The 57,671-nt window shown below is 59.2% G+C and carries 48 protein-coding genes, 2 tRNA genes and 2 rRNA genes (2 of these 52 cut by a window edge); 20 read left to right on the top strand and 32 right to left on the bottom strand.

Annotated features, from left to right (window positions below):
- Positions 1–156: the 3' end of a helix-turn-helix transcriptional regulator gene (locus tag QU606_RS03395; RefSeq protein WP_024073199.1), read on the top strand. The gene continues 540 nt to the left of window position 1, outside the view; only the last 156 of its 696 coding nucleotides appear in the window; its start codon lies beyond the left edge, outside the window; it ends in the stop codon at positions 154–156.
- Between the two features lie 116 nt (positions 157–272).
- Positions 273–1,643, top strand: a complete 1,371-nt coding sequence (locus tag QU606_RS03390; RefSeq protein ID WP_024073200.1) for an MFS transporter — start codon at positions 273–275, stop codon at positions 1,641–1,643.
- A gap of 75 nt (positions 1,644–1,718) precedes the next feature.
- Here the strand turns inward: QU606_RS03390 and QU606_RS03385 are convergent, their stop codons facing one another.
- Positions 1,719–2,672, bottom strand: coding sequence for an adenosine deaminase (locus tag QU606_RS03385; RefSeq protein WP_024073201.1), 954 nt, complete (start codon positions 2,670–2,672; stop codon positions 1,719–1,721).
- Positions 2,673–2,865: 193 nt separating this feature from the next.
- On the opposite strand from QU606_RS03385, the gene QU606_RS03380 reads away from it, so the two are divergent.
- A complete protein-coding gene (locus tag QU606_RS03380; protein WP_024073202.1) occupies positions 2,866–3,954 on the top strand; it encodes a calcium:proton antiporter in 1,089 nt (362 codons plus the stop codon).
- 62 nt (positions 3,955–4,016) lie between these two features.
- On the opposite strand, the gene QU606_RS03375 is transcribed toward QU606_RS03380, so the two are convergent.
- The 6 genes from QU606_RS03375 to QU606_RS03350 form a co-directional block, all read right to left on the bottom strand.
- Positions 4,017–5,375 carry an 8-oxoguanine deaminase gene (locus QU606_RS03375; RefSeq protein WP_168233593.1) on the bottom strand — a complete coding sequence of 453 codons (1,359 nt, stop codon included), beginning with the start codon at positions 5,373–5,375 and terminating at the stop codon, positions 4,017–4,019.
- A gap of 184 nt (positions 5,376–5,559) precedes the next feature.
- Positions 5,560–6,246 carry an SDR family oxidoreductase gene (locus QU606_RS03370; protein ID WP_024073204.1) on the bottom strand — a complete coding sequence of 229 codons (687 nt, stop codon included), beginning with the start codon at positions 6,244–6,246 and terminating at the stop codon, positions 5,560–5,562.
- A gap of 388 nt (positions 6,247–6,634) precedes the next feature.
- Complete coding sequence (locus tag QU606_RS03365) at positions 6,635–7,216, bottom strand: YigZ family protein (protein WP_024073205.1); 582 nt, start codon at positions 7,214–7,216, stop codon at positions 6,635–6,637.
- 12 nt (positions 7,217–7,228) lie between these two features.
- On the bottom strand, positions 7,229–7,888 hold the full coding sequence (locus tag QU606_RS03360) for a TetR/AcrR family transcriptional regulator (RefSeq protein WP_024073206.1): 660 nt from the start codon (positions 7,886–7,888) through the stop codon (positions 7,229–7,231).
- Between the two features lie 87 nt (positions 7,889–7,975).
- Positions 7,976–9,370 carry a uracil-xanthine permease family protein gene (locus tag QU606_RS03355; protein ID WP_024073207.1) on the bottom strand — a complete coding sequence of 465 codons (1,395 nt, stop codon included), beginning with the start codon at positions 9,368–9,370 and terminating at the stop codon, positions 7,976–7,978.
- 88 nt (positions 9,371–9,458) lie between these two features.
- The gene (locus tag QU606_RS03350; RefSeq protein ID WP_024073208.1) at positions 9,459–10,379 is read right to left on the bottom strand and encodes a LysR family transcriptional regulator; all 921 of its coding nucleotides are present in this window, start codon (positions 10,377–10,379) and stop codon (positions 9,459–9,461) included.
- 126 nt (positions 10,380–10,505) lie between these two features.
- Between QU606_RS03350 and QU606_RS03345 the strand changes: the two genes are divergently transcribed.
- Both QU606_RS03345 and QU606_RS03340 read left to right on the top strand, forming a co-directional pair.
- Entirely contained in the window at positions 10,506–11,855 is a 1,350-nt protein-coding gene (locus tag QU606_RS03345) for an aspartate aminotransferase family protein (RefSeq protein WP_003188272.1), read from the top strand.
- Between the two features lie 39 nt (positions 11,856–11,894).
- The gene (locus QU606_RS03340; RefSeq protein WP_069075173.1) at positions 11,895–13,388 is read left to right on the top strand and encodes a CoA-acylating methylmalonate-semialdehyde dehydrogenase; all 1,494 of its coding nucleotides are present in this window, start codon (positions 11,895–11,897) and stop codon (positions 13,386–13,388) included.
- Positions 13,389–13,624: 236 nt separating this feature from the next.
- Here QU606_RS03340 and QU606_RS03335 read toward each other — a convergent pair.
- From QU606_RS03335 to tyrS, 5 genes are all read right to left on the bottom strand, one after another.
- Positions 13,625–16,516, bottom strand: a 23S ribosomal RNA gene (locus QU606_RS03335).
- Positions 16,517–16,763: 247 nt separating this feature from the next.
- Positions 16,764–16,839 (bottom strand) — tRNA-Ala (locus QU606_RS03330).
- A gap of 30 nt (positions 16,840–16,869) precedes the next feature.
- Positions 16,870–16,946, bottom strand: a tRNA-Ile gene (locus tag QU606_RS03325).
- Positions 16,947–17,029: 83 nt separating this feature from the next.
- A 16S ribosomal RNA gene (locus QU606_RS03320) occupies positions 17,030–18,566 on the bottom strand.
- Together the 16S and 23S rRNA genes with 2 tRNA genes alongside form the textbook arrangement of a ribosomal RNA operon.
- A 552-nt stretch (positions 18,567–19,118) precedes the next feature.
- Complete coding sequence (gene tyrS / locus QU606_RS03315; protein ID WP_024077686.1) at positions 19,119–20,318, bottom strand: tyrosine--tRNA ligase; 1,200 nt, start codon at positions 20,316–20,318, stop codon at positions 19,119–19,121.
- A 209-nt stretch (positions 20,319–20,527) separates the two neighbouring features.
- On the opposite strand from tyrS, the gene QU606_RS03310 reads away from it, so the two are divergent.
- Both QU606_RS03310 and QU606_RS03305 read left to right on the top strand, forming a co-directional pair.
- Positions 20,528–21,946, top strand: a complete 1,419-nt coding sequence (locus QU606_RS03310) for a peptidoglycan DD-metalloendopeptidase family protein (RefSeq protein ID WP_024077687.1) — start codon at positions 20,528–20,530, stop codon at positions 21,944–21,946.
- Between the two features lie 3 nt (positions 21,947–21,949).
- Positions 21,950–23,041 (top strand): anhydro-N-acetylmuramic acid kinase, encoded by a 1,092-nt coding sequence (locus QU606_RS03305; RefSeq protein ID WP_150054584.1) that lies wholly within the window; start codon positions 21,950–21,952, stop codon positions 23,039–23,041.
- Between the two features lie 78 nt (positions 23,042–23,119).
- Here QU606_RS03305 and erpA read toward each other — a convergent pair whose 3' ends face one another.
- Entirely contained in the window at positions 23,120–23,470 is a 351-nt protein-coding gene (erpA, locus tag QU606_RS03300) for an iron-sulfur cluster insertion protein ErpA (protein WP_003176443.1), read from the bottom strand.
- A 165-nt stretch (positions 23,471–23,635) separates the two neighbouring features.
- Entirely contained in the window at positions 23,636–24,670 is a 1,035-nt protein-coding gene (gene argC / locus QU606_RS03295) for an N-acetyl-gamma-glutamyl-phosphate reductase (RefSeq protein WP_024077689.1), read from the bottom strand.
- Between the two features lie 136 nt (positions 24,671–24,806).
- Here argC and hemJ point away from each other — a divergent pair, with 136 nt between their 5' ends.
- From hemJ to coq7, 6 genes are all read left to right on the top strand, one after another.
- Entirely contained in the window at positions 24,807–25,235 is a 429-nt protein-coding gene (gene hemJ / locus QU606_RS03290) for a protoporphyrinogen oxidase HemJ (RefSeq protein WP_024077690.1), read from the top strand.
- A gap of 25 nt (positions 25,236–25,260) precedes the next feature.
- Complete coding sequence (locus QU606_RS03285) at positions 25,261–26,223, top strand: nitronate monooxygenase family protein (protein WP_024077691.1); 963 nt, start codon at positions 25,261–25,263, stop codon at positions 26,221–26,223.
- Positions 26,224–26,294: 71 nt separating this feature from the next.
- Complete coding sequence (locus QU606_RS03280; protein WP_024077692.1) at positions 26,295–27,257, top strand: DUF805 domain-containing protein; 963 nt, start codon at positions 26,295–26,297, stop codon at positions 27,255–27,257.
- 59 nt (positions 27,258–27,316) lie between these two features.
- Positions 27,317–28,105, top strand: a complete 789-nt coding sequence (locus QU606_RS03275) for an SDR family oxidoreductase (RefSeq protein ID WP_024077693.1) — start codon at positions 27,317–27,319, stop codon at positions 28,103–28,105.
- A gap of 45 nt (positions 28,106–28,150) precedes the next feature.
- Positions 28,151–28,489 carry a histidine triad nucleotide-binding protein gene (locus QU606_RS03270; RefSeq protein WP_024077694.1) on the top strand — a complete coding sequence of 113 codons (339 nt, stop codon included), beginning with the start codon at positions 28,151–28,153 and terminating at the stop codon, positions 28,487–28,489.
- Between the two features lie 118 nt (positions 28,490–28,607).
- Entirely contained in the window at positions 28,608–29,255 is a 648-nt protein-coding gene (gene coq7 / locus QU606_RS03265) for a 2-polyprenyl-3-methyl-6-methoxy-1,4-benzoquinone monooxygenase (RefSeq protein ID WP_024077695.1), read from the top strand.
- A 51-nt stretch (positions 29,256–29,306) separates the two neighbouring features.
- Here the strand turns inward: coq7 and QU606_RS03260 are convergent, their stop codons facing one another.
- A complete protein-coding gene (locus tag QU606_RS03260; protein WP_005792019.1) occupies positions 29,307–29,729 on the bottom strand; it encodes an OsmC family protein in 423 nt (140 codons plus the stop codon).
- Between the two features lie 248 nt (positions 29,730–29,977).
- Here QU606_RS03260 and crp point away from each other — a divergent pair, with 248 nt between their 5' ends.
- Positions 29,978–30,622, top strand: a complete 645-nt coding sequence (gene crp, locus QU606_RS03255) for a cAMP-activated global transcriptional regulator CRP (protein WP_024077696.1) — start codon at positions 29,978–29,980, stop codon at positions 30,620–30,622.
- Here the strand turns inward: crp and QU606_RS03250 are convergent.
- The 14 genes from QU606_RS03250 to QU606_RS03185 form a co-directional block, all read right to left on the bottom strand.
- Positions 30,619–31,314 carry a lipoate--protein ligase family protein gene (locus QU606_RS03250; protein ID WP_304998111.1) on the bottom strand — a complete coding sequence of 232 codons (696 nt, stop codon included), beginning with the start codon at positions 31,312–31,314 and terminating at the stop codon, positions 30,619–30,621. The two genes, crp and QU606_RS03250, sit on opposite strands and share 4 nt — an antisense overlap.
- A gap of 142 nt (positions 31,315–31,456) precedes the next feature.
- Positions 31,457–32,293: an indole-3-glycerol phosphate synthase TrpC gene (gene trpC / locus QU606_RS03245; protein WP_024077698.1), complete on the bottom strand. Its 837-nt coding sequence runs from the start codon at positions 32,291–32,293 to the stop codon at positions 31,457–31,459.
- Positions 32,290–33,339, bottom strand: a complete 1,050-nt coding sequence (gene trpD, locus QU606_RS03240; RefSeq protein WP_024077699.1) for an anthranilate phosphoribosyltransferase — start codon at positions 33,337–33,339, stop codon at positions 32,290–32,292. Before trpD ends, trpC begins: the two co-directional genes overlap by 4 nt.
- Positions 33,340–33,348: 9 nt before the next feature.
- Positions 33,349–33,942: an aminodeoxychorismate/anthranilate synthase component II gene (locus tag QU606_RS03235; protein WP_024077700.1), complete on the bottom strand. Its 594-nt coding sequence runs from the start codon at positions 33,940–33,942 to the stop codon at positions 33,349–33,351.
- A gap of 9 nt (positions 33,943–33,951) precedes the next feature.
- The gene (trpE, locus tag QU606_RS03230) at positions 33,952–35,433 is read right to left on the bottom strand and encodes an anthranilate synthase component I (RefSeq protein ID WP_024077701.1); all 1,482 of its coding nucleotides are present in this window, start codon (positions 35,431–35,433) and stop codon (positions 33,952–33,954) included.
- Between the two features lie 70 nt (positions 35,434–35,503).
- Complete coding sequence (locus QU606_RS03225; RefSeq protein WP_024077702.1) at positions 35,504–36,322, bottom strand: phosphoglycolate phosphatase; 819 nt, start codon at positions 36,320–36,322, stop codon at positions 35,504–35,506.
- On the bottom strand, positions 36,319–36,993 hold the full coding sequence (rpe, locus tag QU606_RS03220; protein ID WP_024077703.1) for a ribulose-phosphate 3-epimerase: 675 nt from the start codon (positions 36,991–36,993) through the stop codon (positions 36,319–36,321). The genes QU606_RS03225 and rpe overlap by 4 nt, the downstream gene beginning before the upstream one ends.
- A gap of 84 nt (positions 36,994–37,077) precedes the next feature.
- Positions 37,078–38,226, bottom strand: a complete 1,149-nt coding sequence (locus QU606_RS03215) for an iron-containing alcohol dehydrogenase (protein ID WP_024077704.1) — start codon at positions 38,224–38,226, stop codon at positions 37,078–37,080.
- A gap of 137 nt (positions 38,227–38,363) precedes the next feature.
- Positions 38,364–39,188: an ABC transporter permease gene (locus tag QU606_RS03210; protein ID WP_024077705.1), complete on the bottom strand. Its 825-nt coding sequence runs from the start codon at positions 39,186–39,188 to the stop codon at positions 38,364–38,366.
- Positions 39,189–39,200: 12 nt separating this feature from the next.
- Entirely contained in the window at positions 39,201–40,448 is a 1,248-nt protein-coding gene (locus QU606_RS03205; RefSeq protein WP_024077706.1) for an ABC transporter permease, read from the bottom strand.
- Between the two features lie 160 nt (positions 40,449–40,608).
- Positions 40,609–41,649 (bottom strand): ABC transporter substrate-binding protein, encoded by a 1,041-nt coding sequence (locus QU606_RS03200; protein WP_024077707.1) that lies wholly within the window; start codon positions 41,647–41,649, stop codon positions 40,609–40,611.
- A gap of 44 nt (positions 41,650–41,693) precedes the next feature.
- Positions 41,694–42,806: an ABC transporter ATP-binding protein gene (locus QU606_RS03195; RefSeq protein WP_024077708.1), complete on the bottom strand. Its 1,113-nt coding sequence runs from the start codon at positions 42,804–42,806 to the stop codon at positions 41,694–41,696.
- Between the two features lie 226 nt (positions 42,807–43,032).
- Positions 43,033–43,662, bottom strand: coding sequence for a response regulator transcription factor (locus QU606_RS03190; RefSeq protein ID WP_024077709.1), 630 nt, complete (start codon positions 43,660–43,662; stop codon positions 43,033–43,035).
- Positions 43,663–43,680: 18 nt separating this feature from the next.
- Positions 43,681–45,675 carry a sensor histidine kinase gene (locus QU606_RS03185; RefSeq protein WP_069077171.1) on the bottom strand — a complete coding sequence of 665 codons (1,995 nt, stop codon included), beginning with the start codon at positions 45,673–45,675 and terminating at the stop codon, positions 43,681–43,683.
- A gap of 77 nt (positions 45,676–45,752) precedes the next feature.
- On the opposite strand from QU606_RS03185, the gene QU606_RS03180 reads away from it, so the two are divergent.
- Entirely contained in the window at positions 45,753–46,727 is a 975-nt protein-coding gene (locus tag QU606_RS03180; protein ID WP_069077170.1) for an alpha/beta hydrolase family protein, read from the top strand.
- A gap of 141 nt (positions 46,728–46,868) precedes the next feature.
- On the opposite strand, the gene QU606_RS03175 is transcribed toward QU606_RS03180, so the two are convergent.
- Genes QU606_RS03175 through QU606_RS03165 form a run of 3 tightly spaced genes read right to left on the bottom strand, consistent with a single transcriptional unit; the run spans position 46,869 to position 49,334 of the window.
- On the bottom strand, positions 46,869–47,636 hold the full coding sequence (locus tag QU606_RS03175; protein WP_024077712.1) for a TerB family tellurite resistance protein: 768 nt from the start codon (positions 47,634–47,636) through the stop codon (positions 46,869–46,871).
- 1 nt (position 47,637) lies between these two features.
- Positions 47,638–48,312: an N-acetylmuramate alpha-1-phosphate uridylyltransferase MurU gene (gene murU, locus QU606_RS03170; protein WP_168232754.1), complete on the bottom strand. Its 675-nt coding sequence runs from the start codon at positions 48,310–48,312 to the stop codon at positions 47,638–47,640.
- Positions 48,309–49,334 (bottom strand): aminoglycoside phosphotransferase family protein, encoded by a 1,026-nt coding sequence (locus QU606_RS03165; RefSeq protein WP_304998110.1) that lies wholly within the window; start codon positions 49,332–49,334, stop codon positions 48,309–48,311. The genes murU and QU606_RS03165 overlap by 4 nt, the downstream gene beginning before the upstream one ends.
- Positions 49,335–50,636: 1,302 nt before the next feature.
- Here QU606_RS03165 and ltrA point away from each other — a divergent pair.
- The 5 genes from ltrA to rsmA all read left to right on the top strand — a co-directional run.
- Complete coding sequence (gene ltrA / locus QU606_RS03160; protein WP_304998109.1) at positions 50,637–52,346, top strand: group II intron reverse transcriptase/maturase; 1,710 nt, start codon at positions 50,637–50,639, stop codon at positions 52,344–52,346.
- Between the two features lie 143 nt (positions 52,347–52,489).
- Positions 52,490–55,303 (top strand): LPS-assembly protein LptD, encoded by a 2,814-nt coding sequence (locus tag QU606_RS03155; RefSeq protein ID WP_304998108.1) that lies wholly within the window; start codon positions 52,490–52,492, stop codon positions 55,301–55,303.
- Positions 55,278–56,618: a peptidylprolyl isomerase gene (locus QU606_RS03150; protein ID WP_024077716.1), complete on the top strand. Its 1,341-nt coding sequence runs from the start codon at positions 55,278–55,280 to the stop codon at positions 56,616–56,618. The genes QU606_RS03155 and QU606_RS03150 overlap by 26 nt, the downstream gene beginning before the upstream one ends.
- Positions 56,615–57,604 (top strand): 4-hydroxythreonine-4-phosphate dehydrogenase PdxA, encoded by a 990-nt coding sequence (pdxA, locus tag QU606_RS03145; protein WP_304998107.1) that lies wholly within the window; start codon positions 56,615–56,617, stop codon positions 57,602–57,604. Before QU606_RS03150 ends, pdxA begins: the two co-directional genes overlap by 4 nt.
- On the top strand, positions 57,601–57,671 hold the 5' end (the start) of the coding sequence (rsmA, locus tag QU606_RS03140; RefSeq protein WP_024077718.1) for a 16S rRNA (adenine(1518)-N(6)/adenine(1519)-N(6))-dimethyltransferase RsmA. 742 nt of this gene lie beyond the right edge of the window; only the first 71 of its 813 coding nucleotides appear in the window; the start codon lies at positions 57,601–57,603; its stop codon lies beyond the right edge, outside the window. The genes pdxA and rsmA overlap by 4 nt, the downstream gene beginning before the upstream one ends.

Here is a 57,671-nt window from a genome sequence, read left to right as displayed (position 1 = left end):
CAGCAACCCCACCTTGGGGGCGCGTTGGGGGCGGGGCTGTTGCAACTGTTCATGCAGTCGAACTGGATCAACGCGCTCAATGATTCCCTGACGTTGCTGGTGAGCGATACCGGCTTGGTGGAAATCACCCGTTTGGCTGCCTCCCACGGGCACTAGTTTCGGTTTGCGCGGTAGCAGGGTCGTTCAGAGTTTCGGTCAGGTCGCATCCAGCAATAATCGGGAAAAACGATGCCGCACACTCGCTGAGGGGATTTCCACACACGGGGTGCGGCATGGGTAAGCAAGGCTATAGCGCGGCAGAGCGATTGGAACGGTTGCCCATCAGTGGCTACCACCGAGTCATCTTTATCATCATCGCCCTGGCGTTTTTCTTCGACTCCATGGACCTGGCGATGATGACTTTCCTTCTAGGCTCGATCAAAGCCGAGTTCGGCCTGAGCACGGCACAGGCCGGCTTGCTCGCCAGTTCGAGTTTCTTCGGCATGGTGGTGGGCGCTTCGTTGTCCGGGATGCTTGCGGATCGTTTTGGGCGTAAGCCGGTATTCCAGTGGAGCATCGTGTTGTGGGGCATTGCCAGCTACCTGTGTTCCACCGCGCAGACGGTGGAGACGCTGACGTTGTTTCGCATCCTGCTGGGCATAGGCATGGGCATGGAGTTTCCCATCGCGCAGTCGATGCTCTCGGAGCTGATTCCGGCCAAACGGCGCGGGCGCTATATCGCCTTGATGGATGGGTTCTGGCCGTTGGGCTTTGTGGCGGCGGGCGTGCTGAGTTATTTCTTGTTGCCGGTGATTGGCTGGCGCGACATCTTCCTGGTGCTGGCCGTGCCGGCGGTCTTCGTGTTGGCGATCCGGTTTTTTATCCCGGAGTCACCGCGCTGGCTGGAGCAGGCCGGGCGAACTGAGGCGGCAGACAAGGTGCTGTTGGGCATCGAGCAAAAGGTGCGTGACTCCCTGGGCCGTGCTGACTTGCCGCAGCCCATCCGCCTGCCACGGGTGGAGAGTGCGCCGGGGAATTTTTTCTCGGCGTTTCAGCAATTGTGGTCGGCGCAGTACCGCCAACGCACGATGATGATCTGGAGCGTGTGGTTCTTTGCCTTGCTCGGCTTCTACGGGTTGACCTCGTGGTTGAGTGCGCTGTTGCAGCAGTCGGGTTTTGCCGTGACCCAGTCGGTGTACTACACCGTGATCATTTCCCTGGGCGGGATCCCCGGCTTCTTGATGGCGGCTTGGCTGGTGGAGCGTTGGGGGCGCAAGCCGGTGTGCGTCGTGACGTTGCTGGGCGGCGGGGTGATGGCGTTCCTGTATGGGCAGAGCGCGGTGTTTGGCGGCAACGTTGGCCTGCTGATTACGTCAGGACTGTTGATGCAGTTCTTCCTGTTTGGCATGTGGGCGGTGTTGTACACCTACACGCCGGAACTGTATCCCACCTCGGCGCGCGCGACGGGCTCCGGGTTTGCATCGGCAATTGGCCGGGTCGGGTCGTTGCTGGGGCCGTTGGTGACGGGGTTGGTATTCCCGATCACCGGCCAGGGCGGGGTGTTTGCCTTGGGGGCGCTGTGTTTTGCGGTGGCCGCACTGGTGGTATGGGTGTTCGGGATGGAAACGAAGGGCAAGACGCTTGAGGAACTCGCCGAAATCTAAAGCGCAACACGCAACCACTGTGGGAGGAGCGGTGCCCCTCCCACATCCAGCCTGCATTCATCCAGTGAGTGCGGGTTACGGTTTGACCAGTCGCGCATCCAGGCTGTTTTGCGCCAGGCGTTTGGCCTGGTCTTGGGTCATGCCCAGGGAGGTGTACAGCGCGTGGAAGTTCTCGGTGACATAGCCGCCGAAGTACGCCGGGTCGTCCGAGTTCACCGTCACCTTCACGCCACGTTCGAGCATCTCGAGGATGTTGTGCTGGGCCATGTCGTCGAACACGCAGAGCTTGGTGTTGGACAGTGGGCATACGGTCAGCGGGATCTGCTCGTCGATGATGCGCTGCATCAGGCGTTCGTCTTCGATGGCGCGCACGCCATGGTCGATGCGCTGGATTTTCAGCAAGTCGATGGCTTCCCAGATGTACTCCGGCGGGCCTTCTTCGCCGGCGTGGGCCACCGTGAGGAAGCCTTCGTGGCGAGCGCGGTCGAACACGCGCTGGAACTTGCTCGGCGGGTGGCCCATTTCCGAACTGTCCAGGCCGACGGCCACGAACGCATCGCGGAACGGCAGGGCCTGGTCGAGGGTTTTCTCGGCTTCGGCTTCGCTCAAGTGGCGCAGGAAGCTGAGGATCAAACCACTGGTGATGCCCAATTGTTGCTCGCCATCTTTAAGCGCCGCGGCGATGCCGTTGAGCACCACTTCGAACGGCACACCACGGTCGGTGTGGGTCTGCGGGTCGAAGAAAGGTTCGGTGTGAATCACGTTCTGCGCCTTGCAACGCAGCAGGTAGGCCCAGGTCAGGTCGTAGAAATCCTGGGACGTGCGCAACACGTCGGCGCCCTTGTAATACAGGTCGAGAAACTCTTGCAGGTTGTTGAAGGCATAGGCCTTTCGCAGGGTTTCGACGTCGTTCCACGGCAGCGCAATCTTGTTGCGTTCGGCCAGGGCGAACAGCAACTCCGGCTCCAGCGAGCCTTCCAGGTGCAGGTGCAATTCAGCCTTGGGCAGGGCGTTGAGCCAATCGTACATTTCTAAAATCTCATCAGGTGCAATGGCGGCATTCTACAGGCCATGGCTGAAATAATCGGCAAAACCTGACCAGCAGGAGAGTATTGGTTTGATTCACGCAAGGGCGACGTGAACTAAGGTGTAACGAAACGTTAGCGGCTTGGCGCAGTCTGTACCCCATCAATGACTGATCTGCCGCACTAAAAGGCCCGGAATGCTCACATCCCTCAAGCAAGAAAAATTCATGCTGCTGGCGCTGATTGCCGCCATCGCCGCCTATCCGCTGGAGCACTGGATGCTCCACAGCGGGCAAATGGTCGCGCTGCTGGCCGGCCTGGTGCTGATCGGCTTTATCGTGGTCGCCTCCATGCGCGTTGCCCACCATGCCGAGCAACTGGCGGAAAAGGTGGGCGACCCCTACGGCACCATGATCCTGACCCTGGCCGCCGTGCTGGTGGAAGTGGTGATCCTGGCGATCATGATGAGTAACGAACCGTCCCCCACGCTGGTGCGCGACACCATCTATTCGGCGGTGATGCTCGACATCAACGGCATCCTCGGCCTGGCCGCGCTGATGGGCGGGATCAAGCACGGCGAACAATCCTACAACGATGATTCGGCGCGGACCTACAGCGTGATGATCCTCACTGCCATGGGCGTGTCGATGGTGGTGCCGGAGTTTATCCCTGAGGCGGACTGGAAAATTTACTCTGCATTCACCATCGGCGCGATGGTGGTGCTGTACACCTTGTTCCTGCGCATGCAGGTGGGCCCGCACAGTTACTTCTTCAGCTACAGCTACCCGGAAAAGCGTCGCAAGCAATTGCCGGAGGAAGAGGCGCCGCCGGTGAACCTGGCGTTCTCCATCGGCACCCTGGTGTTTGGCGTGATTGTGATCGGTGCGCTGGCCGAGGTGATGTCCAAGACGCTCGACCTCGGCCTGGAAGGCACGGGCGCTCCGCCGGTGGTCACGGCGATCGTGGTCGCCGCTATCTCGGCGGCACCGGAAATTCTGACGGCGTTGCGGGCCGCGTTGGCCAACCGCATGCAGTCGGTGGTGAATATTGCGCTGGGGGCATCGTTGTCGACGGTGATCCTGACGGTGCCCGTGATGGAGGCCATGGCGCTCTACACCGGGCAGCCGTTCCAGATGGCGATGACGCCGGTGCAAACGGTGATGGTGCTGATCACGCTGATCGTCAGCGCGATCAACCTCAACGATGGCGAAACCAACGCCATCGAAGGGATGACCCATTTTGTGTTGTTTGCGACGTTTATCATGTTGTCGATGTTGGGCTTGTAAGCACCGCGCAATCCAATGTGGGAGGGAGCAAGCTCCCTCCCACATTCTGACCCGTGTTTGACTTAGGTTCCGGCGATTAGCCGCCGCGCCGCCTGGCTGTGATCGGCGATCAAGCCTTTCAGGTCCAGGCCTTCGACCTGTCCGTCGATCACCCGCCATTTGCCGGCGATCATTACCCGGTCCGCGCGGTCGGCGCCGCACAACAGCAGCGCTGAAATCGGATCGTGGCTGCCGGAGAAGCGCAGCTCATCCAGTTTGAACAGCGCGAGGTCGGCCTGTTTGCCCACGGCCAATTCACCGATGTCCGTACGGCCCAGCAGGTGTGCCGACCCTTTGGTCGCCCAGCCCAGCACGCCCTCGGGTGTGATTTTTTGCGCGCCGTATCGCAGGCGCTGGATGTACAGCGCCTGGCGAGTTTCGAGGATCATGTTCGAGGCATCGTTGGAGGCCGAGCCGTCCACGCCCAGGCCGATGGGCACGCCGGCCGCGAGCAGGTCGAGGGTCGGGCAAATACCGGAAGCCAGGCGCATGTTCGAACTTGGGCAGTGGCAGACCCCGGTGCCGGCGGCACCCAGGCGCGCGATTTCGTCCGGGTTGAAATGAATGCCATGTGCCAGCCACGTGCGCGGCCCGAGCCAGCCGACGCTGTCGAGGTAATCCACGGTGCGCAGGCCGAAGCGCTGCAGGCAGAAATCTTCCTCGTCGAGGGTTTCCGCCAGGTGAGTGTGCAGGCGTACATCGAGGCTCTCGGCCAGTTCGGCGCTGGCGCGCATGATTTCCGGGGTGACGGAAAACGGTGAGCAGGGCGCGAGGGCGATCTGGATCTGCGTGCCATCGCCGCGTTCGTGGTACTGGCGGATCAGGCGTTGGCTGTCGTCCAGGATGACAGAGCCTTCTTGCACCGTCTGTTGCGGCGGCAGGCCACCGTCGGCTTCGCCCAGGCTCATGGAACCGCGGGTGAGCATGGCGCGCATACCCAGTTCGCGCACCGTTTCGACTTGCACGTCGATGGCATTTTCCAGGCCGTCGGGGAACAGGTAGTGGTGGTCAGCTGCCGTGGTGCAGCCTGAAAGCAGTAACTCCGCCAGCGCAACTTTGGACGCGAGGGCGAGCTTTTCCGGGGTCAGTCGCGCCCATACCGGATACAAGGTCTTCAGCCATGGAAACAGCGGCTGGTTGACCACCGGCGCCCAGGCACGGGTCAGGGTTTGATAGAAGTGATGATGGGTGTTGATCAACCCTGGAAGAACCACATGCTCGCGGGCATCGAATACTTGTGCACAGGGCTGCGCAGGTGCTTGCCCTATGCCCAGCACTTCGGTGATCACACCGTCTTGCAGCACCAGGCCGCCACGGGCATCGAGGCCATTGGCAGTGAAAATCGCGCGGGGGTTTTTTAACCAGGTACGGGTCGCAGGCATTGGCCGGCTCCTCTGAATGATGGGTTCAGGTTTGCCAGCTCAGTGTTGCCCTGTCTGCTGATCCAGGGTCGCCGGGGAGGGCGAGATGGGTAGATTACGTGTAGTTCTGGATCTGGTCTAGCTGTAGGAAAGCGCGGCTTTCGAGTTCATCGCGAGCCAGCGCGCTCCCACCTTTGATCGCGGCTTACCAAGGAATGGTGTGGCCCCGGTAGTCCACAAAGTGATGGCCGCCTTTGCCGGTGTAGGCATTCACCTGATCGACCAGGCCACGTACGCTGGTGGCGACATCGATGTGCGCGTTTTCGCCGCCCATGTCGGTTTTTACCCAGCCTGGGTGCAGGGACAGCACGGTCAATTTTTGATCGCCGAGTTGGGTGATAAAGCTGTTGGTCATCGAGTTGAGTGCGGCCTTGCTGGCTTTGTACAACGCCAGGTCCGAACCATCGGGAATGGTGACGCTGCCCAGCACCGAACTCATGAAGGCCAGCACGCCACTGTCCTTGCGGATCTGTCCGACAAAGCGCTGGGCCAGGTTGATCGGCGCCACGGCGTTGGTGAAAAACAGCTGGCCGACTTCCGCCAGGGTGGCGTGGCCGGGCTCTTGGTTGGCGGGGCCCTTGACGCCGGCGTTGACGAACAGCAGGTCGAAGGTGCGGTCCTTGAGGCGCTGGCTCAGGGCAATCACGGCTTGCTGATCGTCCATGTCGAGTTTCTCGATCTGAACCGGGCCAACGGCTTTCAGTGCATCGGCCTTGTTCGGGTCACGCACGGTGGCGGTCACGTCCCAGCCGTCTTGGAGCAGTTGCTGGACCAGGCCAAGACCCAGCCCGCGAGAGGCGCCGATGATCAGTGCGGTTTTTGGCGTAGACATGAAGAGCTTCCTTTTCAGACGCGATTCAGGGAATTCAGCGCACCACCTTACCGCAGGCGTCGAAAAAAAGGAGCGGGCCTTGCTGATCAAAAAACGTACAGTTTGCGCCGAGCATTGCACGGCGTGCGACCTGTGTACTCTTGCACGGGTTATCCACAGCTTGCTCCACAGTTATTGTGCGCAAGCCACGGCTGTGGATATAAGCGCTGCGCTCCTTTGTTCTAAAGGCCATAAGCAGCCTAACTGACTGTTTTGGAGTGAGATTGGCTTGGGGACCGGCTAGCTTGAACAAAAACTGATCAATGCCCGCAAACCCTTGTGACAGAGGGGTTACAGACGAATGTGCTCAGCTTATCCACAGGCAGGTGCACAGTAGATGTGGGCAGTTTCAGCGTTGCAGCAGGATGCGCCCACGGCTTAAGTCGGCGAGCTGGATTTGCAGGGTCTCGATCTGCAGTTCGCCCAGGGCCAGTTGCAATTCCACGCCATTGGCGGTGAAGGTTTCCTCCACGACCAAGCCGCCGAGTTCGGCGACGCGCAGCTTGACCAGGTTCAGTTCGGAGAATCCGCAGGCGCAACTGAGCGGTACCCGGCTGATCAATTCAATACGTTCGGCCGTTTGCAGGCATTTATTCGCGCCGCCGCCGTAGGCACGGGCCAATCCACCAGTGCCCAACTGGATGCCGCCATACCAACGAATCACCAGCACCACGACCTGATCAAAACCTTGGGCTTCAATCGCCGCCAGGATCGGCCGGCCCGCCGTACCGCCGGGTTCGCCGTCGTCGTTGCTGCGGTACTGATCGGCCAGCTTCCAGGCCCAGCAGTTGTGTGTGGCGTTCAGGTCGCTGTGCTGCTCGATAAACCCTTGGGCTTCTTGTGGGCTGGTGATCGGTGCTGCGAGTGTGATGAAGCGGCTTTTGCGTATTTCTTCACGAAATTCGCAAAGGCCGGTAAGCGTGAAAGGCATAAGTTTCGTCGTCTAGAAGGCAGGCTTGATGCCACAGCCTTTGAGAATGATGTGGATCAGGTTGGTGCCGGCGTCTTCCATATCCTGCTTGGTCAGTTTGGTGCGACCGGTGACGCGGCAGATCTGGGTGGCGAAGTCGGCGTAGTGCTGGGTGCTGCCCCACAGCAGGAAGATCAGGTGCACGGGGTCGATGGGGTCCATCTTGCCGGCGTCGATCCAGGCCTGGAATACCGCGGCCCGGCCGCTGAACCAGGCGCGGTAGTCCTGGCTGAAATATTCGGTCAGGCATTCGCCGCCGCTGATGATCTCCATGGCGAAGATGCGTGAGGCCTGCGGCTGGCGCCGCGAGAATTCCATCTTGGTGCGGATGTAGCGCGTGAGTGCCACCGCAGGGTCGTCCTCGGCGGTCAGCGCGTTGAAGGTGCTGTCCCACAGTTCGAGGATATTGCTGAGCACCGCGATATACAGGCCCAGCTTGTTGGTGAAGTAGTAGTGCAAGTTGGCTTTCGGCAACCCGGCACTGGCAGCAATGGTGTTCATGCTGGTGCCCTTGTAGCCATGGCGCGCGAATTCATCTTCAGCCGCTTGAAGAATCGCTTGTTCGTTCTTTTGCCGAATACGGCTGGCGGGCTTCCCGGCGGGGTTGCTGTGGGCAGGAACTTCGAGGCTCATGGAGGTTTCCGTGCTGATCGATAGAGACGACGTGTGCACAGATAACCCACCCTCAAGCCTCAGACAAGTCCTGATGCAATAAAAGCGTCAAAGCGGTTCCAGAGTGTCGCTTTCTGGCCCGTGGTTTGCGGCAGCGGTGCCCGCCTTGGCTTCCGGCAGCAGCAGGCACAACACGATGGCCGTCAGCCCGCCGCTGGTGATGGCCGAGTCGAACAGGTTTTGCACCAGGGTTGGCATCAAGTGCAGCAGGTTGGGTTGGGCGGCAATGCCCAGGCCCACGCCAAAGGAGGTGGCGATGATCAGCATGCTGCGTCGGTCCAGCGGTGCCTGCGCCAGGATGCGCACGCCGGCCGCTGCCACGCTGCCAAACATCACCAGGGTTGCACCACCCAATACCGGCTTGGGGATCTGCTGCAGTACCGCGCCGATCAGCGGAAACAGGCCGAGGCAAAACAACACGACACCGATGTATAAGCCAACGTAACGGCTGGCGACGCCGGTGAGTTGGATCACGCCATTGTTCTGGGCGAAGGTCGTGTTGGGGAACGCACTGAACGTCGCGGCGATCATGCAACTGACGCCGTCCCCCAGCACGCCACCTTTGAGCCGGCCTATATAGGAAGGCCCGCTGATGGGCTGGCGGGCGATCATGCAATTGGCGGTAAGGTCGCCCACGGTTTCGATGCTGCTGATCAGATAAATCAGCGCGATCGGCAGGAAGGCGCTCCAGTCGAAGTTGAAACCGAAACGGAACGGCATCGGCACGCTGATCAAGGGCAGGTCGGGCAGGGCTTGGGGCACCAGCTTGCCGCTGAACCAGGCGGCTATGCTGCCAAGGGCCAGGCCGATGATGATCGCCGAGAGGCGCACCCATGGGGTATTCGAGCGGTTGAGCAGGATAATGGTCAATACCACGAACAGGCCCAGCGCCAGGTTGGTGGGCGCGCCGAAATCGGGGGCGTTGAAGCCGCCGCCCAGGTCGGTGATCCCAACCTTGATCAGGCTGATGCCGATCAGGGTGATGACAATCCCGGTGACCAGCGGCGTGATTACTCGACGCAATTGACCGATAAATCGGCTCAGTACGATCTGGACGGCTGCGCCGAAAAAGCACACACCGAAGATCATCGCCATGATGTCTTCCGGGCTACCGCCGCGTTGCTTCACGAGGAACCCGGCCGACAACACCGCGCCCAGAAACGCAAAGCTGGTGCCTTGCAGGCAGATCATGCCGGCGCCGATGCCAAATGGCCTGCGTGCCTGGATGAATGTGCCGACACCGGACACCATCAGCGCCATGCTGATCAGGTAGGGCAGGTGGGCGGTGAGGCCCAGGGTGGAGCCGATGATCAGCGGCGGAGTGATGATACCGACGAAGGCCGCCAGTACATGTTGCAGGGCGGCCAATATCGCCGCTAAGGGTTTTGGGCGGTCATTGAGGCCGTAGATCAGGTCACTGGGGCTGGAAGATTCTGGTGGCATGGCGGGCAAACTCGAGGCGGACGGTTCTAGGTCCCAGTGCCCTTGCAAAAAGCTGTCCAGTTGCTCAGCTTTTTGTGTGGAGCCCGAATTACCGTGTTGCCGCCAGACTTTCCAGGAAGCTTTCCAGCACCAAATGGGGGCGACGGCCTTTGCGCGTGACCGAAGCCAGGCTCAAATCGTAAAAGCGTGTAGCCGATTTCAGCGCGCGCAGTCGGCCTTGTTGCACCCAGAGGCTGGCGTAGTGGTCGGGCAGGTAGCCGATATAGCGGCCGGTCAGGATCAGGAACGCCATGCCTTCGCGGTCCGAAGCGCTGGCAGTGCAATTGAGTGCCTGGTAGTGGGCCTGGATCTCGGCGGGCAGGCGAAAGGTGGGGGCGATGGCGTCCTGGGTGTTGATACGTTCGTCGTCCAGTTGCTTGTCGTCGGCATAAAACAGGGGATGGCCAACCGCGCAGTAGAGCAGTGAGCGTTCGCTGTACAGCGGTTGGTATTCCAGGCCGGACAATGCACTGGCCTGGGGCACCACACCGACATGCAGGCGCCCGTCGAGTACGCCTTGTTCCACTTCATTGGGCGCGATCATGCGGATCTGGATTTGCACGTCCGGACCGCGCTCCTTCAACTGCGCCAGGGCGTGAGTGATGCGCATGTGGGGCAGGGTGACCAGGTTGTCGGTGAGGCCAATGATCAACTCGCCGCGCAAATGCTGGTGCAGGCCGTTGACCTCGGTGCGAAAGCTTTCCAGGGCACTTAACAGTTGCAGGGCCGATTGGTAGACCTCGCGGCCTTCTTCGGTCAGGGAGAAACCGGCGCGCCCGCGTTGGCACAGCCTTAACCCGAGGCGTTGCTCCAGGTCGCTCATTTGCTGGCTGATGGCCGAGCGCCCGATGCCCAGCACGGTTTCCGCCGCCGAGAAGCCACCGCATTCCACCACGCTGCGGAAGATACGCAGCAGGCGAATATCGAAGTCACTGACTTGAGCCAGGGGATCGGGTCGGCGACTGCTCATAGTTTAGTGAATCCCTGACTGAAGGTTAGAAGAGTTGAATTTCACCGACTTTATCCCCGTGGCAATTTAGCTGCAACAACGCTTTTTCAATCCCGACGCTGCCTGTTGCCCTGCGAGGTTTTGCTGATGAACATGCCCGAAAACGCCCCATCGTCCCTGGCCAGCCAACTGAAGTTGGACGCGCACTGGATGCCTTACACCGCCAACCGTAACTTCCAGCGCGACCCGCGCCTGATCGTGGCCGCCGAAGGCAGCTGGTTGACCGATGACAAGGGGCGCAAGGTTTACGATTCGTTGTCGGGGCTGTGGACCTGCGGCGCCGGGCATACGCGCAAGGAGATCCAGGAAGCCGTCGCCAAGCAACTGGGTACCCTGGATTACTCGCCGGGCTTTCAATACGGTCATCCGTTGTCCTTCCAATTGGCGGAAAAGATCACCGACCTGACCCCAGGCAACCTGAACCATGTGTTCTTCACTGACTCCGGCTCCGAGTGCGCCGACACGGCGGTGAAAATGGTGCGTGCCTATTGGCGCCTGAAAGGCCAGGCGACCAAGACCAAGATGATTGGGCGTGCCCGTGGTTATCACGGTGTGAACATCGCCGGTACCAGCCTGGGCGGCGTCAACGGCAACCGTAAGCTGTTTGGCCAGGCGATGATGGATGTCGACCATCTGCCTCACACCTTGCTGGCCAGCAATGCCTTTTCCCGCGGCATGCCGGAGCAGGGCGGTATCGCCTTGGCCGATGAGCTGCTCAAGCTGATCGAATTGCATGACGCGTCGAACATCGCGGCAGTGTTTGTCGAGCCAATGGCCGGTTCCGCTGGCGTGCTGGTGCCGCCACAGGGTTATCTCAAGCGCCTGCGTGAAATCTGCGACCAGCACAACATCCTGTTGGTATTCGATGAAGTGATCACCGGTTTTGGCCGTACCGGCTCGATGTTCGGCGCGGACAGCTTCGGCGTGACCCCGGACTTGATGTGCATCGCCAAGCAAGTCACCAACGGCGCGATCCCGATGGGCGCAGTGATTGCCAGCAGCGAGATCTACCAGACCTTCATGAACCAGGCGACGCCGGAGTACGCAGTGGAGTTCCCCCACGGCTACACCTATTCGGCGCACCCGGTGGCCTGTGCCGCTGGCTTGGCGGCACTGGATCTACTGCAGAAGGAAAACCTGGTGCAGAGCGTGGCCGAAGTCGCGCCACACTTTGAGAATGCGCTGCACGGCTTGAAGGGCAGCAAGAACGTAATCGACATTCGTAACTACGGCCTGGCCGGTGCGATCCAGATTGCCCCGCGTGATGGTGATGCGATCGTGCGTCCCTTCGAGGCCGGCATGGCTTTGTGGAAAGCCGGCTTCTACGTGCGCTTTGGTGGGGACACCCTGCAGTTTGGGCCAACCTTCAACAGCAAGCCGCAGGACCTGGATCGTCTGTTTGATGCGGTCGGCGAAGTGCTGAACAAGATCGACTGATTTCTCCTTCTATATAGAACAACTTTTCAGGAGCCCTGCATGAGCCTTATCCAGCATTTGATCAATGGCCAGTTGGTCAGCGAGACCGGTCGCACTGCCGATGTGTACAACCCGTCCACTGGCCAGGTGATTCACCAGGTGCCGTTGGCCAGCCGCGAGACTATTCAGAGCGCAATCGATTCGGCCAAGGCAGCATTTCCGGCCTGGAGGAATACGCCAGCGGCCAAGCGTGCCCAGGTGATGTTTCGTTTCAAGCAATTGCTGGAGCAGAACGAAGCACGTATCTCGCAGTTGATCAGCGAAGAGCATGGCAAGACGCTGGAAGACGCCGCCGGTGAGTTGAAGCGTGGGATCGAGAACGTGGAGTACGCGTGCTCGGCGCCGGAGATTCTCAAGGGCGAGTACAGCCGCAATGTCGGGCCGAACATTGATGCCTGGTCGGATTTCCAGCCGTTGGGCGTGGTGGCAGGCATTACACCGTTCAACTTCCCGGCGATGGTGCCACTGTGGATGTATCCGCTGGCGATCGTTTGCGGCAACTGCTTCATCCTCAAGCCGTCGGAGCGTGATCCAAGCTCGACGTTGCTGATCGCGCAACTGTTGCAGGAGGCTGGCCTGCCTAAAGGTGTGCTGAGCGTGGTGCACGGTGACAAGGGCGCGGTGGATGCGTTGATCGAGGCGCCGGAAGTCAAGGCGCTGAGCTTCGTCGGCTCGACACCGATTGCCGAGTACATCTATGCCGAAGCGACCAAACGTGGCAAACGCGTGCAGGCACTGGGCGGGGCGAAGAACCATGCGGTGCTGATGCCGGATGCGGACCTGGATAATGCGGTCAGTGCCTTGATGGGGGCGGCCTATGGTTCGTGCGGTGAACGTTGCATGGCGATCTCGGTGGCCGTGTGCGTGGGTGACCAGGTGGCGGATGCATTGATCGCCAAGCTGGTGCCGCAGGTCAAGGCGCTGAAGATCGGTGCGGGCACCTCCTGCGGGCTGGATATGGGGCCGCTGGTGACAGGGCAGGCGCGGGATAAGGTCAGTGGCTATATAGAAGACGGTGTGGCTGCGGGCGCTGAACTGGTAGTTGATGGTCGTGGCTTGAGTGTTGCCGGGCATGAAGAGGGGTTCTTCCTGGGCGGCAGTTTGTTCGATCGCGTGACGCCCGAGATGCGTATCTATAAAGAAGAGATCTTCGGGCCGGTGCTGTGCGTGGTTCGGGTGAATAGCCTGGAAGCTGCGATGCAGCTGATTAACGATCACGAGTACGGCAACGGTACCTGCATCTTCACCCGTGATGGGGAGGCGGCGCGTCTGTTCTGTGACGAGATTGAAGTGGGGATGGTCGGCGTGAACGTGCCACTGCCGGTGCCGGTGGCGTATCACAGCTTTGGTGGTTGGAAGCGTTCGCTGTTCGGTGACTTGCATGCTTATGGTCCGGATGGGGTGCGTTTCTACACACGTCGCAAGGCGATTACCCAGCGTTGGCCGCAACGGGCCAGTCATGAAGCGTCGCAGTTTGCGTTTCCTAGCTTGTAATAAGCGTTGAAAGCCGGCCCCTTGGGGCCGGCTTTTGTGTATTTGAGGCTTTTTTGATCGATATGACAGAAATATGAAAATAGGTGGGTACTGAGTCGTGGCCAGCTGGCCTCGCTTCAGCAAATTGGGTATGTGATAGCTTTCGGTGTTTTGTGAACTTCGAACTTTCGGTTCGTTTCGTCTTCACACACCGCAATCTGGTGCCTTTTCAGGTCAGCAAATTGCTTGGGTGTTATATGGTCAAGCCTCACGGGCAATTAGTATTGGTTAGCTCAACGCCTCACAGCGCTTACACACCCAACCTATCAACGTCGTAGTCTTCGACGGCCCTTCAGGGGACTCAAGGTCCCAGTGAGATCTCATCTTGAGGCTAGTTTCCCGCTTAGATGCTTTCAGCGGTTATCTATTCCGAACATAGCTACCCGGCAATGCCACTGGCGTGACAACCGGAACACCAGAGGTTCGTCCACTCCGGTCCTCTCGTACTAGGAGCAGCCCCTCTCAAATCTCAAACGTCCACGGCAGATAGGGACCGAACTGTCTCACGACGTTCTAAACCCAGCTCGCGTACCACTTTAAATGGCGAACAGCCATACCCTTGGGACCGGCTTCAGCCCCAGGATGTGATGAGCCGACATCGAGGTGCCAAACACCGCCGTCGATATGAACTCTTGGGCGGTATCAGCCTGTTATCCCCGGAGTACCTTTTATCCGTTGAGCGATGGCCCTTCCATACAGAACCACCGGATCACTAAGACCTACTTTCGTACCTGCTCGACGTGTCTGTCTCGCAGTCAAGCGCGCTTTTGCCTTTATACTCTACGACCGATTTCCGACCGGTCTGAGCGCACCTTCGTACTCCTCCGTTACTCTTTAGGAGGAGACCGCCCCAGTCAAACTACCCACCATACACTGTCCTCGATCCGGATAACGGACCTGAGTTAGAACCTCAAAGTTGCCAGGGTGGTATTTCAAGGTTGGCTCCACGCGAACTGGCGTCCACGCTTCAAAGCCTCCCACCTATCCTACACAAGCAAATTCAAAGTCCAGTGCAAAGCTATAGTAAAGGTTCACGGGGTCTTTCCGTCTAGCCGCGGATACACTGCATCTTCACAGCGATTTCAATTTCACTGAGTCTCGGGTGGAGACAGCGCCGCCATCGTTACGCCATTCGTGCAGGTCGGAACTTACCCGACAAGGAATTTCGCTACCTTAGGACCGTTATAGTTACGGCCGCCGTTTACCGGGGCTTCGATCAAGAGCTTCGCGTTAGCTAACCCCATCAATTAACCTTCCGGCACCGGGCAGGCGTCACACCCTATACGTCCACTTTCGTGTTTGCAGAGTGCTGTGTTTTTAATAAACAGTCGCAGCGGCCTGGTATCTTCGACCGGCATGGGCTTACGGAGCAAGTCCTTCACCCTCACCGGCGCACCTTCTCCCGAAGTTACGGTGCCATTTTGCCTAGTTCCTTCACCCGAGTTCTCTCAAGCGCCTTGGTATTCTCTACCCAACCACCTGTGTCGGTTTGGGGTACGGTTCCTGGTTACCTGAAGCTTAGAAGCTTTTCTTGGAAGCATGGCATCAACCACTTCGTCATCTAAAAGACAACTCGTCATCAGCTCTCGGCCTTAAGATCCCGGATTTACCTAAGATCTCAGCCTACCACCTTAAACTTGGACAACCAACGCCAAGCTGGCCTAGCCTTCTCCGTCCCTCCATCGCAATAACCAGAAGTACAGGAATATTAACCTGTTTTCCATCGACTACGCTTTTCAGCCTCGCCTTAGGGACCGACTAACCCTGCGTCGATTAACGTTGCGCAGGAAACCTTGGTCTTTCGGCGTGGGTGTTTTTCACACCCATTGTCGTTACTCATGTCAGCATTCGCACTTCTGATACCTCCAGCAAGCTTCTCAACTCACCTTCACAGGCTTACAGAACGCTCCTCTACCGCATCACTTACGTGATACCCGTAGCTTCGGTGTATGGTTTGAGCCCCGTTACATCTTCCGCGCAGGCCGACTCGACTAGTGAGCTATTACGCTTTCTTTAAAGGGTGGCTGCTTCTAAGCCAACCTCCTAGCTGTCTAAGCCTTCCCACATCGTTTCCCACTTAACCATAACTTTGGGACCTTAGCTGACGGTCTGGGTTGTTTCCCTTTTCACGACGGACGTTAGCACCCGCCGTGTGTCTCCCATGCTCGGCACTTGTAGGTATTCGGAGTTTGCATCGGTTTGGTAAGTCGGGATGACCCCCTAGCCGAAACAGTGCTCTACCCCCTACAGTGATACATGAGGCGCTACCTAAATAGCTTTCGAGGAGAACCAGCTATCTCCGAGCTTGATTAGCCTTTCACTCCGATCCACAGGTCATCCGCTAACTTTTCAACGGTAGTCGGTTCGGTCCTCCAGTTAGTGTTACCCAACCTTCAACCTGCCCATGGATAGATCGCCCGGTTTCGGGTCTATTCCCAGCGACTAGACGCCCTATTAAGACTCGCTTTCGCTACGCCTCCCCTATTCGGTTAAGCTCGCCACTGAAAATAAGTCGCTGACCCATTATACAAAAGGTACGCAGTCACCCAACAAAGTGGGCTCCCACTGCTTGTACGCATACGGTTTCAGGATCTATTTCACTCCCCTCTCCGGGGTTCTTTTCGCCTTTCCCTCACGGTACTAGTTCACTATCGGTCAGTCAGTAGTATTTAGCCTTGGAGGATGGTCCCCCCATATTCAGACAAAGTTTCTCGTGCTCCGTCCTACTCGATTTCATGACTAAGAGATTTTCGCGTACAGGGCTATCACCCACTATGGCCGCACTTTCCAGAGCGTTCCGCTAATCTCAAAGCCACTTAAGGGCTAGTCCCCGTTCGCTCGCCACTACTAAGGGAATCTCGGTTGATTTCTTTTCCTCAGGGTACTTAGATGTTTCAGTTCCCCTGGTTCGCCCCTTACACCTATGTATTCAGTGTAAGGTAACCATCTTATGATGGCTGGGTTCCCCCATTCAGACATCTCCGGATCAAAGTCTGTTTGCCGACTCCCCGAAGCTTTTCGCAGGCTACCACGTCTTTCATCGCCTCTGACTGCCAAGGCATCCACCGTATGCGCTTCTTCACTTGACCATATAACCCCAAGCAATCTGGTTATACTGTGAAGACGACATTCGCCGAAAATTCGAATTTCTCAACTAAGAGAACTCACAAATTTTACCTTAGCCTGATCCGTTACCAGTGAAAGTAACGTTCAGTCTATCTTTCTATCACATACCCAAATTTTTAAAGAACGATCTAATCAAAGACTAGAAATCAACATTCACCATCGCAGTGATGGAATGCTCATTTCTAAGCTTTCAACGTCTAGAAGCAGTAGTGGTGGAGCCAAACGGGATCGAACCGTTGACCTCCTGCGTGCAAGGCAGGCGCTCTCCCAGCTGAGCTATGGCCCCGTATTTCTACAGGCGTTTCCCACACAAAATTGGTGGGTCTGGGCAGATTCGAACTGCCGACCTCACCCTTATCAGGGGTGCGCTCTAACCAACTGAGCTACAGACCCAATTTCGGGCTGCTTCTTTATCGTCTTCTTCAATGAATCAAGCAATTCGTGTGGGAACTTATGGAGCAGCTGATGTCGTCGATTAAGGAGGTGATCCAGCCGCAGGTTCCCCTACGGCTACCTTGTTACGACTTCACCCCAGTCATGAATCACACCGTGGTAACCGTCCCCCCGAAGGTTAGACTAGCTACTTCTGGTGCAACCCACTCCCATGGTGTGACGGGCGGTGTGTACAAGGCCCGGGAACGTATTCACCGCGACATTCTGATTCGCGATTACTAGCGATTCCGACTTCACGCAGTCGAGTTGCAGACTGCGATCCGGACTACGATCGGTTTTATGGGATTAGCTCCACCTCGCGGCTTGGCAACCCTCTGTACCGACCATTGTAGCACGTGTGTAGCCCAGGCCGTAAGGGCCATGATGACTTGACGTCATCCCCACCTTCCTCCGGTTTGTCACCGGCAGTCTCCTTAGAGTGCCCACCATAACGTGCTGGTAACTAAGGACAAGGGTTGCGCTCGTTACGGGACTTAACCCAACATCTCACGACACGAGCTGACGACAGCCATGCAGCACCTGTCTCAATGTTCCCGAAGGCACCAATCTATCTCTAGAAAGTTCATTGGATGTCAAGGCCTGGTAAGGTTCTTCGCGTTGCTTCGAATTAAACCACATGCTCCACCGCTTGTGCGGGCCCCCGTCAATTCATTTGAGTTTTAACCTTGCGGCCGTACTCCCCAGGCGGTCAACTTAATGCGTTAGCTGCGCCACTAAGAGCTCAAGGCTCCCAACGGCTAGTTGACATCGTTTACGGCGTGGACTACCAGGGTATCTAATCCTGTTTGCTCCCCACGCTTTCGCACCTCAGTGTCAGTATCAGTCCAGGTGGTCGCCTTCGCCACTGGTGTTCCTTCCTATATCTACGCATTTCACCGCTACACAGGAAATTCCACCACCCTCTACCATACTCTAGTCAGTCAGTTTTGAATGCAGTTCCCAGGTTGAGCCCGGGGATTTCACATCCAACTTAACTAACCACCTACGCGCGCTTTACGCCCAGTAATTCCGATTAACGCTTGCACCCTCTGTATTACCGCGGCTGCTGGCACAGAGTTAGCCGGTGCTTATTCTGTCGGTAACGTCAAAACAATCACGTATTAGGTAACTGCCCTTCCTCCCAACTTAAAGTGCTTTACAATCCGAAGACCTTCTTCACACACGCGGCATGGCTGGATCAGGCTTTCGCCCATTGTCCAATATTCCCCACTGCTGCCTCCCGTAGGAGTCTGGACCGTGTCTCAGTTCCAGTGTGACTGATCATCCTCTCAGACCAGTTACGGATCGTCGCCTTGGTGAGCCATTACCTCACCAACTAGCTAATCCGACCTAGGCTCATCTGATAGCGCAAGGCCCGAAGGTCCCCTGCTTTCTCCCGTAGGACGTATGCGGTATTAGCGTCCGTTTCCGAACGTTATCCCCCACTACCAGGCAGATTCCTAGGCATTACTCACCCGTCCGCCGCTCTCAAGAGAAGCAAGCTTCTCTCTACCGCTCGACTTGCATGTGTTAGGCCTGCCGCCAGCGTTCAATCTGAGCCATGATCAAACTCTTCAGTTCAAACATCTTTGGGTTTTTAAGAAACCCTAAACTTGGCTCAGCAATCGTTGGTTACATCTTTGATTTCTCGCGGAGTAACTTGTGATGCTGATAATCTTGTTGACTATCAGTCTGACTCCACAAGCACCCACACGAATTGCTTGATTCAGTTGTTAAAGAGCGGTTGGTTAAGATCTTTCGTCTCAACCGAGGCGCGCATTCTACAGCAGCCTCATTTGCTGTCAAGTGATTATTTTCAGAAGTTTTCAAAGTTTCCTTTGTAACTTCAACCACTTGCGCTTCCGATCTCTCGTTAGCGGGAGGCGAATTCTACAGCGTTACACGCTGCTGTCAACACCTCTTTTTCTCCGCTTTCGACCGAGAGGATCGAAACGTTAATAGAGCCAAACGACACTGCTCTACCAACTCCTTCTGGGCTTCGATGAACTGAAGCGGGTCGCTGTCGAATCTTGCGTAACTCTTTGTTTACCAAGGAGTTTTCCGTTTCGACTGCGCCGGAAGTGGGGCGAATTATAGACAGATATAAAACGCCGTCAACACTTAATTTCAGACTTATTCGGATTTAAGCGTAATACGCGCAAATGCCTTCTTCCCAGCCTGGCAAACATGGGTAGCACCCAGCTCATATATAAAGGTGCGATCAACCACCTCACCATCTATACGCACACCACCCGAACCCAGAAGGTCACGCGCAACCGCCGAGTTCTTCACCAGCCCCGCCTTATTAAGGACAGCCGCGATCGGCATCGCCTCTGCAGCTACCAACTCGATCTCCGGCAAATCATCCGGCAGCTCGCCATCTCTCATGCGATTGCCTGCCGCACGGTGAGCACTGGCAGCTGCCTCCTCACCATGGAAACGCGCAACGATCTCTTCGGCCAGCTTGATCTTCACGTCGCGCGGATTAGCACCCGCCTCGACCTCAGCACGCAGCGCGTTGATTTCATCCATAGAACGAAAGCTCAACAACTCGAAGTAACGCCACATCAGCGCATCCGGGATAGAAACCAGCTTGCCATACATCACGCCTGGCGCCTCCTGGATACCCACATAGTTACCCAGCGACTTGGACATCTTCTTGACGCCATCCAAGCCTTCCAGCAACGGCATGGTCAGAATGCATTGGGCTTCCTGCCCATATGCACGCTGCAACTCGCGCCCCATCAACAGATTGAACTTCTGATCGGTACCACCCAACTCAACGTCGGCACGCAAAGCCACCGAGTCATACCCTTGCACCAACGGGTAGAGGAACTCATGAATCGCGATAGGCTGGTTGGTGGAGTAGCGCTTGTCGAAGTCATCTCGCTCAAGCATGCGCGCCACGGTGTATTGGGACGTCAGGCGAATAAAGTCGGCCGGCCCCATCTGATCCATCCATGTGGAGTTAAAGGCCACCTCGGTCTTGGCAGGATCGAGAATCTTGAACACCTGGGTCTTGTAGGTCTCGGCATTATCGAGAACCTGCTCACGAGTCAGTGGCGGACGCGTTGCGCTCTTGCCACTCGGATCGCCGATCATCCCGGTGAAGTCACCTATAAGGAAGATGACCTGATGCCCCAGTTCCTGGAACTGACGCAGCTTGTTTATAAGCACGGTATGCCCAAGGTGCAGATCCGGCGCCGTCGGATCAAAGCCGGCCTTGATACGCAGGGGCTGGCCGCGCTTGAGCTTTTCGATCAGCTCAGACTCGACCAACAGTTCTTCCGCACCACGTTTTATCAGCGCTAGCTGCTCTTCAACCGACTTCATAACAGACCCGCAAGGCTCAGATTCAAAAGGGAACCAACCATACAAGATCAGGGACTAATTACAAGTTTTGCCCTGCGCACGGACACCGTTCAGCAAGCACAGCATTCGCGAGCTTGCACCACAGATGATTTGGTTATATTTTATACAGTTATTTCATCTTCATCATGTCATTCATCTTTTCCATTTCATCTTCAAAGTCAAAATTACCTATGACCACTGAACCGTCTAAAGCGCCGCCGCTTTACCCGAAGACCCACCTGCTCGCAGCAAGTGGTATCGCCGCCCTTCTCAGCCTGGCGCTCCTGGTATTCCCTTCCAGTGATGTAGAGGCCAAACGAACATCCCTGAGCCTTGACCTGGAAAGCCCGGTTGAGCAACTGACACAAGATCAAGACGCTTCCGACGCACAGCAAGCCACAACTACCGCTACTGAATCACCGTTCGCCCAGATAGAAAGCAGCCCAGAAGACACCCAGCAAGCAGCCAAACCAGCACCTGCCCCGGCAGCAGATGTCGCCAAGAATCCGCAACACCGCGAAGTCATCGTGGCAAAAGGCGATACGTTGTCGACCCTGTTCGAAAAGGTCGGCCTGCCCGCCGCCACGGTTAATGAAGTACTGGCCAGTGACAAACAGGCCAAGCAATTCACCCAACTCAAGCACGGGCAGAAGCTTGAGTTCGAACTGACCCCAGATGGCCAGTTGAATAACCTGCACAGCAACATCAGCGACCTCGAAAGCATCACCCTGACCAAGGGCGCCAAGGGCTTTGCCTTCAATCGTGTCACCACCAAGCCGGTGATGCGCTCTGCTTATGTACACGGCGTGATCAACAGCTCCTTGTCGCAGTCCGCTGCACGCGCCGGCCTGTCCCATAGCATGACCATGGACATGGCCAGCGTATTTGGATACGACATCGACTTCGCCCAGGACATCCGCCAAGGCGATGAATTCGACGTGATCTACGAGCAGAAGGTCGCCAACGGTAAAGTGGTCGGCACCGGCAATATTCTCTCCGCACGCTTCACCAACCGCGGCAAGACCTATACCGCAGTTCGCTACACCAACAAGCAAGGCAACAGCAGCTACTACACCGCCGATGGCAACAGCATGCGTAAGGCGTTTATCCGCACGCCTGTCGACTTCGCTCGTATTAGCTCGCGATTCTCCATGGGCCGCAAGCATCCAATTCTGAACAAAATCCGCGCCCACAAAGGCGTCGACTATGCCGCCCCTCGTGGTACGCCAATCAAGGCCGCCGGTGACGGCAAGGTGCTGCTGGCCGGTCGTCGCGGAGGCTACGGCAATACCGTGATCATCCAGCACGGCAACACCTACCGTACCCTTTATGGCCACATGCAAGGGTTCGCCAAGGGCGTGCAGACGGGCGGCACCGTGAAGCAAGGCCAGGTGATTGGTTATATCGGCACTACCGGCCTGTCTACCGGACCGCACTTGCATTATGAGTTCCAAGTCAATGGCGTACACGTCGATCCATTGGGCCAAAAGCTACCCATGGCCGACCCCATCGCCAAGGCCGAGCGTGCGCGCTTCATGCAACAGAGCCAGCCGCTGATGGCGCGCATGGATCAGGAGCGCTCCACCCTGCTGGCTTCGGCGAAGCGTTAAGACATGGCGCTCTATATAGGGGTGATGTCTGGCACCAGCCTCGACGGTCTGGATATAGCCCTGATCGAACAAAGCTCGGCGATCAAGCTGATCGCCACTCACTACATCCCCATGCCAGGCAGCCTGCGCGCCGAGCTGCTCAGCCTGTGCGCCAGCGGCCCAGATGAAATCGCTCGCTCGGCAATTGCCCAGCAGCATTGGGTGACAGTGGCTGCCCAAGGCATTCATGCCTTACTGGAGCAGCAAGCTCTCAAGCCCCAAGACATTCGCGCGATCGGTAGCCACGGGCAAACCATCCGCCATGAACCCACCCGAGGCTTTACCGTACAGATCGGTAACCCTGCCCTGCTCACCGAGCTGACAGGCATCACTGTGGTCAGCGACTTCCGCAGCCGCGACGTGGCCGCTGGTGGCCAGGGCGCACCATTGGTACCCGCCTTTCATGAAGCGTTGTTTGGCGAACGCAGCGGCAATCACGCCGTCCTGAATATCGGCGGTTTCAGCAACCTTAGCCTGATCGAGACCGGCAAGCCTGTAGCCGGCTTCGACTGCGGCCCCGGCAACGTTCTGCTGGACACCTGGATTCACCAGCAGCGCGGCGAGCACTTTGATCGTGACGGCCGGTGGGCGGCCGGCGGTAAAGTCGAATCGCAGTTACTCAACACCCTGCTCAGCGACCCCTTCTTTGTCACACAGGGCCCAAAAAGCACCGGACGCGAAGTGTTCAATCGCGAGTGGCTGCAACGACATCTGGCGGGGTTGCCAGCATTTGCTCCCCAGGACGTACAAGCCACGCTGCTGGAGCTGACCGCCCTGACCATCGTCAAATCCCTGCAAACCGCACAACACCAGACCGAAACCCTACTGGTCTGTGGCGGCGGCGCCCATAACGTTACGTTGATGAGCCGCCTGGCCGCGCTACTGCCGGCGACCCAAGTCAGCAGCACCGCCACCTACGGCGTAGATCCTGATTGGGTAGAAGCCATGGCCTTTGCCTGGCTGGCCCATTGCTGCCTGGAAGGCATTGCTGCCAACCGCCCCAGCGTCACCGGCGCACGCGGTCTTCGGGTACTGGGCGCGATCTACCCCGCCTGACAGCCCTCCAGGATCTGCAGACAGCAAAACGCCGCTTGACCGATCAAAGCCAAGCGGCGTTTTTGTATCCGCCATCGATCAGATCGAGAACGAAGACCCGCAACCACAGGTGGTGGTGGCGTTAGGGTTCTTTATCACGAAACGCGACCCCTCGAGACCTTCCTGATAATCCACCTCGGCACCTGCCAGGTATTGGAAACTCATAGGGTCTACGACCAGGCTGACGCCCTCGCGCTCGACGATGGTATCGTCATCGGCCACATCTTCATCGAAGGTAAAACCGTACTGAAACCCTGAACAACCGCCGCCCGTAACGAATACGCGCAGCTTCAAGCGATCATTACCCTCTTCATCGACCAGGCTCTTCACCTTGTGCGCAGCACCGTGGGTGAATTGCAAAGCCGTGGGGGTGAAGGATTCAACGCTCATGCTGATAATCTCCCGGCGTAGCGCCGCCATATGCGTAATGGCCGGTATTATCCGCTTCTCCTAGAAAAGCGGTCAACTATTGTTACGGTATATCAATCTGCGTAGCCGCCATTAAAAACACAAAAGGCCCGATGATCGGGCCTTTTGCGCAATAACGGGGAAACCCTAAGGCAGCATGCCCGCATGGGACAGGCCCAGCTTCTCATCCAGGCCGAACAGGATGTTCATGTTCTGTACAGCCTGGCCCGACGCACCCTTGACCAGATTATCGATCACGGACAGTACTACCACCAAGTCGCCATCCTGCGGACGATGCACCGCGATACGGCACACATTGGCGCCGCGCACGCTGCGAGTTTCCGGGTGACTGCCAGCCGGCATTACATCGACGAACGGCTCGTTGGCATAACGTTTTTCAAACAATGCCTGCAGATCCACCGAGCGATCGACGACAGTCGCGTACAGCGTGGAGTGAATACCACGGATCATCGGCGTCAAATGCGGAACGAAGGTCAAGCCCACCTCCTTGCCCGCGGCACGACGCAACCCCTGGCGGATCTCCGGCAAGTGGCGATGCCCCTTGACCGCATAGGCCTTCATGCTTTCCGACGTCTCGGAATACAGCGAACCTACCGCCGCACCCCGGCCTGCACCGCTGACACCTGACTTGCAGTCCGCGATCAGGCGCGAAGCATCGGCCAAGCCTGCTTCCAGCAATGGCAGGAAGCCCAGTTGGGTCGCAGTGGGATAGCAACCCGGCACGGCGATCAGGCGCGCCTGCTTGATCTGCTCGCGATTGACTTCCGGCAGGCCGTACACCGCCTCTTCCAACAGTTCTGGCGCACCGTGCGGCTGGCCGTACCACTTGGCCCACTCATCGGCGTCCTGCAGACGGAAATCCGCCGACAGGTCGATGACCTTGGTGCCCGCCGCCAGTAATTCACCGGCCAGGGCATGGGCGACACCGTGAGGCGTAGCAAAGAACACTACGTCACAGGCCCCCAGGGTCTTGATGTCCGGCACACTGAACGCCAGGCCGTCATAGTGGCCTCGCAGGTTGGGGTACATATCGGCCACGGCCAGGCCGGCCTCGGATCGGGAAGTGATGACCACCACCTCTGCCTGCGGATGCTGAGCCAACAGACGCAGCAATTCGACACCGGTGTAACCCGTGCCGCCGACGATACCGACCTTGACCATAAACCTGCCCTCAACGAACCCACTGGAAAGCCGTCGATAATAGGGGCCGCATCGTTCTGCGACAACCGCCAAGGTGACGTAAGGACGCATGAGCCACTACTATCTTCAGCTACCGTGAACCTGGGAATAACTAAAAATGCTTTATCTATGGGTCAAAGCCTTCCATATCGTCGCCATCGTGTGCTGGTTTGCCGGGCTGTTCTACCTGCCGCGCCTGTTCGTCTACCACGCGCAAAGCGAGGATACGGTCAGCAAGGAACGCTTCAGTGTCATGGAGCGCAAGCTGTATCGCGGCATCATGGGGCCCGCGATGGTCGCCACCCTTGTGTTCGGCATCTGGCTGATCGCGCTCAACCCCGCCATCTTCCAGATGGGTGCCTGGATCCATGCCAAGCTGACCCTGGTCGTGCTCCTTATCGGCTATCACCATATGTGCGGCGCGCAGGTAAAGCGCTTTGCCCGTGGCGAAAACACCCGCAGCCATGTCTTTTATCGCTGGTTCAATGAAGTCCCGGTTCTGATATTGCTGGCTATCGTAATTTTGGTCGTGGTCAAACCGTTCTAACTTCTAATGACTCGGGGTACCTCCAATGTCGCTGCCCGCTCTGCTTGAACAACGTCTTCGCCTGCCCGTGGTGGCTGCGCCGATGTTCCTGATTTCCAACCCGCAACTGGTCCTGGCGTGCTGTCGCAACGGAGTGGTCGGGAGTTTCCCGGCGCTCAACCAGCGTGAAAGCAGTGGTTTCAAGGCCTGGCTGGAGGAAATCGAAGCGGGCCTGGCTCCGTTGGACAACCCCGCGCCCTACGCCGTGAACCTTATCGTGCACAACAGCAACCCACGGTTGCAGGCTGACTTGGCGATCTGCGTGGAACACAAGGTCCCGATCGTGATCACCAGCCTGGGCGCCGTGAAGGAACTGGTGGATGCCGTGCACAGCTACGGCGGCCTGGTCTTTCACGATGTCACCACGCGGCGCCATGCGGAGAAAGCCGCGGAGGCCGGTGTCGATGGTTTGATCGCAGTCGCTGCGGGCGCCGGGGGCCATGCCGGGACCTGGAGCCCGTTCGCCCTGATCGCCGAAATCCGCCAGTTCTTCGATAAAACCCTGTTGCTGGCAGGTTGCCTCAACCACGGGCACGAAATTCTTGCCGCCCAGGTGCTGGGGGCCGACCTGGCGTATTTCGGCACACGCTTTATCGGCACGACCGAAAGCCACGCCCCGGATGCTTATAAAGAGATGCTGCTCACAGCGCGCGCCGCCGACATCGTGCACACTCCTGCGGTCTCGGGCGTCCCCGCCAGCTTTATGCGCCAGAGCCTGGAAAATGCCGGTTTCGACCTCGCTGCCCTGCAAGGCAAAGGCGAAGTCAACTTCGGTTCCAAGCTCAAGCCGTTGAGCGATGAGGCCAAGGCCTGGAAGACCGTGTGGTCCGCCGGCCAGGGCGTCGGAGATATTGATGATTTACCCAGCGTCGATGAACTCGTTGCCCGCCTGGATGCCGAATACCGCAAGGCGCGCGAGCAGGCGGCACAACTGCGCTGGCCACGCTGACCCAATTGTCAGGCCTGCCAATCGAAGCAGGCTTGCCCCACCCTCCCTGATTAAGTGACAAGGATGCCTGCATGAGCGACAACCGTTTCAAGATCGTGTTTGACGGAGCCTTGCTCCCAGGTGTCGAAAGCACCACGGCAAAACTCAACCTCGCCGAGCTGTTCAAAAGCGACGTCGAGGCCATCGAGAAGCTTTTTACCGGCCGCCCGGTTGCGTTGAAACGCGACCTTTCCCGGCCTGACGCAGAAACCTACCTGACTGCACTGCACAACGCCGGCATCGATGCGCGCATCGAAGCCGAGCAGCCTGTAGCCTTCAGCTTGGCTGAAACTCACGAGACGGATTCGGGCGCTACGGACTTCTCCCGACCTGCCGCTTCGCCCTACGCTCCACCACGCGCTGCCGTAGGTGATGACTTGCCGGAGTATTCCAGCCTCAAGGTCTTCACCATCAATGGGCGCATCGGCCGCCTGCGCTATCTGGCCTGGACGCTGGTGCTGACGGTTGCGATGCTCGTAGCAGCAGGCATCCTCAGTACCGTGGGCTTCGCGATCGCGACCGCTTCGCCAACGATCGCCGTTATTCTCGGCTCGCTGCTGGGGTTTGCGCTGTTTGTTGCGCTTGTCGTCGTGAGCGTGCAAATCGGCGTGCAACGCCTGCACGACCTGGGCTGGTCCGGCTGGTTGTACCTGCTGAACCTGGTTCCGCTGGTGAACAGCGTCTTCCCGCTTCTGCTGTTGGTACTGCCCGGTAACGCCGGCGCCAACCAGTACGGCGCGCCACCTCCGCGCAACTCCACGGCGGTGAAAGTGCTGGCCTCCCTATGGCTGGCGTTTATCCCATTGGTGCTCATCGTCGTGGTGACCCTGGGGATGAATGGCTACCTGAACCAGCTCGAAGCCAACGTGGACAGCAGCTACGAAAGCAGTTCCCTCACCTCCGATGACGACGCCGATCAAAGCGTGATCGTCGATGAAGAAGACGTGCAAAGTGCTGACGAAGCGGCCGAACCTGTAGACTCTCCAGAACAGTGAAGAAACGCCCGCCGCCTGTCCTCTGTCACAGGCTCGGCGGCGTTGCGATGGAGAAAGGCATGACCCGTTACGCTCTGATCACCGGCGCCTCCAGCGGCATCGGCCTGGCCTTGGCCGAAGCACTGGCCCGTCGCGGCCGCAGCTTGATTCTGGTGGCCCGCCAGCGTGATCAGTTGGAAAGCATTGCAATCGAATTGACTCAACGCTTTGGCGTCGAGGTGCTGTTTCGTGCCTGCGACTTGGGCGAGCCACTGCGCTTGTCCGGGTTCCTGCTGGAACTTGAAGAAGGCGAACGGCAGATCGACTTGCTGGTTAACTGCGCCGGCATCGGCACCAGCGGACCGTTCCTGGCCCAGGACTGGATGACCGAGCAGGACCTGATCGAAGTCAACATCCTCGCACTGACGCGCATGTGTCACGCCCTTGGCAATGCCATGGCGTTGCAAGGCGGCGGGCAGATTCTCAATGTCGCCTCGGTTGCGGCGTTCCAGCCCGGCCCGTGGATGAGCAGCTATTACGCCAGCAAGGCGTATGTGCTGCATTTTTCCGAAGGTTTGCGCGAAGAATTGAAGACCTGTGGCATCAAGGTCTCGGTGTTATGCCCCGGCCCGACACGCACGGCGTTCTTCGGCACCGCGCAAATGGACACTGCCAAGCTCGATCGCAGCCAGCAGCTGATGAGCCCGGAAGAAGTGGCCCTCTACACCGTACGCGCACTGGAAAAGAACAAAGCCATCATCATTCCCGGACGGCGCAACCGCTGGCTGGCCTTCAGCCCGCGCTTCAGCCCACGCTGGCTGACCCGCAAGATTGCCGGCGCGATCAACAAGGCCTATTGCCCACGCTGACCGCCTGAGTACACTCACCCTGCACATTCATATGGAGAAACAGCTGTGGATACTCTGTTCACCAAAATCATCAACAGAGAAATACCCGCGAAGATCATCTACGAAGATGACCAGGTCCTCGCCTTCCACGATATCGCCCCACAGGCGCCGGTACATTTCCTGGTAATCCCGAAGAAACCCATCCGCACCCTGAATGACCTGGGCGAAGACGACAAAGCCCTGGCTGGCCATATTCTGTTTACCGCCCAGCGCCTGGCCTTGGAACTGGGCTGCGAGAAAGGTTTCCGGGTAGTGATGAACTGCAATGAAGAAGGTGGACAGACCGTTTACCACATCCATATGCACGTACTGGGTCAGCGCCAGATGAACTGGCCGCCGGGCTGATACCCCACGATCGAAGGGTCGCAGCCCAGCGCGTGCGACCCCATGCCCTTGACTCAACGCAAACGCTTCGCCCTCTCTTGCGGTAAACTGGCCGCCGAGATTCTTCCCGGAGGTCAGCATGACTACCCAACGTCACTACTCGCCGATTGACCGTCTGTTGCTGCAAGCCGATACGGCCATGCGCACACTGTTGCCCTTCAGCGGCGCACCGTACCGCCCGTCGCCGGCCATCGTGCAACCCGACGCGCAGATGAGCGAGACCGACACCCGCCACGTCGCCGGCCTGATGCGCATCAACCATACCGGTGAAGTCTGTGCCCAGGCGCTGTACCAGGGCCAGGCCCTGACCGCCAAGCTGCCGCAAGTGCGCGCAGCCATGGAGCATGCGGCCGAGGAGGAAATCGACCACCTGGCCTGGTGCGAGCAACGTATTCGCCAACTCGGTAGCCACCCCAGCGTACTGAACCCGCTGTTTTATGGCCTGTCGTTCGGAATTGGCGCTGCCGCCGGCCTGATCAGCGATAAAGTCAGCCTCGGTTTTGTCGCAGCGACAGAACATCAAGTTTGCAAGCACCTTGATGAGCACCTGGAACAACTGCCGGCCGAAGACGAAAAATCCCGAGCGATTCTTGAGCAAATGCGCACCGATGAAGAACACCATGCGCAAAGTGCCCTGGATGCCGGTGGCTTCCGCTTCCCCGCGCCGGTGAGGTTTGGTATGAGCCTGCTGGCCAAGGTCATGACCAAAAGCACCTACCGAATCTAGGCCGAAAAAAAGGGCGCTTTCAAAGCGCCCTTCTTTTTGCCGTTACGGCGATCAGCCCAACTCGATGATTTCGTAATCATGAGTGATGGCCACGCCGGCAGCACCGAGCATGATCGATGCCGAGCAGTACTTCTCGGCCGACAGTTCAATGGCTCGCTTGACCTGAGCCTCCTTCAACGCCCGCCCCTTGACCACAAAATGCATATGGATCTTGGTAAAAACCTTCGGGTCTTCAGTGGCGCGTTCGGCTTCCAGGAAGGCTTCACAGCTTTCAACGGCCTGGCGGGACTTTTTCAGGATGCTGACCACGTCGAAATTACTGCAACCGCCCACGCCAAGCAGGAGCATTTCCATGGGGCGTACGCCCAGGTTACGGCCACCGGCTTCCGGTGGGCCGTCCATGACCACGACATGGCCACTGCCCGACTCACCGAGGAACATGGCTTCGCCCGCCCATTGGATGCGTGCCTTCATCGCCCAGACTCCACTGCTAAAAAAGGGTCGCCAGCTTAGCACAGGGGCTTGCAACCACAGCGTTTCCCATGAAAGCGGATCAACAACCGGCCGCGCTCGGTAAATTCGCTAATCGAGTCAGAAAGCGTCTGTTAAGCTGGCGCTAAATCGATGGCGTATTGCCACCCTTCATACAACGTGTATCAATGCCGATACCGCTGAATACAACAACTCCAAATCACCTCGCGCCGCCTTTTCGGGATACAACCATGGTTGCTCTTACTCCCATACCCAAGATCAAGAATCTCGACAAGCTGTTGATGCACTGCCAGCGCCGACGTCACCCGGCCAAGCACAACATCATCTGCGCAGGCGAGCGTTCCGAAACACTGTTCTTCATCATCAAGGGCTCGGTCACCATCCTGATCGAGGATGAAGACGGCCGCGAAATGATCATCGCCTACCTCAATACCGGGGATTTCTTTGGCGAACTGGGGCTGTTTGAACAAGCCGGCAAAGAGCAGGAACGCAGCGCCTGGGTACGGACCAAGATCGAATGCGAAGTGGCCGAAATCAGTTACGCGAAATTTCGCGAATTGGCCCAGCAGGACCCCGATATTCTCTACGCCTTGAGCGGCCAGATTGCCCAACGCCTGCGCGACACCACACGCAAGGTCGGCGACCTGGCGTTCTTTGACGTCACCGGTCGGGTAGCCCGCTGCCTGCTGGAGCTGTGCAAACAACCTGACGCCATGACCCACCCCGATGGCATGCAAATCAAAGTCACGCGCCAGGAGATCGGGCGCATTGTCGGGTGTTCACGGGAAATGGTCGGTCGCGTGCTCAAGGACCTGGAAGAACGCAACCTGGTGCACGTCAAAGGCAAGACGATGGTGGTGTTCGGCACCCGTTAACCCGGCAGGAAGCTGGCCAGCATCTGGCGATACAAGGTGTCCAACCGGCTGATCGCATCCGGCGCGGGGAAAGCTTCGTGCAGCGCGATATGGCTGTCGGCACGCACCCGCTGTTCAAGACCGCAGGCCTCATTGAAACGATTAACCGCCGCAATCAGTTCATCGCGGTCATTCTCCAGCAACAAGGCGCCGTGCACCAACCCCACCGGGCGACCACCACTTTGCCGCCAGCGCTGGGCAGTACCGACCATCTTGCGCCCATTGAGGTTGACGTTGTAACGACCGTCGCAGAACGCGCCGTCGATTTCTCCGACGGAGGCATCGCCGCCCAACTCGATCAATAAATCGCAGATCGGCCGACATAAACGCAGGTAACCGGTTTCGATGCGTGCCTGATCGCTTTCGCTGCGTGGCGGCGCGTAGACCAGCGCGATATTGACCGTAGCGTTGGACTGCGGCACCGGCTCGCCGCCGGTTTCGCGCAGCAACACTGGCCAACCGGCGTCGGCTGAGACTTGGCTGGCGGCTTCGAACGCCGGCAGCCGACTCAAACGTCGGGGCATCACCAAGGCTTGATCACTGGGCTGCCAGAACAGCAGGCCAAACTCCTGCTCACCCGCGCAAACAGCGGTCAACAAGGCTTGCTCGGCGGCAAGGCCTGCTTCAACAAGCATCGACACTGGCTGGATCAACGGGCACCTACCTATCTGAATAAACACAAACCCAAATGTGGGAGGGGGCTTGCCCCGATGGCGGTGTGTCAGTCAAGGATGCTCCAACTGAACCGTCGCCATCGGGGGCAAGCCCCCTCCCACACGTTGATCGCATTTCAAATCAATCGAGAGTGGAACCGCTGACCGCCACGCCACGCTCCGGGAAGAACAGACGCTGCAGTTCCGCCCCCGGGTTCTCGGCACGCATAAAGGTCTCACCCACCAGGAACGAGTACACACCGCTGATTTCCATCAGCTCCACGTCGGCGCGGTTAACGATGCCACTCTCGGTGATCACCAGGCGGTCGCGTGGAATACGCGGCAGCAGGTCGAGGGTGTTTTCAAGGCTGACTTCAAAAGTGTGCAGGTTACGGTTGTTAACGCCCACCAACGGTGTGTCGAGGGTCTTGAGTGCACGTTCCAACTCATCGCCGTCGTGCACTTCCACCAGCACATCCAGGCCAACGCTTTTGGCCACGGCCGCCAACTCGGCCATCTTCACGTCGTCCAGCGCGGAGACGATCAGCAGCACGCAGTCAGCACCCAGGGCTCGGGCTTCGACAATCTGGTACGGGTCGATCATGAAATCCTTGCGGATCACCGGCAACTTGCACGCAGCACGGGCTTGCTTCAAGAACTCGTCGGAGCCCTGGAAAAAGTCGATATCGGTGAGCACGGACAGACAGGTCGCCCCGCCCTTCTCGTAGCTGACGGCGATGTCGGCCGGTACGAAGTTTTCGCGGATGACGCCTTTGCTCGGCGAGGCTTTCTTGATTTCAGCGATAACCGCCGGTTGCTTCTGCTTGGACTGGGCGATCAAGGCGTTGGCAAAACCACGCGGTGCGTCAGCGACCTTCGCCTGGCTTTCCAGCTCGGCCAGGCTCACGCGTGCGCGGCGCACGGCGACTTCTTCAGCTTTGCGGGCCAGGATTTTTTCCAGAACGGTCGGGACACTCATCCTTCATTCTCCATCTTGAATACTGCGGTGAATGCTCCCAGCTCTTCGAGCTTTTCACGAGCCAGACCGGTGTGCAGCGCATCGTGGGCCAAGGCCACACCCTCCTTAAGACTATAGGCATGGTCCGCCGCGTAAAGTGCCGCGCCAGCATTCAAAACAATCATTTCTGCAGCTTTTTGGCCGTTCTCGGTCTTGCGACGCCCCAAGGCATCGCGAATCAGTTCCAGCGAAGCTGCCGGGCTTTCCACCGCCAAGCCATGCAGGCTCTGGCTTTTCATGCCCAGGTCTTCGGGCTCGACCCAATATTCGGTGACCTGGTCGTTCTTCAGTTCGGCCACAAAGGTCGGGGCCGCCAGGCTGAATTCGTCCAGGCCATCCTTGGAATGCACCACCAGCACATGCTTGCTGCCCAGGCGTTGCAATACTTCAGCCAATGGACGGCACAGCGCCTGGCTGAACACGCCCACCACCTGGTGCTTCACACCGGCCGGATTCGTAAGCGGGCCGAGCATGTTGAACAGGGTACGCAGGCCAATGTCCTTGCGCGGGCCGGCCGCATGTTTCATCGCCCCATGGTGGGACTGGGCAAACATAAAGCCGATGCCGACGTTATCGATGCAGCGTGCCACTTGTACCGGCGTCAGGTTCAGGTAGATGCCGGCCGCTTCCAGCAAGTCGGCACTGCCGCTTTTGCCCGATACCGCACGGTTACCGTGCTTGGCCACGGTGCAGCCAGCCGCCGCGACCACAAAGGAAGCCGCCGTCGACACGTTGAAAATATTCGCACCGTCGCCGCCGGTACCGACCACATCGACAACACCGTCGAGGGTCTTGAGCGCGACCTTGTCCGCCAGCTCGCGCATCACCGATACCGCGCCGACGATTTCGTCGATGCTCTCGCTCTTCATGCGCATCGCCATCATGAACGCGCCGATCTGCGCGTCGGTGCATTGACCGGTCATGATTTCGCGCATCACATCGCTCATTTCAGCGGTGCTCAGGTCCAGATGGCCGACGATACGGCTCAGGGCAGTCTTGATATCCATGGAAAGTCCTTAGCGCGTGCCGCCGCTCTGCTTGAGAAAGTTGGCGAACAGCTCGTAGCCCTGCTCGGTCAGGATCGACTCAGGGTGAAACTGCACCCCTTCGATGTTCAGTGTCTTGTGGCGCAGGCCCATGATCTCGTCGACGGAGCCGTCTTCCAGTTGGGTCCAGGCGGTCAGTTCCAGGCATTCTGGCAGGGTTTCGCGCTTGACCACCAGCGAGTGGTAGCGGGTCACGGTCACCGGGTTGTTGAGTGCCTGGAATACGCCCAGGTCTTTATGGAACACCGGGCTGGTCTTGCCATGCATCACCTGCCGCGCACGCACCACGTCACCACCAAAGGCCTGGCCGATGGACTGATGGCCCAGGCATACGCCCAGGATTGGCAGCTTGCCGGCGAAGTACTTGATGGCTTCGAGGGAAATACCCGCCTCGGTCGGCGTGCAGGGGCCCGGCGAAACCACAATGCGCTCCGGGTTCAGGGCGGCGATTTCGGCCACGGTCAGTTCGTCATTGCGAACCACTTTGACCTCGGCACCCAACTCCCCCAGGTACTGCACAACGTTGTAGGTAAAGGAGTCGTAGTTATCAATCATCAGTAACATGGGGAAACCTCAAGAATTGGGGGTCTGTTCAGCCAGCGCTACGGCGCGGAACATCGCGCGGCGCTTGTTCAGGGTTTCTTCCCATTCGAGGGCCGGCACCGAGTCGGCGACAATCCCGCCACCGGCCTGCACATGCAGCTCCCCGTCCTTGATCACGGCCGTGCGAATCGCGATGGCGGTGTCCATGTTGCCGTTCCAGGCGAAATACCCCACGGCGCCACCGTAGACGCCACGCTTGACCGGTTCCAGCTCATCGATGATTTCCATCGCACGAATCTTCGGCGCGCCCGACAAGGTACCGGCCGGCAGAATCGCCCGCAGCGCGTCCATCGCGGTCAAGCCGGCTTTCAATTCCCCGGTGACGTTGGAGACGATATGCATCACGTTGGAATAACGCTCGATGACCATTTTCTCGGTGAGCTTCACCGAACCGATTTCCGAGACACGCCCCGTGTCGTTGCGGCCCAGGTCGATCAGCATCAGGTGTTCGGCGATTTCCTTATCGTCGCTGAGCAGGTCTTCCTCGAGCGCCAAATCCGCTTCTTCGGTCGCGCCACGCGGGCGTGTACCGGCGATCGGGCGCACGGTGATCAGGTTGTCTTCAACGCGCACCAGCACTTCTGGCGAACTGCCCACCACGTGGAAGTCACCGAAGTTGAAGAAATACATGTAAGGCGTCGGGTTGAAGCAGCGCAGCGCTCGGTACAGATCGATCGGCGCGGCCTTGAAGTCGATGGACATGCGTTGCGACGGCACTACCTGCATGCAGTCACCGGCGAGGATGTATTCCTTGATGGTATCGACGGCGCGTTCGTAATCATCCTGGGTAAAGCTGGAGCGGAACACCGGGTCGGCCGCCGGTGGACGGCTGAGGTCCAGGCCGCGACGCGGGGTGATCGGCTGGCGCAGTTTTTCCAGCAAGGCTTCGAGGCTGGCCAGGCCCTGCTCGAAAGCGTTGGCCTGGGATGGGTCGGCGAGCACGATCGCATGCATCTTGCCGGCGAGGTTATCGAACACCACCACCGCATCGGAGACCATCAGCAGAATGTCCGGCACGCCCAATGGGTCCGGATTCGGGCATTTGCCCAGGCGTTTTTCCACATAACGAACACAGTCGTAGCCGAAATACCCCACCAGGCCGCCATTGAAACGTGGCAGGCCAGGGATGGTCGGCACGTTGTAGCGCGCCTTGAAGGTTTCGACGAAGGCCAGCGGGTCTTCGACATCGTGGCTTTCGATCTCGACGCCATCATGGGTAATGCTCACATGATGGTCATGCACCCGCAGTACGGTGCGGCACGGCAGGCCGATGATCGAGTAACGGCCCCACTTCTCACCGCCCTGTACCGACTCCAGCAGGTAGGAGTTGGGCTCGTCGGCCAGCTTCAGGTAGATCGACAGCGGTGTGTCGAAGTCGGCCAGGGTTTCGCAGGCCAGGGGAATACGGTTATAGCCGGCAGCGGCCAAACGCAGGAATTCTTCGCGGATCATGGTGTGCCTCGTGGCATGAGGGTCTAACAGTCAGGTATGCAAACGTGCCGCAGGGCGCGGCCAGGATCAGTCAGGCGCGCCAACGCCAGCGGGCCAGGGCCTTGATAACTTTCATCCAGAGTTTGCGAGTGACCACCACGATGGAATTTCCAGAAGGGGACGGATCGGTATCGGGCAACGTTATCTCAGCGCCAGCTCCCAAGCAACCGGGGATTAGCAGTCGCAGGTCATCAATCACCAACGACGGCGACTCTTCGGCGATCGGCCGACCATGGTTGTAGCCGTAACTCAAGGCCACGCACTGCACCCCCGCCGCTTTTGCCGCCAGCACATCACTGCGCGAATCGCCGACAAACAACGACTGCGACGCCGGGATATTGGCCATTTTCATCACAAAAAACAGCGCCGCCGGGTCGGGTTTCTTCTGCGGCAAGGTATCGCCACCGATGATCCAGCGGAAATACCGGCCGATTTTCATCTGGTCCAGCAACGGCGCGACGAAGCGCTCCGGCTTGTTGGTGATCAGGGCCATTTCCACGCCCTGCTTGCTCAGCCATTTGAGCGTGTCGCGCACGCCGGGGTATACCACCGTGAGTTCGTGACCGTCCTCATAGGCAGTGTTGAACAACTCCAGTGCATGCTCGGCCTCGACATCATCCACACCTTCGGCGTCGATATGATTGGCCAGGGCCCGGCGCACCAGCATCTGCGCACCGTTGCCGACCCATTCACGCACCGAGTCGATCCCCACCGGCTTGCGCCCCAGCTTGAGCAGCATCTCGTCCACCGCCGCCGCCAGGTCGGGCACCGAATCGATCAACGTACCGTCCAGATCGAACATCACCAGCCGTGGCAGTTTGCCGGGGAATAACTGCTCAAAGCCGCTCATGGACGCGCCAGCGCCAGTTCGGCACGCATCTTGGCGATCACTTCCTGATAATCCGGGGCATTGAAGATCGCCGAGCCGGCCACGAAGGTATCGGCACCGGCGGCGGCGATTTCGCGAATATTGTTGACGTTGACCCCGCCGTCGATTTCCAGGCGGATGTCACGGCCCGAGGCATCGATCAGCGCACGGGCTTCGCGCAGCTTGTCGAGGGTGCCAGGAATGAACTTCTGCCCGCCGAAGCCTGGGTTGACGCTCATCAGCAAGACCATGTCGACCTTGTCCATCACGTACTTGAGCACATCCAGCGGGGTGGCCGGGTTGAACACCAGGCCCGCCTTGCAGCCGCCCTCGCGGATCAGTTGCAGGGTGCGATCGACATGCAGCGAAGCTTCCGGGTGGAAGGTGATGTAGGTTGCTCCGGCGTCAACGAAGTCACCGATGATACGGTCCACCGGGCTGACCATCAGGTGCGCATCGATCGGCGCGGTGATCCCGTACTTGCGCAACGCGGCGCAGACCATCGGCCCGATGGTCAGGTTGGGCACGTAGTGGTTGTCCATGACATCGAAGTGCACGAAGTCGGCACCGGCGGCCAACACCTTGTCCACTTCTTCACCCAGGCGGGCGAAATCGGCAGAGAGAATCGATGGAGCGATAACGAAGGGCTGCATGACGCACCTTTTTTGAGCTAAATCACGATGGCGCGCATTGTATACCTCATGCTTTGCCCTGCGCACCGTGACCTAACTCAACGGCTAATAGGCCGCTCGATAGATTTTCTCGATATCCGCCGGGCTGAGCTTGCGCGGATTATTGCGCATCAGCCGCTCAATGCCCGCCGCTTCGCAGGCCATGGCCGGGATTGCGTCCTCGGGAACCCCAAAACTGCGCAGGCCCGACGGGATCTCCACTGCGGCACACAGTCGCGTCATCGCATCGACCGCCTGGTCGGCGGCATCGTTGACACTCAGGCCGCTGACGTTAACGCCCATGGCCACGGCGATGTCCTGCATGCGCTCGACACACGCCAGCTTGTTCCAATGCATCACATACGGCAGCAACAGCGCATTACTCACGCCGTGGGCGATGTTGAAGCGCCCGCCCAACGGGTACGCCAGCGCATGCACCGCGCCCACACCGGCATTCCCGAATGCCATCCCGGCCATCAGGCTGGCGGTGGCCATATCGTCGCGGGCCTGCAGGTTGGCCGGGTTCGCGTAGGCCTTGGGCAGCGCCTTGGCGATCAGCTTGATTGCGCCAATGGCCAGCGCATCGGTGATCGGCGAGGCATTCAGCGACAGGTAGGCCTCAATCGCATGCACCAGTGCATCCACGCCACTGGCGGCGGTGACGCTGCGTGGGCAGGTCAGGGTCATTTGCGGGCTGATCAGCGCGACATCCGGCAACAGGAAGTCGCTGACGATGCCTTTTTTCAATTGCGCGACCTTGTCGGAAAGAATCGCCACATTGGTCACTTCAGAACCGGTACCGGCCGTGGTGGGAATGGCGATCAGCGGCGGCCCCTTGCGCGGCACCTGGTCGACCCCGAACAAGTCCGCCAGGGCGCCGTGGTAACCCGCGTACGCCGCCACGCTCTTGGCGATATCGATCGCACTGCCGCCGCCCAGGCCGATCAAGCCGTCATGGCCACCCTCGCGGTACACGCGCATGCAATCTTCGACGATGGCGACTTCCGGGTCGGGCAGCACGCGGTCGAAGATTTCGTAGGTGCGATCGCCCAAATGCTCAATCGCCAGGGCCACGGTGCCCGACTTGACCAGCGCGGCGTCGGTGACGATCAGCGGGTTGTCGATATCCAGCCGCGTGAGCTCGGTAGCCAGTTGCTCGATGGCGCCAGCACCGGTCAGTAGTTTGTGGGCGATCTTGAATGAGGAAGTACTCATGTGCGCGGCCTCTTGTCGATTGTGGGCTAGCACAAGAGTAACTGATCGAAACAGGTTGTCTTCCATTCAACTGCTGAATGGTCACAGTCCCATGCGGGAGGGGCTTTCCCCCTCCCACACTGTGATCTGCGTGGGCTTCAGACCTGTGCGGTGCGCAACTTCTCGCTACGCCCGCGCAGCCATTCCAGGGTCAGCAACAGCAACACCGAGAACGCAATCAGCAAGGTCGCCGCGGCGGCAATCGTCGGGCTGAGGTTCTCACGGATACCGCTGAACATCTGCCGAGGCAAGGTCGCCTGCTCCGGGCCGGCCAGGAACAGCGTCACCACCACTTCATCGAACGACGTCGCGAAGGCAAACAGCGCTCCGGAAATCACTCCCGGCGCGATCAGTGGCAAGGTCACCCGACGAAACGCGGTCAGCGGCGAAGCCCCCAGGCTGGCAGCCGCCCGCACCAGGTTATGGTTGAACCCCTGCAGCGTCGCCGACACGGTGATGATCACAAAGGGCACGCCCAACACGGCGTGCACCACGATCAACGAAAAGAAGCTGTTACCCAGGCCCAGCGGCGCAAAGAACAGGTAACTCGCTACACCGATGATCACCACCGGCACCACCATCGGCGAAATCACCAGGGCCATCACCAGCGCCTTGCCGGGAAAATGCCCGCGGGTCAGGCCAATCGCCGCCAGGGTGCCGAACACCATGGCCAGCACGGTGGCCGCCGGCGCGACGATGATGCTGTTCTTCAGCGCGCGCATCCATTCCGCCGAGGCGAAAAAGTCCTGGTACCAGTGCAGCGAGAAGCCTTGCAACGGGTACACCAGGAAACTGCCGCTGTTGAACGACAGCGGGATGATCACCAGCACGGGCAGGATCAGGAACAGCAGGATCAGGCCGCAGAGTATCCGCAAGCTGTAGAACCACACCCGTTCCACCGGTGACATATAAGGGCTCAGCATCGCAAGGTCTCCTCAGCTCAGGCGCAGGCGACTGGCGCCCACCAGCCGGTTGTAGATCAGGTACAGCAGCACGGTCGCCAGCAGCAGTAAGCCACCCAACGCCGTCGCCATGCCCCAGTTGATACTGGTGTTGGTATAGAAGGCCACGAAGTAGCTGACCATCTGGTCGTTCGGGCTGCCCAGCAGCGCCGGGGTGATGTAGTAACCAATCGCCAGGATGAACACCAGCAGGCAACCCGCCCCCACACCGGCATAGGTTTGCGGGAAGTAGACGCGCCAGAAGCTGGTGAACGGGTGGCAGCCCAGGGAAATGGCCGCACGCATATAAGTCGGTGAAATACCCTTCATCACGCTGTAGATCGGCAAGATCATGAACGGCAGCAGGATATGCACCATGGAGATGTAGACCCCGGTGCGGTTGAACACCAGTTCCATGGGTTTATCGATCAGCCCCATGCCCATCAGTGCGCTGTTGATCAAGCCGCCGGACTGCAGCAACACAATCCACGCCGCCACCCGCACCAGGATCGAGGTCCAGAACGGCAGCAGTACCAGGATCATCAGCAGGTTACTTTTGCGCGCCGGCAGGTTGGCCAGCAAGTACGCCAGTGGATAGGCCAGCAGCAGGCAGACGAAAGTGATCACCAGGCCCATCCAGAAGGTACGGGCGAAAATATCCAGGTAGATCGCCTGGTCGGGGGTGGCCGGGGCCACTTCGCCGAGGTCATCGATGCGATGATCGACGGCCGCCAGCAGGTAGTACGGGGTCAGGCTGCTGGTATTACGCCGGATCGCCTGCCAGTACGCCGGGTCGCCCCAGCGTTCATCGAGGCTTTCCAACGCTTCTTTATAAGAGGCCGGGGCTTCGGTAAACGGCAGCGCCCGTGCGGTTTTGGTCAGCAGGCTGCGGTAGCCGGCCAATTCCATGTTCAAACGTTTCGACAGATCGCCCAGGGTCTGGTTTTTGCGGGCTTCGCCCAGGTCTTCGCTCAGCGCCTGGTACACCGGCTCGCCCGGCAGGCCACGACCGTCCCAGGTCTTCACCGCCACCACGGTGCGCGGCAAACCACCCACCACTTCAGGGTTACCCACGCTTTTGTAGAGCAGCGCAACGATCGGCACCAGGAACACCAGCAGCAAAAACAGCACCAGCGGTGCAATCAAGGCCTGGGCCTTCCAGCGATTGAGCCGTTCGGCACGCGCCAGGCGCTGCTTGAGGGTGGGGCTGTTGACCTCGTTCGAGGGAACGGCGATGGCCATGGCTGACTCCGAAACTTGAAAATGAATGCAATCTTTCACACGCGGGAAATCCCTTGTGGGAGGGGGGGCTAGCCCCCGATGGCAGAGTTTCAGTCAACACAGGTATCGACTGGGCCGCCGTCATCGGGGGCAAGCCCCCCTCCCACAGGGTTATGCGGTGTTACTTGGCAGCCCAGGAGTTGAAGCGCTGCTCCAACTGCTCGCCGTTATCCGCCCAGAAGCTCACATCGATCTGCACCTGGTTGGCGATGTTCTCTGGCGTAGTCGGCATGTCTTTCAACACATCCTTGGCCAGCAACGGTACGGCTTGGGTGTTGGCCGGGCCGTAGGCGATGTTTTCCGAGTAGATCTTCTGCTGCTGCGGCTGCACGGAGAAGGCGATGAATTTCTTCGCCGCGTCTGCGCGATCCTTGGCCAGGCCTTTTGGAATGGCCCAGGCATCGAAGTCGTAGATGCCGCCGTTCCAGACCACTTTGAGGTTGCTCTCTTTCTGTACGGCCGCGATACGGCCGTTGTAGGCCGAGCTCATCACCACGTCACCCGAGGCGAGGTACTGCGGCGGTTGTGCGCCGGCTTCCCACCATTGGATCGACGGCTTGAGTTCATCGAGCTTCTTGAACGCACGGTCCTGGCCATCTTTGCCGGCCAGTACTTTGTAGACATCCTTCGGCGCGACGCCGTCAGCCATCAAGGCGAATTCGAGGGTGTACTTGGCCCCCTTACGCAGACCGCGCTTGCCTGGGAATTTCTTGGTGTCCCAGAAATCCGCCCAACTGGTCGGCGCGCTGGTCAGCTTGTCGGCGTTGTAGGCCAGCACCGTGGACCACACGAAGAAGCCCACGCCACAAGGCTGGATCGCGCCCTTCACGTAATCCGCGGTGTTGCCGAACAATTTCGGGTCCAGCGGCTCGAACATGTCCTCGTCGCAACCACGGGACAGTTCCGGCGACTCTACTTCCACCAGGTCCCAGGACACGCTCTTGGTGTCAACCATGGCCTTGACCTTGGCCATTTCACCGTTGTATTCACCGGCGACGATCTTGCCGTTGCCCGCGCTTTCCCACGGTGCATAGAAGGCCTTGACCTGTGCAGCCTTGTTCGCGCCACCGAAGGACACGACCGTCAGGTCCGGGCCTGCCATGGCCTGTGTCGCGCCCATCAAGCTCAAAGCCAGGACGGAATATTTCAGGGATCTCAACATTGTTGTTCTCTCCACGTGCAGGGTTGGTGAAGCCATGGGGGCGATTATTTCGCCTCTAGAAGTGGGTCGAGCGCGCGAACGTGCTCGACTTGCCAGCCAATCGGTACCACGTCGCCGACCGCCAGGGCCGGATCCAGCTCGGCGATCGGTTGTTTCACAAAAAAATCGCTCATGCCGCAGACTTCCAGACGCACACGCACGTGGTCGCCCAGGTAAATGAATTCCGCCACTCGCCCCGAGAAACGGTTGATGCAGCTTTCACTGGAGCCATTGAGGCTGACGCGCTCAGGTCGTACCGACAGCGTTACCGGGCCGCCGACCTGGCCGACATTCACCGCCAGCGCCTCGACTTTCTCGCCCCGCGCCAGCTCCACCACGCAGCGGTCGCCGCTGTGGCTATGCAAGCGACCATTGAGGCGGTTGTTTTCGCCGATAAAGTTGGCGACGAAGGTGTTCTTCGGTTCTTCATACAAGGTGCGCGGCGCGGCGATCTGCTGGATCTCGCCCTGGTGGAACACCGCCACCCGGTCCGACATGGTCAAGGCTTCGCCCTGGTCGTGGGTCACGTACACCACCGTCACGCCGAGGCGCTGGTGCAGGTGCTTGATCTCCATCTGCATGTGTTCGCGCAATTGCTTGTCGAGGGCGCCGAGGGGTTCGTCCATCAGCACCAGTTGCGGTTCGAACACCAGCGCCCGGGCCAACGCCACGCGCTGTTGCTGGCCGCCGGAGAGTTGCGCCGGATAGCGCTGGGCGAAGGCGTCGAGCTGGACCATGCTCAGCACGCGTTTGACCCGCTCGCTGATATCGGTCTTGCTCAAACCACGTACCGACAGGGGGAACGCCAGGTTCTCGGCCACCGTCATGTGCGGGAACAACGCGTAGTTCTGGAACACCATGCCGATATCGCGCTTGTGCGGCGGCACGTTGTTGATCGAGCGCCCGGCCAGCTGGATTTCACCGGCGGTCGGCGTTTCGAAACCCGCCAGCATCATCAGGCTGGTGGTCTTGCCTGAACCGGATGGCCCGAGCAAGGTGAGGAACTCGCCCTTGCGAATCTCCAGGTTGAGGTCTTTGACGATCAGGTTCTCGCCGTCGTAGCTCTTCTGCACGCCACGAAAGCTGACCAGCACATCATTTGAATCCACCTCGCTCATACCCGCACCTTTGTATTTTGGACTGCTGTGGCACAAGCGTAGTCCAGGGGCGAGGCCCCGGAAATCGGGGGCCAGGAGAGAATCACATCAGCAGGATGGACGGTTGGGGGTAGGGAACGCCCTACACCCATGGCGTGTACTGGACAGTGCCGCGCCAGGTGGAGCGCCGCAAGCGGCGAGAATGGGGGCCGTGCCGGTTTGCGGGGTGTCGCAAATAGATATGTCGCTACAGGAGCTTGTGCTCCATGGCGTACTTCACCAGTTCGGCCAGGGAGGTGATATTGAGCTTTTGCATCAAGCGCGCCTTGTGGGTGCTGATGGTCTTGCTGCTCAGCGCCAACTGCTGGGCAATATCATTGACGTTGGCGCCCTGGGCCAGGCGTTCGAATACCGAGAACTCGCGCTCCGAGAGCAATGAGTGCAAGGGCCGCGAATCGGTCAGGCCGACCTCGAATACCATACGGTCCGCCAGGTCCGGGTCAATATAACGACCACCGGCCGCGACCTTGCGAATCGCCATCAACAGCAGTGCCGGGTCGCTGTCCTTGGTGGCATAACCGGCCGCACCCACCTTCAAGGCACGGGCGGCCATTTGCGCTTCATCGTGCATCGATAGCACCAGGATCGCCGGCGGGTTGTTCAGTGCACGAATGCGCGCGATGGCTTCCAGCCCATTGACCCCGGGCATGGAGATGTCCAGCAGCACCACTTCGCAAGGCACATGACGCAAGGTCTCCAGCAATTGCTCGCCATTGCTTGCCTCGCCCACCACCAGCAGGTCTTTGGCCAGGCCGATCAATTGCTTGATGCCTTCACGCACGATGGTGTGGTCTTCGGCTACCAGTACACGGATCACAGGGGTTTCCTCTTATCGTTATGCATCCAACGGCACCGTGACACTCAGGGTCGTGCCCTCTCCCAACTCGCTGTCCAGGGTCAATTGCCCGCCCATGATCAACACCCGTTCGCGCATGCCAACCAGGCCAAACGACACCGGCCGCCCCTGGGCCTGGACGAAGCCGACACCATCGTCGCTGATAGTCAGCCGCAGGTGTTTGCCTTCCACCGTCAAGGTCAGCTCCACAGTATGCGCCTGGGCATGGCGCATCACATTGGTCAGCGCCTCCTGGAGAATGCGAAACAGGCCAATAGCCTTGGCATCGCTCAGCAGCGGCAGGTTTTCCGGAACCTGCACCAGGCACGGGATCTGCGTGCGCGCTTCGAAGCGCCGCGCCTGCCACTCGATGGCAGAGGCAATCCCCGCATCCAGAATCGGCGGGCGCAGCGCCGTGGCCACATCGCGAACCAGTTGGAACAACTGGGCGATCAGGCGCTTCATGCTGTTGAGCCGCTCATTCAACCCTGGGTCGAGTTGCGCGTAGGCCAGCTCGCACATCGAGGTTTCCAGCTTCAGCACCGTGAGCATTTGTCCGAGCTCGTCATGCACTTCGCGGGCGATACGGGCCTTTTCTTCTTCGCGCACGGTTTCCAGGTGGGCCGACAGTTCACGCAATTGCGCTTCACTTTGCAGCAGCGCGGCCACGTAGCGGCGTCGTTCGGTGACGTCATTGAGGTAGACCACCAGGTATTCGCCCTCGGCAAAACGCAGGAAGCTCAAGGACACATCGGCGGGCAAGACACTGCCATCGGCACGCAAGCAATCGGTGGCGAAGTTCTGCGGCCCCTCTTCGCTGGCGCGTGCGCGTTTCCACAGGTTCAGCCAGCGGTCCATGTCCAGGCTCGGGTCAAAATCAACCAAGGGTCGCTCGATCAAGGCGCCGGGACCATAGCCCAGCATGGTTTCGGCCGCCCGGTTGGCGTAGCGCACATGGCTGTCCCAGTTGACCCAGAGGATGCCGACGGTGCTTTGATCGATGGAGAATTGCGTCAGCCGCAGCGCTTCGGCACCCGCGGCGCGCGCTGCACTTTCCTCGCGGGCGGCCAGCAGACTGTGTTCGAGCACGCGCTGATGACGCCGCTGCCAAAACACCACCGCCAGGCAGGCGAGCAGCAACAGGCCCAGCAGCAGGCTGAGGTTCTGCCACAAGCCCGGCGACTCTGACAGCCGTGGGTACTTGGGTTGCAGCCAACGGGTGTGTAATTGGTCGAGATCGCGGGCGGGGATGGCACGCAGGGCGCTTTGCATGATGCCCGCCAGTTCCGGCCATTCGCGGCGGGTCGCCACCCGCAGCAACTGCGGCAGGCCGATGTCCCCCACCACGGCCAGCCCGGCGAATTCCGCTTCACCGGACAATCGGCTCAACTGGGCTTCGTCCACCACGGCATAACGCGCCTGCTGGCTCACCAGCAACTGCAAGGCCTGGCGCTCCATGGGCACGCCTTGCAGGTTGAGGCTGGGATAAGTGCTGCGCAGGTAATCGGCCACCGCGCTGGGCATGCGCACCGCAACGCGCGAGCGGTCGTCGAGCTTTTCCAGGTCGACCGCGCCGCCGCCCTCTCGGATACCGACAATGTGCTGGGGCACGCGCATATACGGGTCAGTGAACAACCACAGGCGCAAACCGGCCGGGGTCTGTTGCAAGCCGGGGGCGATATCGACCTCCCCGTCACGCACGGCGTCTTCCAGTTGTTCCTGCGTCGGGAAGTTACGCCACAACAGTTCAATATTCAGCGCCTTGGCCAGCCATTGCATCAACTCGACATTGGCCCCGGACAAACGCTGCAGGCGCCGATCGTATTGCGCATACGGTGCCTGTAATACCAGGCCCACCCGCAACTCCGGGTGGCCGGCCAACCATTGACGTTGCTGCGCATCGAGCTGCGCTTGCGGTACGACAGGGGCAGGTGCAGCTCCCGCCATCAAGGCAAAGCACAAACAGCCGATAACCAGCAGACAGCGAAAACCCATGATCCACGTCTCACATCACTGACAAATACTGACCAACCCATTAGGCTGCCGGAATCACTTCTGGCCGGGAAATAACGATGCCCCATCTCCACCGTTCGGCACTGCCAGCATTGTGCCTGTCGCTGCTATTTACCAGCGCCTTTTCTGTCCAGGCCGCCGATGCGCCTGCGCCACCAGCCGAAAAACCGGCTGAACGCCAACCCTTGCCTGAGCGTAGCCAGGAAGAAGCCAGCGCCCTGGAACGGCAAATACCACGCGCCGAACAGCAACAGCTACAGGCCGGCAGCGATTCATTCCTGGCCTTGTGGAAACCGGCCAACAGCGCCGAACCCGAAGGTGTGGTGATTATCGTACCGGGCGCCGGGGAAAGTGCTGACTGGCCGCAAGCAATCGCACCATTGCGACGTAAATTGCCCGACGCCAACTGGGGCACCCTCAGCCTGTCGCTGCCGGACGTCAACATGGATACCCTGCCGCCCCGAGTGATCGAAGCGCCCAAGGCGACCGTCGACACCAGCAGCAAAGAAGGCAGCACGGCCGCCAAACCCATTGAACAGGCCGCCAGTGCCGAAGCCGAAGGAACCGATCCGGCAGTGGTGCCAGGCGCGGATGAACAGGAGAAGACTGACACCAAGCGCATCTTCGACCGCATCGACGCTGCGGTCGCCTTCGCCCAGACCCAAGGCGCGCGCAGCGTTGCACTGCTCGGGCATGGCACCGGCGCTTGGTGGGCAGCGCGCTACCTGAGCGAAAAACAACCGGCTCAAGTGCAAAAGCTGGTCATGGTCGCCGGCAAGACCCCGGCAGCTCGCCAGCCGGACCTGCAACAACTGGCCCCAGGCTTGAAAGTGCCGACGGCGGATGTCTTTTATCAAGACAGCGCCCAAGAACGCAAAAACGCGCAGGAGCGTAGCCAGGCGGCCAAGCGTTCGAAGAATGACAGCTATAAGCAGGTGTCGCTCAAGACGCTGCCTGGCAACAGCGCCGCCGAGCAGGAACAGTTGTATCGCCGGATTCGCGGCTGGTTGAGCCCGCAGGCCAGCACTGACTGAGGATCAGCACAACAGCAATGTGGGAGGGGGCTTGCCCCCGATTGCGGTGGGTCAGCCATCGATGCATCTACTGACACTCCCTCATCGGGGGCAAGCCCCCTCCCACATCGGGTTGTGGTTACCCCCCGCAAATACCGGCAGCTAACGAAAATCCCGGCGCTCGCGAATCAACGCATACGCGTTATGCAATTCACGGGTGCGCTCGGTGGCCTCACGCACTTGCGCGGGGCTGGCACCGCTGCCGGCGATCTTGTCCGGGTGGTGACGACTGAGCAGACGACGGTAGGCACGCTTGATCACCGATGGCTCGGTAGTGGAAGTCACCCCCAGAATCCGCAACGCCTCCTGATAGGCGCCACTGCGGCTAGCCAGCGGTTTACGTTCCGGCGCGTAGTCAGACGCCAGCGCCTGGAGCTGTTGCGGCGTCCACCCCAGCCACTTGCCCCACTGCTCGATCAGGTCGCGCTCGGCATCATCCGCCTTGCCGTCCGCCCAGGCCATGCGCCAGCAAGCCCGTAACACACCCTCCGCCGCATGGGGCTGCGCCTTGAGGAGGCGCAAGTAGGTGCGCACCCGATCAGAACCCGACTTGCCACGATTGAAGGCCATGATCGCTCGGCGTTGGGCCGGCTCGCTCATGTCCAGTGAACGCATTTCCTGCCGTGCCTGCTGGATATGCCCATCTACCACCCGACCATTGCTCTTGGCCAGGCGCCCCAACAGCACAAACAGCAGTTCGTCATTGCGCAACGCCGGGCGACCGCCCAGGCGCTCGCGCAATTGTGCCCAGCTTTGCAGTTGCAGGCGGCGGTCCAGCGCCTGCCCCAGTAATGCGCCCAACAAGGCCCCCGGAATACTGGCAATGGCAAAGCCAGCCCCGGCGCCGATCAGCGTCCCTGGCCACAACATCCTATTGCCCCGCTTTCAGCAGGGTTTCGACCTGCGCCAGACGCTCCAGCGTACCGACATCAATCCAGCGTCCCGTCATCTTTTCCCCCGTTACCAGACCTTTCGCCATGGCCTCCCGCAACAGCGGCGCCAGCTTGAAGGCACCCGCACTGCAACCCGCGAACAACTGGGGGTCGAGCACTGAAATGCCACTGAAGGTCAGGTTATCGGCACCGGGCGCCGCATCATGAAGCACGCCCTGATGCAGATAGAAATCCCCACCCGATGGGTGATGCGCCGGGTTGTCGACCATTACCAAATGGGCCAGGCCCCGCAGCGGTTGCCGCAGGCGGGTAAAGTCGTAGTCGGTCCAGATATCGCCATTGACCACCAGAAAGGGTTCAGCGCCTAGCAACGGCAATGCCTGGAAGATCCCGCCCCCCGTTTCCAGAGGCTCGCCTTCAGCGGAATAACGAATGCGCACGCCAAACTGCGCGCCGTCGCCCAGGTAACGTTCGATCTGCTCGCCGAGCCACGCGTGGTTGATCACGATATCGGTGAAGCCGGCCTTGGCCAGCGCTTCCAGGTGATATTCGATCAAGCGCTTGTCGCCCGCCTGCACCAACGGCTTGGGCGTGTGCAACGTGAGCGGACGCATCCGTTCGCCTTTGCCCGCCGCCAGGATCATTGCTTTCATACCCGCGCCTCGGCGGGTTGACGCAGGCTGGCGAGCAGGTCACCCAGTTCGCTCAGCTCCGCTCGGTCCGCCAGCACCGCTTCTATATAGGCGAAGAAGCGTGGCACATCGGCCAGGTAGCGTGGCTTGCCATCACGATGGCAGATACGCGCAAAAATGCCGATGACCTTGAGATGGCGCTGCACACCCATCAGGTCGCTGGCGCGCAGGAAGTCGTCGAAATCCGCCTGTACCGGAATGCCCAGTTTTCCAGCACGTTCCCAGTAGCCGCGTTGCCATTCACGCACGCGGGCCTGGGGCCAACTGAGGAACGCGTCCTTGAACAGGCAGGTGATGTCGTAGGTCACCGGGCCGTAGACCGCGTCCTGGAAGTCCAGTACGCCGGGGTTGGGCTGGCTGATCATCAGGTTGCGCGGCATGTAGTCGCGGTGCACCAGCACCATGGGCTGGGCCAGGGCGCTGTCGATCAGATGTTCGCTGATACGTTGCCAGAGGGCCTGTTGCTGGGTATCGAACTCGATACCCAAGTGCCGGCGCACGTACCACTCAGGAAACAATTCCAGCTCGCGACGCAGCAGGGCGACGTCATAGCTGGGCAGCGGCGTGTCCATCGGCAATTGCTGGAAAGCCAGCAAGGCGTCGATGGCGTCGGCGAACAATTGATCGGCATTTTGCTCGTCAATCACGTCCAGGTAGGTGTTTCTGCCCAGGTCATTGAGCAAAAGAAAGCCTCGCGGCAAATCTTCTGCGTAAATTTTCGGAACATTAATTCCCGATTTCGCGAGTAAATGAGCGATATCGACGAAAGGTTTGCAGTTTTCCTGGGGGGGTGGCGCGTCCATTACCACGAACGTCCGGCCACCGCCTTCCCAGCGGAAGTAGCGCCTGAAACTTGCGTCGCTGCTGGCCGCGGTCAATGTGGCCGGGGGTACCGGGCCCCAGTCCTGGGCATTGAAAAGGATCGGCAACTGCTCATCCAGCCAGACTTCCAGCTGTTGTAAACGTAGATCTTGCTCGGGCATTACAAGGGTCTCCGACGGCGCTAGCCGTCAAGCGGGGCATGCTTTATTATCACGCATCTTGTGCGACACGCGTAGCGTGTCTCCAGGTTGGCGGTGAGACGTCACCGTCAATGGTTTTCCCCAAGAAAACCGATAGCCCGGTAGCCAATCCGGGAAACAAAACAGCCCAGGGGTCCCACTGCTTAGAAGGACTCGTTGTCGCTGCGGCGACAATAGCGAACCCCAAAGCCGCTTAGCACTCAGAAGCGCGGCTATGGTCCGAATTTCGGACTGGGAGTGCCTACTTCACTACTGATGAGGTCTCTATGCGGAAACGTCTAGCCCTTAAAGCTGATGTATCGGCAAGTCAGACAGATATCTCCAAAGCTCTCGATGACGTCTTGTATCGACTGACTTGGAAATTTGCGGGAATGATATCGGCCTTTACGGTCGTCATTATTTGCGCCGTCTTCTACATCAGATAGCGAATCCACTCAGGCCCTAGGCCTACCCTTGCGGGATGAATCCCCGCAGGGATTCCTCCTGCCTTAAAACAGGAGGAAATACTCTTTGAGCGTGCTGCCTTGCAGTCCTCCGCTCACATCAAACCGGAGACACGAGTGAAAACTCTGTCTGTCATTGTCCAACTATCTTATTTTGAGATAGCAGCGGACTCGTTGTGCGACCAACGATAGCCTAGGAAAACATGCGTCACTGGTAACGGTGGGGTGTGAAGCTTTTCCGACAATGTAGTCCCCATCAGGGTGTGCTTTTGCCGTGAGGCAAAGTACAGACGCTCGGAGCAGTACCGGGTCGAGACGCTAGGCTGGTTGGCATGGGTAACGTAAGTGAACTGCTGATAAACGCCGTAATGATAAACATGCCAAAACTGCTGTCAGGCATGGACCAAAAGGTATGGGGCCAGTTATTCCTGTGGGATGTGGGAATACGTCGCTACAAGGCCTCCGGTGAAAAGGCAGACCCTAAACCAATCGTGTGACAGGTAGGGAACGTGGTAAGCCCGTATGGCCGCCTTCGGGCAGGTGAACCGCAAGGGGATCTGTTGGCTGTGCGGGTATGGGATCGCAGAAAAAGCGAACGCCGAGCTGTAATGGCGCGGATAGGGGTTGGAACATTACCCCACGGGAAACCGGGCAGACTTCTGCGTGGTCTTTTATCGCATGAACGCTGAGTAAACCTGTCTCAATCATCTTCGAAGTCCGGCAGTAATGGGCTTCTTATTCATCCACTCCTGACGGGAGCGTCCATTCCCGTCAGGGGATGCGTACGTCTTCTGCTCGGGAAACTTGAGAGGAAGGCAGCATGTTAGTACCTAGTCAACTGGCCGGGTCTGCGCCTTCCGGCGTTCCGCAGCATTGGCATGACATCGATTGGTGTCGTGTGCAGCAGAACGTACGGGCGATGCAGATACGGATTGCGAAGGCTTGTCGGGAAGGCAACTGGCGCCGGGTGAAAGCCCTGCAACGGATGTTAACCCGCTCTCGTTCGGCCAGATACTTGGCCATACGGCGAGTCACTGAAAACCAGGGCAAGCGCACGGCGGGAGTCGACCGCGTGCTCTGGGATACACCCGATGCCAAATGGAAAGCGGCAAATGGGTTGAAGCGCCACGGGTATAAGCCACGGCCACTACGGCGTGTGTTTATCCCGAAGTCGAATGGAAAAGAACGCCCTCTGGGCATTCCAACCATGACTGACAGAGCTATGCAGGCGCTATACCTGCTAGCCCTGGCACCTATCGCTGAGACCACCGGCGATCCAAACAGCTACGGCTTTCGGATCGAACGCTCCACGGCGGATGCGATGGGACAGTTGTTCGTTTGTCTATCCAAGAAAGCTTCGGCCCAATGGGTATTGGAAGCGGACATCAAAGGCTGCTTTGATCACATCAACCATGACTGGCTGATCGAAAATGTCCCAACGGACAAAGAAATCCTCCGAAAATGGTTGAAAGCTGGAGTGATTCACAAAGGCCAGCTACAGGCAACGAATGCCGGTACACCACAGGGCGGGATTATCTCGCCCACCTTGGCAAATTTGGTGCTGGATGGACTGGAAGCACAGCTCAAGCAACATCTGGGCGTGACGAAGGCGAAGAAGCTGAAAATTAACGTGGTGCGATATGCGGATGATTTTGTGATTACCGGTAGCTCGAAAGAGATGCTCGAAAATGAGATCAAACCTTGGGTTGAGCAGTTTCTCGCGGTGCGAGGATTGCAGCTGTCGCTTGAGAAAACCCACGTCGTCCACATAGATGAAGGCTTCGACTTCCTTGGTTGGAATTTCCGCAAATACGGCGGAAAACTCCTGATCAAACCTGCCAAAAAGAACGTGAAAGCGTTCTATAGGAAGGTAAAAGAGGTCATCAGCACTAACAAAGCGGTGAAACAGGAGGAGTTGATCCGCCTGCTTAATCCGATACTGCGAGGCTGGGCGCTGTATCACCAGCCTGTGGTCGCCAAGAAGGCGTACAGCCGCATGGACCACCAAATATTCCAAGCGCTTTGGCGTTGGGCGAAAAGGCGGCACCCAAATAAAAGTCTCGATTGGGTAAGGGAGAAGTATTTCCAAACCTACGAAAATCGAAGCTGGGTGTTTGCCACCACGGTCATAACGGAGTCAGGAGGCAAAGAGGCAATTCGGTTATACGCCCTAGAGGCCACGCCGATTGAGAGGCACAGGAAGATCAGCGGGGATTTCAATCCGTTTGATCCCTCTATGGAAGAAATGGGAGAGGCATTGCGGATGTCCCGGATGCTCGGGAAATTGAAGTACCGCAAACAAATTCTTCATCTATTTCAATCCCAAAAAGGACTGTGCGTACTATGCAAAAGCCCAATATCTAGGGAGACTGGGTGGCACGACCACCACATCATTTATCGCTCACAAGGCGGTGGTGACTCGCTGGACAACCGGGTACTATTGCATCCCATTTGCCACCAGCAGCTTCACGCTCGTGGACTAACAGTGTACAAACCGGCTCCCCCAAGGGGGGGCTTCGTAAAGACTTGAGCCGTATGCGCTGAAAGGCGCACGTACGGTTTTTAGGGGGGAGCAGACCAGAAATGGTCTGTTCCTACCCAACTTTCAGACCATCGAGAGGCGTGCGGCCCAAACCGCGGGCAGATGGCACGCAGGAAGCCCGGACTAATAAGATGGCATTGAAATCCCCCGCGTTTCGTAGAAAATTTCCGTTGCTGGTAACCGGCAGTCTGCTGGCCATGCAACCTTTCGCCACCTCATTCGTGGTCGCCGCGGAACAGTATGACTGCTCAGTCTCTGCTTCGGGTGCCTGGGATTGCGCGCCGAAAACCGCCGCCGCCCCATTACCACCGCGCCCGGTGCATGACGGTGCAGCCGTCAGCTCGGCCAACAGCACGGCGCAAGCCGATGCGGGTGGCAACGCCGAGGCCGAACCGAAAACCGCTCTGGTTACCGAATCCAAGGGCCGTGGCCTGCGCTCGCGCAGCGCCGACTACAGCCACCTGGACTGGGTACCTCGCGAGAAGCTGACGGCAGCCCAGTTGGCCGAAACCGGGCCTTATTGCGCCGGTGCGTACATCGAGCCGACTCGCCCCGGCATGAACGACAAGACGAACAAGAGCGATGCGCCGACCTTCATCGGCGCCAAGGCCTCTCGTTACGAGCAGGAGTCGCAAGTCGCGACCCTGGCCGGTGACGTCGTCATGCGCCAGGGCAGCATGCAGCTCGAGTCCCAGGAAGCCAGCCTGTATCAGGCCGAGAACCGTGGCGAGCTGAACGGTAACGTCCGTTTGCGCGACAATGGCGCGCTGATCGTCGGCGACCACGCGCAAGTGCAGCTGGACACCGGTGCCGCACAAATCGATAACGCCGAGTACGTACTGCACAAGTCGCGCATCCGCGGTAACGCGCTGTACGCCAAGCGTGCCGAAAACGCGATCATCCGTCTCAAGGACGGTACGTACACCACATGCGAACCAGACAGCAATGCCTGGCAGCTCAAGGGCAACAACATCACGTTGAACCCGGCCACCGGTTTCGGTACGGCGACCAACGCGACGTTGCGGATCAAGAACATCCCGATCCTCTACACCCCTTATATCTACTTCCCGATCGACAACCGTCGTCAATCCGGCTTCCTGCCGCCGAGCTTCAGCACGGGCAGTGAAACCGGCTTCACCCTGGTTACGCCATACTACTTCAACCTGGCGCCGAACTACGACGCCACGTTGTACCCGCAATACATGACCAAGCGCGGCATGTTGATGGAAGGCGAATTCCGCTACCTCACCAAATCCAGCGAAGGCCAGTTCGGCGGCGCGTACCTGAACGACGACAACGACGAGCGCAAAAAGCAGACCGACTACGAAAAAACCCGCTACATGCTCAACTGGCAGCATAAGGGCGGGCTGGATTCGCGTGTACTGACCCAGGTCGACTACACCCAAATCAGCGACCCTTACTACTTCCAGGACCTGAAGGCTTACCAGGAAGGTGTAGAGAGCCGCGATTACGTCAACCAGCAGGGCTCCGTGACCTATCGCGGCGACTCCTACCAGGCACGCCTGAACCTCCAGGCCTACCAACTGGCGACGATTTCCCAGATCACCCCGTATGACCGGCTGCCGCAGATCACCTTCAATGGCCAGCTGCCATACCATCCGGGTGGCCTGAACTTCAGCTACGAAACCGAAGCCGTGCGCTTTGAGCGGAACCTGGAGAACGGCACCTTTACCGACGAGAACGGCCTGGTATCGCCGCGCCTGGACACCTACGTCAGGGGGCTGACCCGTGCAAACGGTACGCGCCTGAACGTTGCTCCCGCCGTCGAATACCCGATGAACTGGACCTACGGCTTTGTGACGCCGAAGCTCAAGTACGTCTACACCAAATACGACCTGGACCTGGACAGCATCGGCAAGAACCAGATCATTGCCGATCAAAATGCAGCCGCCGCCGCCGGCACTCAATATGCGGGGGGTAGCTTCAAGAGCTCCCAGGATCGAGCAATCCCCGTCGCCAGCGTCGACAGCGGCCTGTACTTCGACCGCAACACCAACTGGTTCGGCAAGGATTATCGCCAGACCCTGGAGCCGCGTGCGTTCTACCTGTACGTACCGAACAAGGACCAGAGCGACATCCCGGTCTTTGATACCAGCGAGTACTCGTTCAGCTACGCCTCGCTGTTCCGCGACAACCGCTTCAGCGGCTCTGACCGGATCGGTGACGAGAACAAGCTGTCCCTGGGCCTGACCAGCCGCTGGATCGAAGATAACGGCTTCGAACGCCAGCGCGTATCCGTAGGCCAGGCGGTGTACTTCAAGGATCGCGAAGTCCAGTTGCCAGGTATCCTGGCGGCCGACCGCGCCGATGCTCAATCGGATGTCTCGCCAATCGCCCTGGACTACGAGTTCCGCTTCAACCGCGACTGGCGCGCCACTGCCGACTACAACTGGGACACCGAGGAACACAGTCCTCGTTCCGGCAGCGCGATGCTTCACTACCAGCCGGAAGACAACCCGAACAAGATCATCAACGTTGGTTATCGCTATCGTAACGACCAGGTCGTCTACAACCAGCTGACCGGCAAATGGCAGTTCGGTGGTGACTACGGCACTCCGGGCCAAGAGAACTTCGTGAAGGATTACTACAAAATCCAACAACACGACTTCTCGATGATGTGGCCGATCGTTCCGCAGTGGAACCTGATCACCCGCTGGCAGTATGACTATGCCCGCAACCGTACCCTGGAAGCCTTCGGTGGTTTCGAGTACGACAACTGCTGCTGGAAACTGCGCGTCATCAACCGTTACTGGGTTTCCAACGACGAATACAGCCAGATCGCCCCGCTTAACGAAAAGGGTGACCACGGGCTCTTCCTCCAGATCGTCCTCAAAGGACTCGGCGGCCTGACCGGCGCCAAGGTAGAGAGCTTCCTCGACAAAGGCATTGAAGGTTATCGTGAACGTGAAGACCAAGCTTTCTGATTGTCTGCGCCCGCTAGTGCTGGGCGCGCTGTTCCTCGGTACCGCATCGGCCCACGCTGCGGTTCAACAGCTGGATAAAGTAGTGGCCATCGTCGATAACGACGTGATCATGCAGAGCCAACTGGACCAACGGGTCAAGGAAGTTCAGCAGACCATCGCCAAGCGTGGCGGTGGTGTGCCACCTACCAGCGTCCTGGACCAACAGGTGCTGGAACGCCTGATCGTTGAAAACCTGCAATTGCAGATCGGCGATCGTTCCGGCATCCGTATCTCGGATGAAGAGCTGAACCAGGCCGTTGGCACCATCGCTCAACGCAACAACATGAGCATTGACCAGTTCCGTGCCGCCCTGGCCCATGACGGCCTGTCCTACGAGGACGCCCGTGACCAGATCCGCCGCGAGATGATCATCAGCCGCGTGCGTCAGCGCCGTGTGGCCGAGCGGGTCCAGGTCTCCGAGCAGGAGGTGAAAAACTTCCTGGCTTCGGACCTGGGCAAGATGCAGCTTTCCGAAGAACTGCACCTGGCCAATATCCTGATCCCGACCCCGGACAGCGCCAACGCCGAGCAGCTCAATGCAGCAGCGGCAAAAACCCAGGCGATCTACGACCGCCTGAAAGCCGGTGCTGACTTCGCTCAAATGGCGATTGCCCAGTCCGGCAGCGACAACGCCCTCGAAGGCGGTGACATGGGCTGGCGTAAAGCCGCTCAACTGCCACCACCATTCGACCGGGAACTGAGCGCCATGGAAGTGGGTGGCATTACCCAGCCAGCCCGTACCCCTGGTGGTTTCATCATCCTCAAGTTGCTGGAACGTCGTGGCGGCGAGACCTCGCTGAAAGACGAAGTCCATGTTCGTCATATCCTGGTCAAACCGAGCGAAATCCGCACCGAAGCACAAACCAAGGAACTGGCCCAGAAGATCTATGACCGCATCGAAAGCGGTGAAGACTTCGCCACCCTGGCCAAAAGCTTCTCGGAAGACCCGGGTTCGGCCCTCAACGGCGGCGACCTGAACTGGATCGACCCGAAAGCACTGGTGCCTGAGTTCCAGGACGTCATGGCCAAGACCCCGCAAGGCGTTCTGTCCAAGCCATTCAAGACTCAATACGGCTGGCATGTACTGGAAGTCCTTGGCCGCCGCGCCACCGACAACACCAGCCAGGCCCGCGAGCAACAAGCGTTGACCGTACTGCGTAACCGCAAGTACGACGAAGAGCTGCAAACCTGGTTGCGTCAGATCCGTGACGAAGCCTACGTAGAAAACAAGCTGCCAGGCGCCGAGCAAACAGGCACCAACCAGGCAACCCAGTGAAACCCCAGCGTTTTGCGGTGACACCCGGCGAGCCGGCCGGCATTGGTCCAGACCTGTGCCTGCTGCTCGCCTCACAAGCCCAGCCACACCCCCTGATTGCCATTACCAGCCGTGACCTGCTCCTTGAGCGGGCCACGCAACTGGGTGTGGCTGTCGATCTGCTGGACGTTGGGCCGGGGCACTGGCCTGACCTGCCGGCGCCGGCAGGCAGCCTTTATGTGTGGGATACCCCACTGCACGCTAAGGTGGTTGCCGGGCAACTGGACAAGGCCAACGCGGCCTTTGTGCTGGAAACCCTGACCCGCGCCGGGCAAGGCTGCATCGACGGCGACTTCGCCGGCATGATCACCGCACCGGTGCACAAGGGCGTGATCAATGAATCGGGTATCGCCTTTTCCGGGCATACCGAATTCCTTGCCGAACTGACCCACACCGCCCAAGTCGTGATGATGCTGGCCACACGCGGCCTGCGCGTCGCCCTGGTAACCACGCACCTGCCACTGCGCGATGTTGCCGACGCCATCACCGTCGAGCGCCTGGAGCGCGTGACGCGCATCCTGCACGCCGACCTGCAACAGAAATTCGGCATTGCCCAACCGCGCATCCTTGTCTGCGGGCTCAACCCCCATGCGGGCGAAGGCGGCCACCTGGGCCATGAAGAAATCGACATCATCGAACCCACCCTGGAGCGTCTGCGCCAAGAAGGCATGGACCTGCGCGGCCCACTGCCTGCCGACACTCTATTTACCCCCAAATATCTGGAGCACTGCGACGCAGTGCTGGCGATGTACCACGACCAGGGGCTGCCGGTGCTCAAATACAAAGGCTTCGGCGCCGCCGTCAACGTGACACTGGGCCTGCCGATCATCCGTACCTCCGTCGACCATGGCACCGCCCTGGACCTGGCGGGCAGCGGCAAGATCGACACCGGCAGCCTGCATGTGGCCCTGGAAACCGCCTATCAGATGGCCGAGACCCGTATATGACCGAGCATTACCAACACCGGGCGCGCAAGCGCTTCGGGCAAAACTTCCTGCACGACGCTGGCGTGAT

The sequence above is a fragment of the Pseudomonas sp. OVF7 genome (genome assembly GCF_030644265.1).
GTDB classification, from domain to species: Bacteria; Pseudomonadota; Gammaproteobacteria; order Pseudomonadales; family Pseudomonadaceae; genus Aquipseudomonas; species Aquipseudomonas gorinensis.
This window is presented reverse-complemented; position numbering and strand designations above follow the sequence as displayed.

Bases quoted from the DNA above. Each gene is read 5' to 3' on its own strand.
- QU606_RS03390 (WP_024073200.1), top strand. From the start codon at position 273: ATGGGTAAGCAAGGCTATAGCGCGGCAGAGCGATTGGAACGGTTGCCC.
- QU606_RS03385 (WP_024073201.1), bottom strand. From the start codon at position 2,672: ATGTACGATTGGCTCAACGCCCTGCCCAAGGCTGAATTGCACCTGCAC.
- QU606_RS03380 (WP_024073202.1), top strand. From the start codon at position 2,866: ATGCTCACATCCCTCAAGCAAGAAAAATTCATGCTGCTGGCGCTGATT.
- QU606_RS03375 (WP_168233593.1), bottom strand. From the start codon at position 5,375: ATGCCTGCGACCCGTACCTGGTTAAAAAACCCCCGCGCGATTTTCACT.
- QU606_RS03370 (WP_024073204.1), bottom strand. From the start codon at position 6,246: ATGTCTACGCCAAAAACCGCACTGATCATCGGCGCCTCTCGCGGGCTG.
- QU606_RS03365 (WP_024073205.1), bottom strand. From the start codon at position 7,216: ATGCCTTTCACGCTTACCGGCCTTTGCGAATTTCGTGAAGAAATACGC.
- QU606_RS03360 (WP_024073206.1), bottom strand. From the start codon at position 7,888: ATGAGCCTCGAAGTTCCTGCCCACAGCAACCCCGCCGGGAAGCCCGCC.
- QU606_RS03355 (WP_024073207.1), bottom strand. From the start codon at position 9,370: ATGCCACCAGAATCTTCCAGCCCCAGTGACCTGATCTACGGCCTCAAT.
- QU606_RS03350 (WP_024073208.1), bottom strand. From the start codon at position 10,379: ATGAGCAGTCGCCGACCCGATCCCCTGGCTCAAGTCAGTGACTTCGAT.
- QU606_RS03345 (WP_003188272.1), top strand. From the start codon at position 10,506: ATGAACATGCCCGAAAACGCCCCATCGTCCCTGGCCAGCCAACTGAAG.
- QU606_RS03340 (WP_069075173.1), top strand. From the start codon at position 11,895: ATGAGCCTTATCCAGCATTTGATCAATGGCCAGTTGGTCAGCGAGACC.
- tyrS (WP_024077686.1), bottom strand. From the start codon at position 20,318: ATGAAGTCGGTTGAAGAGCAGCTAGCGCTGATAAAACGTGGTGCGGAA.
- QU606_RS03310 (WP_024077687.1), top strand. From the start codon at position 20,528: ATGACCACTGAACCGTCTAAAGCGCCGCCGCTTTACCCGAAGACCCAC.
- QU606_RS03305 (WP_150054584.1), top strand. From the start codon at position 21,950: ATGGCGCTCTATATAGGGGTGATGTCTGGCACCAGCCTCGACGGTCTG.
- erpA (WP_003176443.1), bottom strand. From the start codon at position 23,470: ATGAGCGTTGAATCCTTCACCCCCACGGCTTTGCAATTCACCCACGGT.
- argC (WP_024077689.1), bottom strand. From the start codon at position 24,670: ATGGTCAAGGTCGGTATCGTCGGCGGCACGGGTTACACCGGTGTCGAA.
- hemJ (WP_024077690.1), top strand. From the start codon at position 24,807: ATGCTTTATCTATGGGTCAAAGCCTTCCATATCGTCGCCATCGTGTGC.
- QU606_RS03285 (WP_024077691.1), top strand. From the start codon at position 25,261: ATGTCGCTGCCCGCTCTGCTTGAACAACGTCTTCGCCTGCCCGTGGTG.
- QU606_RS03280 (WP_024077692.1), top strand. From the start codon at position 26,295: ATGAGCGACAACCGTTTCAAGATCGTGTTTGACGGAGCCTTGCTCCCA.
- QU606_RS03275 (WP_024077693.1), top strand. From the start codon at position 27,317: ATGACCCGTTACGCTCTGATCACCGGCGCCTCCAGCGGCATCGGCCTG.
- coq7 (WP_024077695.1), top strand. From the start codon at position 28,608: ATGACTACCCAACGTCACTACTCGCCGATTGACCGTCTGTTGCTGCAA.
- QU606_RS03260 (WP_005792019.1), bottom strand. From the start codon at position 29,729: ATGAAGGCACGCATCCAATGGGCGGGCGAAGCCATGTTCCTCGGTGAG.
- crp (WP_024077696.1), top strand. From the start codon at position 29,978: ATGGTTGCTCTTACTCCCATACCCAAGATCAAGAATCTCGACAAGCTG.
- trpC (WP_024077698.1), bottom strand. From the start codon at position 32,293: ATGAGTGTCCCGACCGTTCTGGAAAAAATCCTGGCCCGCAAAGCTGAA.
- trpD (WP_024077699.1), bottom strand. From the start codon at position 33,339: ATGGATATCAAGACTGCCCTGAGCCGTATCGTCGGCCATCTGGACCTG.
- QU606_RS03235 (WP_024077700.1), bottom strand. From the start codon at position 33,942: ATGTTACTGATGATTGATAACTACGACTCCTTTACCTACAACGTTGTG.
- trpE (WP_024077701.1), bottom strand. From the start codon at position 35,433: ATGATCCGCGAAGAATTCCTGCGTTTGGCCGCTGCCGGCTATAACCGT.
- QU606_RS03225 (WP_024077702.1), bottom strand. From the start codon at position 36,322: ATGAGCGGCTTTGAGCAGTTATTCCCCGGCAAACTGCCACGGCTGGTG.
- rpe (WP_024077703.1), bottom strand. From the start codon at position 36,993: ATGCAGCCCTTCGTTATCGCTCCATCGATTCTCTCTGCCGATTTCGCC.
- QU606_RS03215 (WP_024077704.1), bottom strand. From the start codon at position 38,226: ATGAGTACTTCCTCATTCAAGATCGCCCACAAACTACTGACCGGTGCT.
- QU606_RS03210 (WP_024077705.1), bottom strand. From the start codon at position 39,188: ATGCTGAGCCCTTATATGTCACCGGTGGAACGGGTGTGGTTCTACAGC.
- QU606_RS03205 (WP_024077706.1), bottom strand. From the start codon at position 40,448: ATGGCCATCGCCGTTCCCTCGAACGAGGTCAACAGCCCCACCCTCAAG.
- QU606_RS03200 (WP_024077707.1), bottom strand. From the start codon at position 41,649: ATGTTGAGATCCCTGAAATATTCCGTCCTGGCTTTGAGCTTGATGGGC.
- QU606_RS03195 (WP_024077708.1), bottom strand. From the start codon at position 42,806: ATGAGCGAGGTGGATTCAAATGATGTGCTGGTCAGCTTTCGTGGCGTG.
- QU606_RS03185 (WP_069077171.1), bottom strand. From the start codon at position 45,675: ATGGGTTTTCGCTGTCTGCTGGTTATCGGCTGTTTGTGCTTTGCCTTG.
- QU606_RS03180 (WP_069077170.1), top strand. From the start codon at position 45,753: ATGCCCCATCTCCACCGTTCGGCACTGCCAGCATTGTGCCTGTCGCTG.
- QU606_RS03175 (WP_024077712.1), bottom strand. From the start codon at position 47,636: ATGTTGTGGCCAGGGACGCTGATCGGCGCCGGGGCTGGCTTTGCCATT.
- murU (WP_168232754.1), bottom strand. From the start codon at position 48,312: ATGAAAGCAATGATCCTGGCGGCGGGCAAAGGCGAACGGATGCGTCCG.
- QU606_RS03165 (WP_304998110.1), bottom strand. From the start codon at position 49,334: ATGCCCGAGCAAGATCTACGTTTACAACAGCTGGAAGTCTGGCTGGAT.
- ltrA (WP_304998109.1), top strand. From the start codon at position 50,637: ATGTTAGTACCTAGTCAACTGGCCGGGTCTGCGCCTTCCGGCGTTCCG.
- QU606_RS03155 (WP_304998108.1), top strand. From the start codon at position 52,490: ATGGCATTGAAATCCCCCGCGTTTCGTAGAAAATTTCCGTTGCTGGTA.